Annotated in this window: 45 protein-coding genes and 1 other RNA gene (1 of these 46 running past the window's edge); 20 read left to right on the top strand and 26 right to left on the bottom strand. The window is 70.8% G+C overall.

Going from position 1 to position 57,671, the window contains the following annotated elements; genetic code table 11:
• From ACIRQP_RS12025 to ACIRQP_RS12005, 5 genes are all read right to left on the bottom strand, one after another.
• Positions 1-23, bottom strand: the 5' portion of a protein-coding gene (locus ACIRQP_RS12025; RefSeq protein WP_403887303.1) for an anti-sigma factor family protein. 796 nt of this gene lie to the left of the window's left edge; only the first 23 of its 819 coding nucleotides appear in the window; the start codon lies at positions 21-23; its stop codon lies beyond the left edge, outside the window.
• Positions 20-607 carry a sigma-70 family RNA polymerase sigma factor gene (locus tag ACIRQP_RS12020; protein WP_403887300.1) on the bottom strand — a complete coding sequence of 196 codons (588 nt, stop codon included), beginning with the start codon at positions 605-607 and terminating at the stop codon, positions 20-22. The genes ACIRQP_RS12025 and ACIRQP_RS12020 overlap by 4 nt, the downstream gene beginning before the upstream one ends.
• Positions 608-894: 287 nt before the next feature.
• Entirely contained in the window at positions 895-1,500 is a 606-nt protein-coding gene (locus tag ACIRQP_RS12015; RefSeq protein WP_403887296.1) for a CGNR zinc finger domain-containing protein, read from the bottom strand.
• Between the two features lie 127 nt (positions 1,501-1,627).
• Positions 1,628-2,158, bottom strand: coding sequence for a GNAT family N-acetyltransferase (locus ACIRQP_RS12010; protein ID WP_403887293.1), 531 nt, complete (start codon positions 2,156-2,158; stop codon positions 1,628-1,630).
• A 75-nt stretch (positions 2,159-2,233) separates the two neighbouring features.
• Positions 2,234-3,373: a uroporphyrinogen-III synthase gene (locus ACIRQP_RS12005; protein WP_403887290.1), complete on the bottom strand. Its 1,140-nt coding sequence runs from the start codon at positions 3,371-3,373 to the stop codon at positions 2,234-2,236.
• A gap of 494 nt (positions 3,374-3,867) precedes the next feature.
• Between ACIRQP_RS12005 and ACIRQP_RS12000 the strand changes: the two genes are divergently transcribed.
• Together ACIRQP_RS12000 and ACIRQP_RS11995 are read left to right on the top strand one after the other, a co-directional pair.
• On the top strand, positions 3,868-4,923 hold the full coding sequence (locus ACIRQP_RS12000) for a LacI family DNA-binding transcriptional regulator (protein WP_403887287.1): 1,056 nt from the start codon (positions 3,868-3,870) through the stop codon (positions 4,921-4,923).
• A gap of 103 nt (positions 4,924-5,026) precedes the next feature.
• Positions 5,027-5,719, top strand: coding sequence for an RraA family protein (locus ACIRQP_RS11995; RefSeq protein WP_403887284.1), 693 nt, complete (start codon positions 5,027-5,029; stop codon positions 5,717-5,719).
• Positions 5,720-5,800: 81 nt separating this feature from the next.
• Here the strand turns inward: ACIRQP_RS11995 and ACIRQP_RS11990 are convergent, their stop codons facing one another.
• Entirely contained in the window at positions 5,801-6,766 is a 966-nt protein-coding gene (locus ACIRQP_RS11990; protein ID WP_403887281.1) for a LysR family transcriptional regulator, read from the bottom strand.
• 97 nt (positions 6,767-6,863) lie between these two features.
• Between ACIRQP_RS11990 and ACIRQP_RS11985 the strand changes: the two genes are divergently transcribed.
• Positions 6,864-8,249 (top strand): MFS transporter, encoded by a 1,386-nt coding sequence (locus ACIRQP_RS11985; RefSeq protein ID WP_403887278.1) that lies wholly within the window; start codon positions 6,864-6,866, stop codon positions 8,247-8,249.
• Positions 8,250-8,308: 59 nt separating this feature from the next.
• Here ACIRQP_RS11985 and ssrA read toward each other — a convergent pair.
• From ssrA to ftsE, 5 genes are all read right to left on the bottom strand, one after another.
• Positions 8,309-8,694, bottom strand: a transfer-messenger RNA (tmRNA) gene (gene ssrA / locus ACIRQP_RS11980).
• 182 nt (positions 8,695-8,876) lie between these two features.
• Complete coding sequence (smpB, locus tag ACIRQP_RS11975; protein WP_129769107.1) at positions 8,877-9,356, bottom strand: SsrA-binding protein SmpB; 480 nt, start codon at positions 9,354-9,356, stop codon at positions 8,877-8,879.
• Between the two features lie 34 nt (positions 9,357-9,390).
• A complete protein-coding gene (locus tag ACIRQP_RS11970) occupies positions 9,391-10,578 on the bottom strand; it encodes a S41 family peptidase (protein WP_403887275.1) in 1,188 nt (395 codons plus the stop codon).
• A gap of 67 nt (positions 10,579-10,645) precedes the next feature.
• A complete protein-coding gene (gene ftsX, locus ACIRQP_RS11965) occupies positions 10,646-11,563 on the bottom strand; it encodes a permease-like cell division protein FtsX (RefSeq protein ID WP_403887272.1) in 918 nt (305 codons plus the stop codon).
• A gap of 60 nt (positions 11,564-11,623) precedes the next feature.
• Positions 11,624-12,313 carry a cell division ATP-binding protein FtsE gene (ftsE, locus tag ACIRQP_RS11960; protein WP_030355142.1) on the bottom strand — a complete coding sequence of 230 codons (690 nt, stop codon included), beginning with the start codon at positions 12,311-12,313 and terminating at the stop codon, positions 11,624-11,626.
• Positions 12,314-12,596: 283 nt separating this feature from the next.
• Between ftsE and ACIRQP_RS11955 the strand changes: the two genes are divergently transcribed.
• Complete coding sequence (locus tag ACIRQP_RS11955) at positions 12,597-12,791, top strand: hypothetical protein (RefSeq protein WP_403887269.1); 195 nt, start codon at positions 12,597-12,599, stop codon at positions 12,789-12,791.
• A 75-nt stretch (positions 12,792-12,866) separates the two neighbouring features.
• Complete coding sequence (locus tag ACIRQP_RS11950) at positions 12,867-13,688, top strand: pentapeptide repeat-containing protein (protein WP_403887266.1); 822 nt, start codon at positions 12,867-12,869, stop codon at positions 13,686-13,688.
• A 335-nt stretch (positions 13,689-14,023) separates the two neighbouring features.
• Here ACIRQP_RS11950 and prfB read toward each other — a convergent pair whose 3' ends face one another.
• The 3 genes from prfB to ACIRQP_RS11935 all read right to left on the bottom strand — a co-directional run bounded on the left by prfB (position 14,024) and on the right by ACIRQP_RS11935 (position 18,796).
• Positions 14,024-15,130 (bottom strand): peptide chain release factor 2, encoded by a 1,107-nt coding sequence (gene prfB / locus ACIRQP_RS11945; RefSeq protein WP_403887263.1) that lies wholly within the window; start codon positions 15,128-15,130, stop codon positions 14,024-14,026.
• Positions 15,131-15,758: 628 nt separating this feature from the next.
• Positions 15,759-17,009 carry a serine/threonine-protein kinase gene (locus ACIRQP_RS11940; RefSeq protein WP_403887260.1) on the bottom strand — a complete coding sequence of 417 codons (1,251 nt, stop codon included), beginning with the start codon at positions 17,007-17,009 and terminating at the stop codon, positions 15,759-15,761.
• Positions 17,010-17,158: 149 nt separating this feature from the next.
• Positions 17,159-18,796, bottom strand: coding sequence for a serine/threonine-protein kinase (locus ACIRQP_RS11935; RefSeq protein ID WP_403887257.1), 1,638 nt, complete (start codon positions 18,794-18,796; stop codon positions 17,159-17,161).
• Between the two features lie 487 nt (positions 18,797-19,283).
• On the opposite strand from ACIRQP_RS11935, the gene ACIRQP_RS11930 reads away from it, so the two are divergent.
• The 4 genes from ACIRQP_RS11930 (at position 19,284) to ACIRQP_RS11915 (ending at position 26,765) form a co-directional block, all read left to right on the top strand.
• The gene (locus ACIRQP_RS11930) at positions 19,284-22,913 is read left to right on the top strand and encodes an FHA domain-containing protein (RefSeq protein ID WP_403887254.1); all 3,630 of its coding nucleotides are present in this window, start codon (positions 19,284-19,286) and stop codon (positions 22,911-22,913) included.
• Between the two features lie 204 nt (positions 22,914-23,117).
• On the top strand, positions 23,118-24,530 hold the full coding sequence (locus tag ACIRQP_RS11925; RefSeq protein WP_403887901.1) for an ABC transporter substrate-binding protein: 1,413 nt from the start codon (positions 23,118-23,120) through the stop codon (positions 24,528-24,530).
• Between the two features lie 37 nt (positions 24,531-24,567).
• Entirely contained in the window at positions 24,568-25,881 is a 1,314-nt protein-coding gene (locus ACIRQP_RS11920) for a carbohydrate ABC transporter permease (RefSeq protein WP_403887251.1), read from the top strand.
• Complete coding sequence (locus ACIRQP_RS11915; RefSeq protein ID WP_403887248.1) at positions 25,878-26,765, top strand: carbohydrate ABC transporter permease; 888 nt, start codon at positions 25,878-25,880, stop codon at positions 26,763-26,765. The genes ACIRQP_RS11920 and ACIRQP_RS11915 overlap by 4 nt, the downstream gene beginning before the upstream one ends.
• 126 nt (positions 26,766-26,891) lie before the next feature.
• Here the strand turns inward: ACIRQP_RS11915 and ACIRQP_RS11910 are convergent, their stop codons facing one another.
• Positions 26,892-27,518 carry a TetR/AcrR family transcriptional regulator gene (locus ACIRQP_RS11910; protein ID WP_403887246.1) on the bottom strand — a complete coding sequence of 209 codons (627 nt, stop codon included), beginning with the start codon at positions 27,516-27,518 and terminating at the stop codon, positions 26,892-26,894.
• A 258-nt stretch (positions 27,519-27,776) separates the two neighbouring features.
• Between ACIRQP_RS11910 and ACIRQP_RS11905 the strand changes: the two genes are divergently transcribed.
• Positions 27,777-28,718 (top strand): ABC transporter permease, encoded by a 942-nt coding sequence (locus tag ACIRQP_RS11905; RefSeq protein WP_403887243.1) that lies wholly within the window; start codon positions 27,777-27,779, stop codon positions 28,716-28,718.
• Positions 28,719-28,821: 103 nt separating this feature from the next.
• The gene (locus ACIRQP_RS11900; protein ID WP_403887898.1) at positions 28,822-29,550 is read left to right on the top strand and encodes an ABC transporter ATP-binding protein; all 729 of its coding nucleotides are present in this window, start codon (positions 28,822-28,824) and stop codon (positions 29,548-29,550) included.
• A 147-nt stretch (positions 29,551-29,697) separates the two neighbouring features.
• Here the strand turns inward: ACIRQP_RS11900 and ACIRQP_RS11895 are convergent, their stop codons facing one another.
• Positions 29,698-34,740 (bottom strand): NAD-glutamate dehydrogenase, encoded by a 5,043-nt coding sequence (locus tag ACIRQP_RS11895; protein WP_403887240.1) that lies wholly within the window; start codon positions 34,738-34,740, stop codon positions 29,698-29,700.
• A 493-nt stretch (positions 34,741-35,233) separates the two neighbouring features.
• Between ACIRQP_RS11895 and ACIRQP_RS11890 the strand changes: the two genes are divergently transcribed.
• The gene (locus ACIRQP_RS11890) at positions 35,234-35,800 is read left to right on the top strand and encodes a DJ-1/PfpI family protein (protein WP_403887236.1); all 567 of its coding nucleotides are present in this window, start codon (positions 35,234-35,236) and stop codon (positions 35,798-35,800) included.
• A 167-nt stretch (positions 35,801-35,967) separates the two neighbouring features.
• Here ACIRQP_RS11890 and ACIRQP_RS11885 read toward each other — a convergent pair whose 3' ends face one another.
• Positions 35,968-36,639, bottom strand: a complete 672-nt coding sequence (locus ACIRQP_RS11885) for an HAD family hydrolase (protein WP_403887233.1) — start codon at positions 36,637-36,639, stop codon at positions 35,968-35,970.
• A 124-nt stretch (positions 36,640-36,763) separates the two neighbouring features.
• Complete coding sequence (locus tag ACIRQP_RS11880) at positions 36,764-37,270, bottom strand: DUF6912 family protein (RefSeq protein ID WP_382883905.1); 507 nt, start codon at positions 37,268-37,270, stop codon at positions 36,764-36,766.
• Between the two features lie 281 nt (positions 37,271-37,551).
• Here ACIRQP_RS11880 and ACIRQP_RS11875 point away from each other — a divergent pair, with 281 nt between their 5' ends.
• Entirely contained in the window at positions 37,552-38,019 is a 468-nt protein-coding gene (locus tag ACIRQP_RS11875; protein WP_403887230.1) for an Rv3235 family protein, read from the top strand.
• 167 nt (positions 38,020-38,186) lie between these two features.
• Here the strand turns inward: ACIRQP_RS11875 and secA are convergent, their stop codons facing one another.
• Positions 38,187-41,015 (bottom strand): preprotein translocase subunit SecA, encoded by a 2,829-nt coding sequence (gene secA, locus ACIRQP_RS11870; RefSeq protein WP_403887227.1) that lies wholly within the window; start codon positions 41,013-41,015, stop codon positions 38,187-38,189.
• Positions 41,016-41,250: 235 nt separating this feature from the next.
• On the opposite strand from secA, the gene ACIRQP_RS11865 reads away from it, so the two are divergent.
• Positions 41,251-41,901 carry a GNAT family N-acetyltransferase gene (locus ACIRQP_RS11865; protein WP_403887224.1) on the top strand — a complete coding sequence of 217 codons (651 nt, stop codon included), beginning with the start codon at positions 41,251-41,253 and terminating at the stop codon, positions 41,899-41,901.
• A gap of 30 nt (positions 41,902-41,931) precedes the next feature.
• Complete coding sequence (locus tag ACIRQP_RS11860) at positions 41,932-43,128, top strand: winged helix-turn-helix domain-containing protein (RefSeq protein ID WP_403887221.1); 1,197 nt, start codon at positions 41,932-41,934, stop codon at positions 43,126-43,128.
• 79 nt (positions 43,129-43,207) lie between these two features.
• Here ACIRQP_RS11860 and ACIRQP_RS11855 read toward each other — a convergent pair whose 3' ends face one another.
• The 7 genes from ACIRQP_RS11855 to mtnA all read right to left on the bottom strand — a co-directional run bounded on the left by ACIRQP_RS11855 (position 43,208) and on the right by mtnA (position 51,858).
• Positions 43,208-43,969 (bottom strand): response regulator, encoded by a 762-nt coding sequence (locus ACIRQP_RS11855; protein WP_403887218.1) that lies wholly within the window; start codon positions 43,967-43,969, stop codon positions 43,208-43,210.
• A gap of 228 nt (positions 43,970-44,197) precedes the next feature.
• On the bottom strand, positions 44,198-44,887 hold the full coding sequence (gene hpf, locus ACIRQP_RS11850; protein ID WP_403887215.1) for a ribosome hibernation-promoting factor, HPF/YfiA family: 690 nt from the start codon (positions 44,885-44,887) through the stop codon (positions 44,198-44,200).
• Between the two features lie 312 nt (positions 44,888-45,199).
• Positions 45,200-45,922: a ComF family protein gene (locus ACIRQP_RS11845; protein WP_403887213.1), complete on the bottom strand. Its 723-nt coding sequence runs from the start codon at positions 45,920-45,922 to the stop codon at positions 45,200-45,202.
• 203 nt (positions 45,923-46,125) lie between these two features.
• Complete coding sequence (locus ACIRQP_RS11840; protein ID WP_403887210.1) at positions 46,126-47,970, bottom strand: LpqB family beta-propeller domain-containing protein; 1,845 nt, start codon at positions 47,968-47,970, stop codon at positions 46,126-46,128.
• The gene (gene mtrB / locus ACIRQP_RS11835; RefSeq protein ID WP_403887207.1) at positions 47,960-50,014 is read right to left on the bottom strand and encodes an MtrAB system histidine kinase MtrB; all 2,055 of its coding nucleotides are present in this window, start codon (positions 50,012-50,014) and stop codon (positions 47,960-47,962) included. The genes ACIRQP_RS11840 and mtrB overlap by 11 nt, the downstream gene beginning before the upstream one ends.
• Before the next feature lies 1 nt (position 50,015).
• On the bottom strand, positions 50,016-50,693 hold the full coding sequence (gene mtrA, locus ACIRQP_RS11830) for a two-component system response regulator MtrA (protein WP_005486885.1): 678 nt from the start codon (positions 50,691-50,693) through the stop codon (positions 50,016-50,018).
• Positions 50,694-50,700: 7 nt separating this feature from the next.
• The gene (gene mtnA, locus ACIRQP_RS11825; RefSeq protein ID WP_403887204.1) at positions 50,701-51,858 is read right to left on the bottom strand and encodes an S-methyl-5-thioribose-1-phosphate isomerase; all 1,158 of its coding nucleotides are present in this window, start codon (positions 51,856-51,858) and stop codon (positions 50,701-50,703) included.
• A 194-nt stretch (positions 51,859-52,052) separates the two neighbouring features.
• Between mtnA and ACIRQP_RS11820 the strand changes: the two genes are divergently transcribed.
• From ACIRQP_RS11820 to ACIRQP_RS11800, 5 genes are read left to right on the top strand one after another with little or no spacing between them, the layout of a single operon-like run.
• On the top strand, positions 52,053-53,288 hold the full coding sequence (locus tag ACIRQP_RS11820) for a glycerophosphoryl diester phosphodiesterase membrane domain-containing protein (protein ID WP_403887200.1): 1,236 nt from the start codon (positions 52,053-52,055) through the stop codon (positions 53,286-53,288).
• Between the two features lie 4 nt (positions 53,289-53,292).
• The gene (locus tag ACIRQP_RS11815) at positions 53,293-53,982 is read left to right on the top strand and encodes a DUF4129 domain-containing protein (protein ID WP_403887198.1); all 690 of its coding nucleotides are present in this window, start codon (positions 53,293-53,295) and stop codon (positions 53,980-53,982) included.
• Positions 53,979-55,169 carry a DUF4350 domain-containing protein gene (locus ACIRQP_RS11810; protein WP_403887195.1) on the top strand — a complete coding sequence of 397 codons (1,191 nt, stop codon included), beginning with the start codon at positions 53,979-53,981 and terminating at the stop codon, positions 55,167-55,169. Before ACIRQP_RS11815 ends, ACIRQP_RS11810 begins: the two co-directional genes overlap by 4 nt.
• Positions 55,166-56,167, top strand: coding sequence for an AAA family ATPase (locus ACIRQP_RS11805; protein ID WP_403887192.1), 1,002 nt, complete (start codon positions 55,166-55,168; stop codon positions 56,165-56,167). Before ACIRQP_RS11810 ends, ACIRQP_RS11805 begins: the two co-directional genes overlap by 4 nt.
• A 12-nt stretch (positions 56,168-56,179) precedes the next feature.
• Entirely contained in the window at positions 56,180-57,490 is a 1,311-nt protein-coding gene (locus ACIRQP_RS11800; protein WP_403887190.1) for a DUF58 domain-containing protein, read from the top strand.
• Positions 57,491-57,671: the final 181 nt, after the last annotated feature.

Genomic DNA, 57,671 nt, shown 5'->3' with positions numbered 1-57,671 from the left:
CCGTACTGCTCGTGCGTGGTCATGCCGAGACCCCCCTCTCCTCCAATGCGAGCTTCATCGAACGTAGTGCGTAGAACACACGGGAACGCACGGTCCCGCTGGGTATGCCGAGCGTCTCGGCCGCCTCGTTGACCGTGCGTCCCTTGAAGTACGTCTCCACGAGTACTTCCCGGTGGGCAGGGGTCAAATCCTCAAGCGCGTCCGAGAGCGTCATCAGCCACAACGCCTTGTCGATCTCGTCCTCCGCGGGCATGACCTCCAGCGGCGACGGGTCGACTTCCTGCGGCCGGGCCTGCCGACTGCGGTGACCGTCGATGACGATGCGCCGGGCGACCGTCACCAGCCAGGGTCGGACAGAGCCGGTCGCCCGATTGAGCTGACCGGCGTTCTTCCATGCACGGATGAGCGTTTCCTGTACGACGTCCTCGGCCCGCTGGCGGTCGCCCGCGACGAGACGCATGACGTAGGCGAGCAGCGGTCCCGCGTGTTCCCGGTAGAGGGCACGCATCATCTCCTCGTCGGGGACAGAGGTGCTGGCGCGCGCTGCCGCGCTCCGGTGTCGGGCCCGGTGAGGGCGGTCATCGGCCACGGCCGCATCTTTGCGCACCTAAACCTCCCGGTCGAGACCTTCATGGCTGCTTCTCCCTCATCACTACGGAGGCCCGCGGGAAGGCACTCAACGGACGACGTAAAAATTTTCAAGATCTTTTGCGTGGGGAGGGAGGGCGAAGGGAGGCGGCATGGGCGGGTTCGCGCCGGTCCGGGACCCATGCGGGACTGATGGAGGAACCATGGAGGACACGCGAAGAACATGTCTCGAAGTCGTATGTATACCGTGCGGTAGTTGTCCGAAAATCGCGCAACAATCTTACGGAAAGATTCGGCCGGGCCTCGTCAGGGCCGCGCGAGGGCCGCCCTGCGGCGGTGCCTGGCGACCCGCTCGCGGTTGCCGCACACCTCACTGGAGCACCACCGGCGACGCCGCCCGCGCGAGGTGTCCAGATAGACGCGCCGACAGCTGTCGCCCTCGCACTCCCGCAGTCGGGCCCGCGCGGCGGGATCGGTGAGCAGCTCCACCGCGTCCCTGGCCACCGCGGCCAGCAGCGCGTCGCACTCGGGCTCGGCGCTCAGCGCCCGTACGAGATCGCCGCCCTCGTCCCGTACCGCCCTGATGCCCGGCGGCGCCCCCGCGGCCAGCGTGTTCACCCGCTCCAGCGCGCCGGCGGCTTCCCGTCCGTCGATCTCGGCGTGGATCAACTGCCCCACTCTGTCGCGCAGTTCGGCGAAGGACCGGACCCAGCGGGCGTCGACCCCCGCGAGCGGCGTCCCTTCGGGCACCAGCCCCGCGCCGATCAGCCACCGGCCGAGCGGTGCGGCGCCGTCGAGCCGCTCCCGGCCTCTGGAGGTCCGTTCTCCGGTGGCCACCAGATCCAGGCAGATACGCCCGGAGTCGAATCGCCACTCGTACGAGCCCATGTCCGCCGCCGTGCCCGCCGTCATGTGCCTGTCACCGCCTCGGGTTCACCGTGGGTGCCGTCCTTCTCAGAGTGCCTGCCCCGGGACGCGGCCGGAACCCCTGCTACCGGTGGTGGAGTCGGCCGTTTCGCCGAAGGCGCCCGGAGGCGCTCTAACCTGCCGCGTTCGGCGGGCCGTTGTGCAGGACGCGTTGGAAGAGGTGGTGATCGCGCCACTCGCCGTCGATGTGGAGATAGCGCGACGCCGTACCGATCAGCTCGAAGCCGCACTTGCGCAGTACACGCTGCGAGGCGGCGTTGCCGAGGACCGTGCCCGCCTCGACGCGGTGCAGGCCCAGCTCGTCGCGGGCGGCGCGGCAGACCTCCTCGACCGCGCGGGTCGCCAGGCCGCGGCCGGTGTACGCGGCGTCGGTCCAGTAGCCGAGATTCGCACTCCGAAACGGTCCGAGGGCGATGCTGGAGAGGGTCGCCTCGCCGACGACACGAGCGCCGTCGACGAGATGCCAGCGCCGGACGGCGGGATCGGCGAGCCGGTTGGCCTGGGCCCTCGCTGTGTAGAAATCGGCAGGGCGGTCCGGCTCCCAGGGGCGCATGTGGTCCCTGTTGCGGACGAGGGCCTCGGTGACGAGTTCGGCGTCGTCCGGGGTGGCGGGCCTGAGGCGGATCGAGGAGTCGTGGGCCATCTTCGTACCGTACCCACGGGGCGGCCGCGTACCGTTGGCGGAACGGTTTCCCGTCGGCGGAACGGCTCCCGTCGCTCACACCTCCGCGTACTTGGAGTCGGCCGACGGGTCCAGCGCGAGCCGGTAGCCGCGCTTGACCACGGTGTGGATCAGCTTGGGGGCGCCCAGCGCGGCCCGCAGCCGGGCCATCGCGGTCTCGACGGCGTGTTCGTCACGGCCCGAGCCGGGGAGCGCGCGCAGCAGGTCGGCCCGTGACACCACCCAGCCGGGCCTGCGGGTCAGCGCGTGCAGCAGGGCCATTCCGGCGGGCGGCACCGGCCGCAGATCGTCGTCGACCACGACCGCGTGCCCACGGATCTCGACGCGGTGGCCCGCGACCGGCAGCGTACGGGCGCGCCCCGGCAGCTCCGTACAGAGCACCTGGACGAGCGGCCCGAGCCGGAAGCGGTCCGGCTGGACGGTGTCGATGCCCCGCGCCTGGAGCGGCAGGGCGGTGACGGGCCCGACGCAGGCGGCCAGGACGTCGTGGTGCAGGGCCGCCAGCAGCTCCGGCAGCCGTCCGCGCTCTCCGGCGCGCGACAGCAGGGAGGCGGCGGCGGGCGCGCTGGTGAACGTGACGGCGTCCACGGCGCGTGCGACGGTCGCGTCGATGAGCCGGTCGACCGGAGCGAGATCCTCCGGGGGCATCCAGCGGTAGACGGGTACGACGACGACATCGGCGCCGCCGGCCCGTAGCGCCTCCACGAACCCGGGCAGCGGCTCCCCATGCAGCTGGAGCGCGATCCGGCGGCCCTCGACCCCCTCCCCCAGCAGCCGTTCGAGGACCTCGGCCATCGACTCGGAGCCGGGCGACCACGCCTCGGTGAGCCCGGCGGCGCGGATGGCGCCCTTGACCTTGGGCCCGCGGGCGAGCAACTCGACGCCGCGCAGACAGGAGAGGAGTTCCTCGCCGTGGCCCCATCCGTCGGCGGCCCCGATCCAGCCGCGGAAGCCGATGGCCGTGGTCGCCACGACCACATCGGGCACCTGGTCGATCATTTCCTTGGTGGCGGAGAGCAGTTCCGTGTCATCGGCGAGCCGCACGATCCGCAGGGCGGGGGCGTGGACGACGGCTCCGCCGCGGCGCCGGAGCAGCGCGCCCAGTTCATCGGCGCGCCGGGCGGCGGTGACCCCGATCGTGAAGCCCGCGAGGGGGCCGTGCTGGTGGGTGTCCATGTCTCTCCTCTCTCGCTCGCTCGCGCCCGCTCACCACGCGTGGCGCCGACGGGGTGCCGTGGAGCGCCGTACGGATGGAACGGCCGAGCCTGTCAAATACGCGTGACAGGCTCGGTCCACGGGTATTTCGTCGACGTTACGCACGGCTGCGGACATACCATCACATACCTACCGCTTCGCCATCGGGACTCCTCTCTCCGCGTGGCCGCACGCGGGTTCGCCGCCGCCGGTACGGGCCGGCCGGGGCCCGCGAAGGTATACCGCCCGGGTGAGGCAGGAGTCCGCGAACCCTCATCACCGCGGAGCGCGGACCCCGTGCGGCGAACGTGCCGATCGGCGTTGCCTGTTGCGCGGGACGACGTGGCCCGCGCGTCCGTATGGGATTCTGTACGCGACAAGATCGAACACCGGCTGTTCCCTCATGCCACCCCGAACTGGCGCGGTACCACCGCTTGTCGAGTGGACGGCACCCGGACCGGAGACGGAGGCGACCGATGGCACGTACGACCGCGTCCGGCGGGCGCAAGGACAAGCCGGCCACTCTGGCACTGGTCGCCCAGCGGGCGGGGGTGTCGCCCCAGACGGTGTCCAACGCGCTCAACTCCCCCGATCTGCTGGCCCCGCGGACCCTGGAGCGGGTCCAGCGGGCGATAGCGGAGCTGGACTACCGGCCGCACCAGGCCGCGCGTTCGCTGCGTACCCGCTCCAGCCGGCTGATCGGTTACGGCGTGCAGGCGACGCCCGACGGGGTGTCGGGGCCGGTGATGGAACACTTCCTGCGCGCCTTCTCGGACTCCGCCTACCACGCCGGATACCGCGTCCTGCTGTTCGCCGCGCCCCCGGACGCGGAGGACGAACCCGACTGCTACGCCGAGCTGTTGCGTGAGCAGTCGGTCGACGCGTTCGTCCTGAGCAACACCTACCGCGGCGATCCGCGCCCCGGCTGGCTGCGCAAGCGCGACATCCCCTTCGTGGCGTTCGGCCGCCCCTGGTCGGCCCGTTCGATCGGCGACTGGGTGGACGTCGACGGCGCCCATGGCACGGCGGCGGCCGTCGATCACCTCGTCGCGATGGGCCACCGAAAAATCGCCTTCCTCGGCTGGCCGCGCGGCTCCGGCGTCGGCGACGACCGGGCCCAGGGCTGGCGCGAGGCGATGCGCCGGCACGGTCTGTCCATCCGTGATCTGCGGGTCAGCGCGATGGACGACGTCGACGCCGCACGCGACGCGGTCGCCCATCTCTTCCCCGCGGGCACCACGGCGGTCGTCGCGGCCAGCGACACCCTCGCCCTCGGCTGCTACCGCGCCCTGCGCGACAGCGGCCGTCTCCCGGGCCGCGACGTCGCGGTCGTCGGTTTCGACGACTCCTCCGCCGCCGCCCTGCTCTCCCCCAGCCTGAGCAGCCTCCGTCAGCCCCTGGAAGAAGTCGGCCGCGCCTGCACCCGCCTGCTCCTGACCAGGATCGGAGACCCTCAGGGCACCTCGGAACACGTCCTGCTGGCTCCGGAGTTGATCGTCCGGGAGAGCTCCGCGCCCCCGGTCGCCCGCTGATCCCTCGGCCGCCCCCGGGACAGCTCCCGCCGTTAGGATCGCCTCGCCGTCCGGCGCATCCGTGCGCCGCCGACGGTCATGGAGCCGAGCCAGGGAGAACGCCGTGCTGAAGGCCTTCGCCGATCTGTCCACGCCGCTGGTGGCCGACGCCTGCGTCCGTCACGACGTGCCGCTGCGCGTCGCGCCGGCCGGGATCGGCGCCGTCGTGGGCGGTCATCGCATCGCGGGGCGCGTGTTGCCGGTGCGGCACTACGGGAGCGTGGATGTGTTCCTGGAGGTGCTCGGCCGGGCCGAGCCGGGCGATGTGCTGGTCATCGACAACGGCGGCCGGACGGACGAGGCGTGCGTCGGTGATCTGGCGGTGCTGGAGGCCCGTGCGGCGGGGGTGAGCGGTCTGGCGGTGTGGGGGCTGCACCGGGACGCCCCCGAGCTGGCCGAGATCGGCCTTCCGGTGTTCAGCTACGGCAGCTACCCGCCCGGCCCGGTACGGCTGGACGAGCGGGAGCCCGAGGCGCTGGACACCGCCCGGTTCGGGGCGCATCAGGTGAGCGCGGACGACGTGGTCTTCGGTGACGAGGACGGCGTGCTGTTCGTCGCCGCGGAGCACGCCGAAGAGGTGCTGGCGACCGCGCACCGCATCCGGGAGACCGAGCGCGAGCAGGCCCACAAGATCATGGCGGGTGAGACGCTGCGCCGTCAGACGGCCTTCGACGACTATCTGGCGCGGCGCGCGGCCGATCCCGGCTACACCTTCCGGCGGCATCTGCGGCGGATCGGCGGGGCCATCGAGGAGTAAGGGCTGTCCCGTTCGACCCCGCGCGACGAATCACCGGACAGGGCAATGCGCCTGGGGCCTGTCCCGCCGCGAGATGTCGCTTCAGGGGTTGTCGGGCGCCGAAGCGGTGACGGTGGCGGGGAGCCAGCTCCCGGGGATGCGTTCCAGCCACCCCTCCCGGGCGGCAAGGGCATCGGCGGCGGAGCGCAGCGCGTCAACTCCCGGATGTTTCAGCCCCTTGCGCCACACCAGCGACAGGGGCGACAGAGGGACGGGTCCGACGAGCGGACGCAGCATCGCCCCCGGCATCTCCGGGAAGTCCACCACGGCCAGTACGGGCGTACGGTGCTTCGCCATCACCCGCCGGAACTCCTCGGCCCCCACCGCCATCGGCGCGGGCGGGGCGAGTGCGATGGAGCGTCCCGCGAAGAGCCGCCGCGCCAGATCCGTCCACTCCAGGGTCCCCGGATTGCCCGCCCCCGCGTACACGCTCTCGCCCGCGAGCGCGTCGAGCGGCACCTCCGCGCGGTCGGCCAGCGGGTGGTCGTACGGCAGCAGTACGGCCAGCCGCTCGTACCGTACGAGCTGGTGGGAGAGGCCGGAGCGGAGGGCGGGCGCGAGTCCGCCGACGTATCCGAAGGAGGCGTCGAGCCGGCCGGCCAGGATCTCGGTGGCGGCTCGGGTCAGGCCGCTCTCGAAGCGGGCCATCAGCTCATGGTGCGGGGCGAGTTCGCGCGCCCGCGCGAGCACGCGCCCGGAGACCATGCCCTCGGTGTTGAGATCCACGAGCAGCGGCCGTTCCCCGGCGGCGCGTGCGGCCAGCAGCGCGTCCTGGGCCGCCAGCACGGACCGGGCGTACGGCAGCAGCCGCTCGCCCTCGGCGGTCAGCGTCACCTGGCGGGTGGTCCGTACGAACAGCTCGGCGCCCAACTCCCGCTCCAGCCGCCGGATGTCGCGGCTCAGCGCCTGCTGGGCGACATACAGCCGGGCGGCGGCCCGGGTGAAGTGCAGTTCGTCGGCGGCGGCGACAAAGCCGCGGAGCAGCCGGGGGTCGATGTCTCGGGGCATGCCGCATTCAACAACACACAGTTCCACAACACACGCGCGTTAATGGCCACGGAGCAGGTGTTGGACCGGGCGCGGAGCGTGCGGCGAGGGTGAGGGCATGCCGCACTCCCCCGCACCCGACACTCCTCTGCTGGCCGTCACGGGCGACAGCCTGGTCCTGGCACGGCGGTACGACGACCGTTTCGCCCCCGGGCCGCCGAGCGCGCCCGAGCCATCGGTACCGCCGAAGGCTCCGCGTCGGCCCCGGACGGCGCGGCGCCGCGGCAACCCGTACGCCCGGCTCTTCGCGATCCCCGGCGCCCGTGCCTTCACCGCCGGGAATCTGCTCGCCCGCCTCCCGATGGGCATGTTCAGCGTCAGCGCCGTGATCATGATCGCCGGATCGCGCGGCTCGTACGCGCTGGCCGGCGCCGTCACCGCCACCGGCCTCGCGGTCACCGCCCTGGTGGCGCCCCGGACCGCCCGGCTCGTCGACCGCTACGGACAGGCCCGTATCGCCGTCCCCGCCACCGCGATCGCCGCGTCGGCCTCGCTCGCCCTGGTCCTGTGCGTACGGTACGGGGCGCCGGACTGGACGCTCTTCGCCGCCTACGCCGCGACCGCCACCACCCCCAACACCGGCGGGATGTCCCGCGCCCGCTGGGCCCATCTGTACCGGGGGGCGACCCCGGAGAACGCCGCGGCCCTGCATACCGCCAACTCCTTCGAGCAGGCGGCCGACGAACTCTGCTTCATGCTGGGCCCGGTCCTCGCCGCCTTCCTGTGCACCGCGCTCTTCCCCGAGGCGGGCACGCTGACCGGCGCGGTCCTGCTGCTGACCGGCGTACTGATCTTCGCGGCGCAGCGCTCCACCGAGCCGCCCGCCACCGGTCGTACGGGCGCGGCACGCGCCCCGCTCCACTCGCCCGCGCTGGCCGCCCTGCTCGCCGTCTTCCTCGCCACGGGCGCCGTGTTCGGCGCCACGGAGGTCGTCACGCTGGCCTTCGCGGACGACCGCGGCCACCAGGCGTGGGCGGGGGCGGTGCTCGCGCTCCAGGCCGCCGGGTCGTGCGCCGCGGGGCTGCTCCTCGGCGCGCTGCGCCCGGCCCGCCGGGTCGGGCGGCGGCTGGTGCTGTGCGTCGCCGCGATGTCGGCGCTGCTGACCCTGCCCCTGCTCGCGGCCACCGCGGGGACGTCGGGGCCGCTCCCGCTGCTCGCCTGCGGGCTGCTGATCGCGGGCGCGGCGACGGCCCCGACCATGGTGACGGGTATGACGCTCGTCCAGCGCCTCACACCGGCGAGCCGGCTCAACGAGGGGATGACGCTGGCCGTCACGGCGCTGTTGGCCGGCATAGCCGCCGGTGCGGCCGCCGGCGGCTGGACCGTGGAACACACCGACCCGGCCCGCGGTTACGCCCTCCCGCTCTGCGCGGCGCTCCTCGCGCTGCTCTGCGCGGTCACGGGCGCGCGCCGCTTCGGACGCGACAAAGGCCCCGCTGCCTGAGCAGTGGGGCCTTCGCCTGCGGTATTCATGGAGACGATATTCGATTGTGCACATGGGAATTGTGGAGATGGCGGGAATCGAACCCGCGTCCAACGGTGCGGAACCAGGGCTTCTCCGAGCGCAGTCCGTTTCGCTTTTCTCAGCCCCGGAGATCACACGGACAAGTCTCCGACGGGCTCAGTCACTGTTTGGTTTCCCTCTGCTCCCCGTGACCGGGCTCAGAGGTTTAGTTCCCTAGTTGATGCCAGGATCCGGGTCGGGAACAGCCCCGGGCTGACACTCCGTAGAGCTTCGCTAGCTGCTAATTAGGCAGCGAGGGCGAAGGCGGAGGAATCGCGCTTAGAAGTGGCGATTATTGTTTGCGACATATGGTTAACGAGATCATTGCCGCTTCCTCGGCTCGCTTCACCTGCTTCGACATCCGCTGTCGAAACCGATCATCCCCATGTTGTTTTTTCAAACGTGCTCATTTTCGAGCGTGCCCAGTTTCGGGCGCGCACCCTCTGTGAGGTGCGGAACCCATCGTACGTGACCAACGCACGACGGTGCCAGCCCATTCCACCGCGGCCGGCCGAAGCGGCGCCGATCGGGAACCCGACGGGCCCGGTCAGGCCCGGTCGAGCGCGGTCAGGCCCGCTGACGCCGCTTCGCCGCCGAGATCGCCCGGTCGGTCTCGCGCCGGTCCTGCTTCTCGCGCAGCGTCTGCCGCTTGTCGTACTCCTTCTTGCCCTTCGCCAGCGCGATCTCGACCTTCGCCCGGCCGTCCTTGAAGTACAGCGCGAGAGGCACGATCGTGTGACCCGTCTCCTGCGACTTCGACTCCAGCTTGTCGATCTCGACCCGGTGCATCAGCAGCTTCCTCTTGCGCCGGGCGGAGTGGTTGGTCCAGGTCCCCTGTGTGTACTCGGGCACATGGACGTTGTGCAGCCACGCCTCGTGTCCGTCGATCTGGACAAATCCGTCCACCAGGGAGGCCCGCCCCTGGCGCAGGGACTTCACCTCGGTACCCGTCAGCACGAGACCGCACTCATATGTGTCGATAATGAGGTAGTCGTGCCGCGCCTTCTTGTTCTGCGCGATCAGTTTGCGCCCAGTTTCCTTAGCCATAGTCCCGCCATTTTCTCACCCCGGCGCAACTTCTTTACTCCGCGCTGCCGAGCCCGCCCAGTACGGACGTCGCCCGCTCCTGGGCGCCCTCGCTCACCGGGAGGTCCGGGGTGACGCCCCGGCCGTCCACCCCATGGCCGGCCGGGGTGCGGTACGTGCCGACGGTCAGCTCGGCGACGGAGCCGTCGGGAAGCGTGCTCGGCATCTGGACCGAGCCCTTGCCGAAAGTGCGCGAGCCGACGGTGACGGACCGGCCGCGGTCCTGGAGGGCGCCGGTGAGCAGCTCGGCCGCGCTCATCGTGCCGCCGTCCACCAGCACTACCAGCGGACGGTCGGTGTCGCCGCCGGGATCCGCGTACAGGGCGCGCTGCTCGCCCCTTATGTCATACGTGGCGACCAGACCGCCGTCGAGGAAGGCGGAGGCGGCGGTGACGGCCTCGGCGACCAGTCCGCCCGCGTTGCCCCGCAGGTCGAGCAGGACGCCGGTGCCCTTCGGCGCGGCCCGGACCGCGTCCCGTACCCGCTGGCCGGTCCCCTTGGTGAACGCGTCGACCTCGATCCGCAGCACGCCGCCCTCGATCGTGTCGACCGTGACGGATTCGGTGGTGAGCCGGGCGCGGCGCAGGCTCTCCGTCCAGCGGTGGCCCTCCCGCTCCAATCCGAGCACGACGGTGGTGCCGACGACGGATACGCCGTCGCTCTTCCCCTCACCGCGCAGCAGCGCCATGACGTCCGTGACGGGCAGCTTCCTGATGCCGCGGCCGTCGATGTCCCTGATGATGTCGCCGGGCCCGATACCGGCCTGCTGCGCGGGGCCGCCGGGGTGGACCCGGGTGACCTCGACCAGACCGTCGGCGGTACGTCTCGCCCACAGCCCGACGCCGGTGTACGAGCCGTCCAGGGCCTGCTGGAACTCCTCGTACTCGCTCTTGTCGTACACCGAGCCCCAGCGGTCGCCGCTGCGGCTGACGACCTCCTCGGCCGCTTCCGTACCGGACTTGCCGTTGGCCATGGCATCGGCGGCGGCCCTGGCGACCTCGTCCCGGTCGGCCGTCGATGCCACGGGACGGGTGTGGACGCGGGGCGTCTCCTCCTCGCCGTACGGCAGGACGCCCGTCGCCGCGGCGGTGCCGAGCACACCCGCGAAGAGCAATGTCAGGGCCGCCCCGCGGCGTACACCGCGGGACGTTCGGTGCAACTGGTGCAACTCGGAACCCGACATGAGGTTGAGTCTAGGACAACGCCGAACGGCAGAACGGTGCTTGTCGCCTCCACGTCAGGGGCTCTTGTCACACCCGGAGGTACTTGCGCAGCGCGACGAAAGCCGCCACGGCGGGCATCAGCAGACCGATCGCTAGCACCAGCGGAAGCTTGGCCAGCACCGCGTCCCAGCCGATGAAGTTGACGAGTTCCATCTTCTGGGCGAGCGCGAGACCGTTGTCGATCAGGAAGTAGCGGCCCGCCAGCAGCATGGCGCAGGCGACCACACCGCCGATCAGTCCGGCGAACGCGGCCTCCATGATGAACGGCATCTGGATATAGAAACTGGAGGCGCCGACGAGTCGCATGATCCCGGTCTCCCGGCGCCGGCTGAACGCCGATACGCGAACGGTGTTCACGATCAGCATCAGCGCGATGACCAGCATCAGCGCCATCACACAGAGCGCCGCGATATTCATGCCGTTCATCAGGTCGAAGAGGTTCTGCAGGATGTTCCGCTGGTCCTGGACGGACTCGACCCCGTCCCGGCCCGCGAAGGCCGTCGCCACCACCTTGTACTTCTCCGGGTCCTTGAGCTTCACGCGGAAGGACTCCGGCATCTGGTCCGGGGTGATCGTCGCGGCGAGCGGGGTGTCGCCGTACCGCTCCTTGTAGTGCTTGTACGCCTCGTCGGCCGTCTCGTGGTGGACCGTCTCGACGAGGTCCATCTTCTTCAGATCGGCCTCGATCTGCTGCCTCTGCTGGCTGGTGACCGCACCCTTGGCGCACTGGGGCGCGGTCGCCGCGTCGTTCTTGTTGCAGAGGAAGATGGAGACATTGACCTTGTCGTACCAGTAGTCCTTCATCACGCTGACCTGCTCGCGCATGAGCAGCGCGCCGCCGAACAGGGCGAGCGAGAGGGCTACGGAGACGATGACCGCGAAGGTCATCGTGAGATTTCGGCGAAGACCGACGCCGATCTCCGACAGGACGAACTGGGCGCGCATGGCGTCCTTTCAGCTTTCGGTACTCAATGCTCGGTGCTCTGTGCTCGGTGTGCTCAACACTCAGTGCTGGTAGCCGTAGACGCCGCGTGCCTGGTCGCGCACGAGACGGCCCTTCTCCAGCTCGATCACGCGCTTGCGCATCTGGTCGACGATGTTCTGGTCGTGGGTCGCCATCACGACGGTGGTACCGGTGCGGTTGATGCGGTCCAGCAGCTTCATGATGCCGACGGAGGTCTGCGGGTCGAGGTTGCCGGTCGGTTCGTCCGCGATGAGCAGCATGGGACGGTTGACGAAGGCCCGCGCGATCGCGACGCGCTGCTGCTCACCACCGGAGAGCTCACCGGGCATCCGGTCCTCCTTGCCGCCGAGGCCGACGAGATCGAGGACCTGCGGTACGGACTTGCGGGTCTCGCCGCGGGACTTCCCGATGACCTCCTGCGCGAACGCGACGTTCTGCGCCACGGTCTTGTTCGGCAGCAGCCGGAAGTCCTGGAAGACGGTGCCCAGCTGGCGGCGCATCTGCGGCACCTTCCAGTTGGACAGGCGCGCGAGGTCCTTGCCGAGGACATGCACCATGCCGTGGCTGGCGCGCTCCTCGCGCAGAAGCAGTCTCAGGAAGGTCGACTTTCCGGAACCGGACGAGCCGACGAGGAAGACGAACTCCCCCTTCTCGATCTCAAGGGAGACATCGCGCAGGGCGGGGCTGTTCTGTTTCGGGTAGGTCTTGGAGACGTTGTCGAATCGGATCACGGGTGCACCACGGTCGGCCGGGAGTAGGTGAGCGAGACCTTACGCGAACCGCGCCGCCGCGCGCAGTCCGCGTCCGTTGTTAGGACAGTGCCCCGGGGCGGGCTTGGGGCGATTTATCACGGATGGCGCCGGGCCGCCAGCGGTGAGGTCCACCAGGAATCCTCCCGACCGCGCCGAAACGGCCGAGAACTGGCAGAGTGGAGAGGGGAACGGTCGTGTTTCCCGGAGCGTTGAGCGGAGAGACACTGGCTGCGGCTCCGCCGCGCGGTGAGGAGGAATGCGCATGACCTACGACAGACTGGTGTGCGCCAACTGCGCGGGGCCCGTCAGCGAGGGCCGCTGCCGCGTGTGCCGCGCCAACAGGGAGCGGCTCCAGCAGCGGGGCCCCCTGGGCGGTCTGAGCCCGGTGGCGCTGCTCACACTGCTGGTGGTGCTCATCGCGGCGGTGGCGCTGATGGCCGCGTATCAGCCCGCGTGACCTCCGTCGCGTAGGACCTGGATCACGATGAGGGGCTCGGGCGCCTGACAGGCGGCCCGAGCCCCTCACGTTCATGTGACTACGGTGTGGTTCGTACTACACCGGTCAGACGGCCGTACGGCCACCGCCGACCAGACGCGGCAGCATCCGGAAGCCGATACCGCCGGCGATCATGGTCGCGGCACCGATCAGCAGGAACGTGGTCTCGGCGGCGCCGGTCTCCGCCAGCTCCTCCTTGGCCGCACCCTGCTCGACCGGCTGCGAGCCGACACTGTCGGTGTCGGTGTTGTCGCCACCCGTGGTCGAGCCACCGGTGGACCCGCCGTCCGTGCCACCGCCGGTGGTGGTGCCACCGTCCGTGGTGCCGCCGTCGGTCGTGCCACCTTCCGAAGTGCCACCCTCCGACGTGCCACCCTCAGAGGTCCCGCCCTCAGACGTGCCACCCTCAGACGTGCCACCCTCAGAGGTCCCGCCCTCAGACGTGCCACCCTCAGAGGTCCCGCCCTCAGACGTGCCACCCTCCGAAGTGCCACCCTCAGACGTGCCACCCTCAGAGGTCCCGCCCTCAGACGTGCCACCCTCCGAAGTGCCACCCTCAGACGTGCCACCCTCCGAAGTGCCACCCTCAGAGGTACCACCCTCCGACGTGCCACCCTCGGAGGTCCCGCCCTCAGACGTGCCACCCTCGGAGGTACCACCCTCAGAAGTGCCACCCTCCGAAGTGCCGCCCACGGTCGTGCCGACCGTCGCGCCGCCGTCGGTGGTGCCACCGTCCGTGGTGCCACCGTCCGTGGTGCCACCCGTGGTGTCGTCGTTACCGATACCCAGGCCGACATCGGCGATCGGAGTGGACACGCCGATACCGACGGCCTGAGCGCCCCCCGCGATGGTCAGTGAGGCACCTGCGGCGATCACCGCGCCGGCCGCCACACGTGCCACGCGGATCCGCGTCTTTTTGGTCATCTGCCTGCTACCCCCAGTAGCTCATTCGTCAGTGGTGCAGCGTCCGGGGCAGCGGCCGCTGGGGGTTCGCGTACTCCGCCCCCGGTCTCACGCGCCCCGAATTACGCATGCCACGCGCCAGCGTCGCCGGTTTTCATATACGCGTCAAGGTCGTTGCGTGCGCGATGACCGATATCGCGTCAGTTGTCCGGCGTGCGGGGATGCAACTGTGACGTAAAAGGGAACTGCCGTCCTACGAACGGCAGTTCCCTTGTCGACAAAGCGCGAATTTACTTGTCCTGCTGCTTGCGCCAGCGAATTCCGGCTTCCAGGAATCCGTCGATCTCACCGTCGAGCACACCCTGCGGATTGCCGACCTCGAACTCCGTCCGCAGGTCCTTGACCATCTGGTAGGGGTGCAGAACGTACGAACGCATCTGATTGCCCCAGGAGTTGCCGCCGTCGCCCTTGAGCGCGTCCATCCTGGCCTGCTCCTCCTGACGGCGGCGTTCGAGCAGCTTCGCCTGGAGGACGTTCATGGCGCTCGCCTTGTTCTGGATCTGGGAGCGCTCGTTCTGGCAGGAGACCACGATGCCGGTCGGGATATGCGTGATACGCACCGCGGAGTCAGTGGTGTTGACGCCCTGTCCGCCGGGCCCCGAGGCACGGTAGACATCCACGCGCAGCTCGGACTCGTCGATCTCCACATGGTCGCTGGACTCGACGACGGGGAGCACCTCGACGCCCGCGAACGAGGTCTGCCGGCGGCCCTGGTTGTCGAACGGCGAGATCCGGACAAGACGGTGGGTGCCCTGCTCCACGGAGAGCGTGCCGTAGGCGTAGGGCGTCTTGACGACGAAGATGGTCGACTTGATGCCGGCCTCCTCCGCGTACGAGGTCTCGTACACCTCGGTCGGATAGCCGTGCCGCTCGGCCCATCGCAGATACATGCGCTGAAGCTGCTCGGCGAAGTCGGCGGCGTCCACGCCACCGGCCTCGGCACGGATATTGACCAGCGCCTCGCGCTCGTCGTACTCGCCGGAGAGAAGGGTACGGACCTCCATCTCGTCCAGCGCCTTCCTGACCGACAACAGCTCGGACTCGGCCTCGGCGCGGGTGTCCGCGTCGTCCTCGGCATCGGCCAGCTCGAAGAGCACTTCCAGGTCGTCGATGCGCCCACGCAGCGCCTCGGTCTTGCGGACCTCGGCCTGCAGGTGCGAAAGCTTGCTGGTGATCTTCTGCGCCGCCTCGGGATCGTCCCAGAGGGACGGGGCCGCGGCCTGCTCCTCAAGCACGGCGATGTCTGCCCTCAGTTTGTCGAGGTCCAGGACGGCCTCGATCGACCCCATGGTCGAGGAGAGGGACTTCAGCTCTTCGGATACATCGACGACTGCCACGGCACCAGCGTAACGCGCTTTTTTTGGGGGCTCGGTTCGCCTCCGGGGCGGGGGCCGGCCAGGGTGTTAACGACAGACGTGAGCGCCAACGTCTCCGCACCGCCGCGCGACCCCCTTTTTTTGGGGCTCGGTTCGCCTCCGGGCGCTTTATGCCCCTGTCGACGGTCGACCGTGCTCGATTCCCTCGTACCTCGGGAACCTCCGCCCGCGCGGCGGAGCCGCATATCGAGCACAGCCTCCCTTTCGACAGCGGCGCGCCCTTCGGCTCACTCGCCGCCGGAAAGACCGCACCCGGAACCGATCGGCACCCCACCCCAGCCAGCACCCCGAGCGTCAGGCTGGGGCGACCACCGGACGGCACTCACCCCCATCCTCAGGCGGGCGGTGAGTGGGAGCCGACCGCCGGGGGGAGGGGGTCGGGGTCGCAGGAGGTGCGTGTCAGGACGTAAAGCGTCGCAGCTCGCGCGGAGCGCGGTGACCACGCGACGGAGTCGCATATCGATCGCAGCGCAGTCCGGACACGGACCTCCGGAGGCCCCGGCCCCCGGCACACGACCACGCACCCGCACCCCCCGCCGAAGGCGCACCGCACCCCCGGCGGACGGCGCACCGCACCCCGTCACCACCCCTAGCCGGGAGGCGTCACCGCCGGAGCCGTCGTCTGCCCCGAGTCCCGCGGCGCCGACGCGCTGTCCCCGCCCATGACCAGCCAGCCCCCCACCCCCACCACCGCGACCACCAGCACCGCCACCGCCCCCAGCGTGATCCGGCGCTTCCGCACCGCCTCCGCCTTGTGCCGCGCCGATCCCGGCCGCCGCTGCCCCGGGGACCGCGGCGCCCGCGCCGTCCCGCGCGCGCCGCCCGCCAGTTCGTCCGGCCCCGGCACCCGCATGCTCGTATGCGTGTCCCGGTTGGAGTCGGGCACCGCGCCGGGGACAAGCGGGACCGCCCCCCGGCGGCGCGGCTCCTCGGGCGCCGACGCCTCCGGCCCCGGTTCCTCGTACGGCCGCTCCGTGGGCTCCGTGTCGGGCTCGTCGACGTCCAGCGGCGGTATGCCCGCGAGCGTCGGCAGCTGCTCCCGCAGCCGCGCCGCCAGTTCCGAGGCGCGCAGCCGGGAGGCCGGGGCCTTCGCCAGGCACTGGACGAGCAGCTGCCACAGCTCCTCGGGGATACCGGGCAGCGGTACGACGGTCTCGGTGACGTGCCTGCGCAGCACGGCCCCGGGGTGGCCGCCGCCGAACGGGGTGAAGCCCGCGAGCAGCTCGTACAGGACGGTGGCCAGCGCGTAGATGTCGACGGCCGCGCGCGGCGGCAGGCCCTCCACGATCTCGGGCGCCAGATAGTCGGGGGTACCGATGATCCTGGACGCCTTGGTGCGCCGGGGGGTGTCGATGAGCTTGGCCACACCGAAGTCGGTGAGCAGCGCGGGGTGCGCGCCGCCGGGGCCGAGCGGGCCCTCCATGTCGAGCAGGATGTTCTCGGGCTTGACGTCGCGGTGGACGACGCCGGCGGCGTGCGCCGCGGCGAGCCCGTCGGCGACGTCGGCGATGATCGCGACCGCGGCCTCGGGGGCGAGGCGGCGCTCGCGGTCGAGGCGGGTACGGAGATCCGTTCCGCGGACCAGCTCCATGACGAGCGCCAGGTCATTGCCGTCCACGACGAGATCGCGGACGGCGACCACCCGGGGGTGGTCGAGTCCCAGCAGAGCGGTGCGCTCCTGGACGAAGCGTCCGACCAGCTCCTGGTCCGACGCGAGGTCCTCGCGCAACAGTTTGATGGCGACGGGGCCCTCGGGCCCTTCGCCGAGCCACACCGTGCCGGCGCTGCCCCGTCCCAGAATCTGGTGGGCGGTGTACCGGCTGCCAATATTCCGTGCCAAGACTGCTCCCTCAGCGGCTGGCGTTGCCCCTCAAAGTACGCGGGTATCGGGGTGTTCGGTGCCCCGGTCGGCACCGTCACCCACATAGGCAGGGGGAAATAGTGCGATCCGGGGGGATTCGTCCCTCACTCCCGGCCGCTCGTCCCCCGTCACTGTCCCGAGTTCGTGCCGCCCAGCTGCGAGATCCAGTCCGTCACCGTCGAGATCGCGTCACCGATCGCGGTCCAGTAGCTCTTGCCCTGGGCCACCCAGTCCTGAAGCGGCGTCAACTCCCAGATGAGCCAGCCCGCGACGAAGAGCAGGACCAGCGTGAACAGACAGCCCTTGAGGCAGCCGAGGCCCGGGATCCGCATCGGGCTGGCGCTGCGCTGACGCGGCTCGCGCTGCTGGCGGGGGGCCGGCTGCTGGGGCGGCGGCTGCGGAGGCGCGTACTGCTGTCGCGGTGCCGGGGCGTACGGCTGCTGCTGCGGTCCGGGGGCGTACTGCTGTTGCTGCCGCGGTCCCGGCGGGGGCGGCGCGTACCGCTGCTGGTGCTGGGGCGGCTGCGGGGGCCGCTGCTGCGCGGGCGGCTGCTGGGCCTGCCGATGCGGGCGGCGGCGCAGCGGGTCCTGGCTCGGGTCGAGGTACTGGACCTGCGTCTGCTCGTTGCGGTCGCGAGCGGCCTGGAGCTGGCCCTGCCAGGGGTGCGGGCCCTCGGGATCCGCCGGTACGGGCGGCATGACCGAGGTGGGGTCGGCGGCGCCATGACCGGGACCCCCGCCCGGACCGGTGGACGGCAGGACGCTGGTCGCCGCGCTCGGGTCGTACGAACCGGCGTTGCTCGGCAGGACCTGCGTGGGGTCGGCCGCGCCCGGTGTGTCGGGCACCGGCGCGGGCGCCGGGTCCGGCGCGAGGAGCGCGCCGACGCCCAGCGCGGCGTCGACCTGGGCGGGCGTGGAGTGCACGCCGACACCGGCGGCGACGGTGCGCAGTCCGCGGGCCAGGTTCTCGGCGCTCGGCCGCTGGTCCGGGTCCTTGCGCAGGCAGCGCTCTATGACCGTCCACAGCGGCTCGGGCACGGTGGTGGGACGGCGGGGCTCCTCGCTGAGGTGGCGGTGGAGCACTTCGAGCGCGGTCGCGCCGGCGAACGGCGGGCGCCCCGTGACCAGCTCGTACAGCAGAATGCCCGCGCCGTAGATGTCGACGGCGGAGGTCTGCGGGCGGCCCTCGGCGGACTCCGGCGCGACATAGGCGGGGGTGCCGACGAACTCGTGCGTGCGGGTCAGTCCCGGTGAGTCCGCGAGGCGCGCGATACCGAAGTCGGTGAGCATCGGGTGCAGCCGCTCGCCGTCGTTCTTGAGCAGGACGTTGGCGGGCTTGAGGTCGCGGTGCACGACGCCGTCGGCGTGGCTGGCGGCGAGCGCGTCCGCGATCTGGGCGGTCAGCAGGGCCGCCGCGACGGGGCTGAACGGCCCGTTCTCGCGCAGATAGCGGTGCAGATCGGGGCCCTCGACCAGATCCATGACGAGCGCCAGGAGATCGCCCTCGACGACCAGGTCGCGGGTGCGCACGATATTGGGGTGGGTGAGGCGGAGCAGTACGGAGCGTTCGCGCAGGAAGCGCATCACGACATCCGCGTCGTTCGCCAGCTCCTCCTTGAGGACCTTGATCGCGACGGTCTCGCCGGGCTGGCCGGCCACGGCCGCCTCGGCTCCCGCGGTCTCTCGCTGACGGGCTCGCCAGACGGTGCCCGTGGCGCCGCGTCCCAGCGGCTCCTCAAGCAGGTACTTGCTGCCTACCGGCCGCACGTCATGCGCTCCCTGCTGGTCGTGGTCACTTCGTGGTCCCGGCCCCGCCGGGTCTCCGACCCACTCTAGACGGGCCCCGCAAGTCAACCGTCTGTCCTCGTACGGTCCGCTCCGATCCCGCACGGATACGGTCCCGACCCGACCTCGCGCAGGTCCGGTCGCGTTCGAAAGAAAGACGCTCGCATCGTACGGATGGTTGCCGGAGAGTGGGCCGGACGACATCACAGCCGGTCCCAAGCCGTCTCGAAGCCGTTCTCAAGCAGGCACTTTTGCGCCAACAGCCGACTATTCAAGATCACTTGTCGCCGGTCCCCGGGCGTGTTGTCAGTGGCAGGTGCGAGGATGCCCCCAGCACGAGACGTGTGGAGTGGGGATTTCACACCGCCCCGTGCCGACCTGTACCGGACGACGCGTCCGTGCGCGGTGGGGGGAGATCAGCGCGTATTCCCCTGTCGGGCACCCCGCGCAGAAGGGACCGCTGACGGCGATGCAGATCCGGCTGACCGTCCTCGCGCCGCGCAGCGGCCATGCCACCGCGCGCGCGTGCGACGTGCTCGTCACCGCCCCGGCAGGAACGGCGCTGGCCGCCGTCGCCTCCGGGCTCGCCACGGCCGTCTCGGGCCCCGACGCCTCCTCCGGCGCCGTCGTCCTGTACGCGGGCCGCGAGCGGCTCGACGCCCAGCGCCGCACCCTCGGCGAGCCGCCGCTGATCGACGGCGCGGTGCTCTCGCTCCAGGTCCCCGGCGAGGACGAGGCGCCCGCCGACGACGTCCCGGCCCAGCTCCATGTCGTGGCGGGCCCGGACGCGGGCGGGGTGCATCTGCTGCACGGCGGACAGATCAGGATCGGCCGGTCCACAGAGGCCGATGTGCCGCTGGACGACCCTGACGTCTCGCGGCTGCACTGCGCGGTGACGGTCGGCGAGGACGGCCGGGTCTCGGTCGCGGACCTCTGTTCCACGAACGGGACGACGCTGGAGGGCGTCGCGGTGGGCAACCGTCCGGTCCCGCTGGCGCCCGGCGCGCTGCTGCGGCTCGGTGAGTCGGCCCTCCGGCTCACGGTTGGGGGCCGTACGGCCACGCTGCCGACGGCGCCGGACGGCGAGGGCCATCTGCGGATCGTCCGGCCGGGCACGGACGGCCGGGGCCCGCTCCCGTACGGCGCGGAGAGCGGCCAGGGCGGTGCCGCGTACGGCTCATCGGAGGACCACGCCCCGATCCGCGGCGACGGCGGCGCGACGGCAGCGGCCGCCGGCCCCGGCCCGGAGACGGGCGCGTACGGCACCGGCGGCTACGCCACGGACGGTTCCGCATACGGCCCGGCGGGCGCCTCGCCGGGTCCGCGGTACAGCGGCGCGCGGCGCGAGCCCGCCCCCGCCCACGGCCCGGCCGCTCCCGGCGCCCATGCCCCGGGGGCCGGACCGGGCGAGGCCCCCGGGGAGGAGACCCGGAGCCGTGACGAGAGTCACACGTCCCGCGCGTACGGCGGCTCCGTCCCCTCCGGCGCTTCGAGCCGCGTCCTGGGCCCGCAGTACGGCAACCCCCCGGGCGCCCCGCGTGTGCCCGACCCCCGCAGCGCCGATACGCACTACGGCAGCCGCCCGACGGCGGGCTCGCCGGACGGCACGCACAGCAGGGCGGCGGCGCCGGACCCGGCGTACGGGACGGGCGCGGGCGCCGGGACCCCGGGCGCGCGCGGCGCCGACGACGGCCCGCAGTCGCACAGCAGGACCTCCGGTTCGCGGCGGCAGGCCACGCCCACGCGCGGGACCGAAGCACCCGACGCCGCGGCCAGGCGGCGTGGCGGCATAGGCGCCTGGGCCCGGCGGCTCACCGGAAGCCGGGGCGAGGAGCTGCCGGAGTCCGGCCCCGGCCCGCTGCCCGCCGCCGGTACGGCCGGACGCGCCCCGCGCGCGGAGACCTGGCCCGATCCGGCCGCGATCCTGCTGACGGCGCTCGGCCCCGGCCCCCGGCTGTGGGAGCGGGACAGCCGCCATCCCGAGGCGCTCGCCGTACGGCTCGGCACGGCCGACCGGGCCGCCTCGGACGGCGGCGGGCCGCTGCCCTCCGTACCGGTCACCGTCGGTCTGCGCGAGGCCGGGTCGCTCGGTCTGGCGGGCCCCAGGGAGCGCCTGGCGGGGCTGGCCAGGGCGGTCGTGGCCCAGCTGGCCGCGCTGCACTCACCCGCCGATCTGGAGATCGTGCTGATCAGCACGGACCGTGCGAGAAGCCTGGACGAGCGCAGGCGGGACTGGGGCTGGCTCGGCTGGCTGCCGCATGTACGGCCGGCCCACGGCCAGGACTGCCGGCTGCTGCTCGCCTACGACCGCGACCAGGCGACGGCCAGGACCGCCGAGCTGACCCGCCGGCTCGACGACGGCCCCATGGGTCCCGGCTGGGCCTCGGCCGACCCGTGGACCATCACGGAGGCCGCCGCCCGCCACGACGGCCCGTACACGGTCGTGATCGTCGACGGCGACCCCGGGACCGCCGCGCTGCGCGAGTCGACGGCGCAGCTGGCCGGCGCCGGCGCGGCGGCCGGTGTCCATGTCATCTGTCTCGCCGAGACGGACGCCGCCTCGTCCCTCTCCCCGATCGCCGCGACCTATGAGACGGCGTGCGCGGCCTCGCTCCCCTTCCGCGAGTGCGGGGCCGTCGCCCTGCTGAGCGGTGATGTGGCGACCGCGCTGCGACTGCTGCGTACGGCGGTGGGACAGCCCGCCGGGCATGGCACGGTCGCCGTCGTGGACGCGGTCTCGGCGGCCTGGGCGGATCGTTTCGGACGGGCGCTGGCGCCGCTGCGCGCGTCGGCGGGCAGCGGCCGAGGACGGCCCGCGGCGGCGCTCCCGCGCTCCGCCCGGCTCCTCGACGAGCTGGGGCTGGCGCGGGCCACCCCGGCGTCCCTGATGGCCCGTTGGGCGTCCGCCGCCGACCGCACCGGCGACTGCACGGCGGTCCTCGGCGCCGGGCCGCGCGGCCCGGTGAGCGTCGACCTGACCGAGGAGGGACCGCATCTGCTGATCGAGGGGCCGGCCGGGAGCGGCCGTACGGAGCTGCTGCGCTCCGTAGCCGCCTCGCTGGCCGCCGCCGGCCGGCCCGACCGGCTGGGGCTGCTGCTGGTCGACGGCGCCGCGGGCGAGCGCGGCGAGGGGCTGTCCGTCTGTACGGAACTGCCGCATGTGACCGAGCATTTGATCGCCTCCGACCCGGTCAGGATGCGGCAGTTCGCCCAGGCGCTGGGAGCCGAGCTGAAGCGGCGGGCCGAGCTGCTGGGGCGGCTGGACTTCACGGAGTGGCACAGCAGGCACGAGGTGGCGGAGCGGATAGTCGGCCAGCGCTCGCCGGGCGCCGCCGAGCAACGGACGGGCAGGCGCGGCGAGTCGCGCCCCGAGCGCGGACCCGAACTCCGCGGCGGCGATCCGCGCGCGACGGATCAGCACGGCACGGACCCGCACCGCCCCGACCAGTACCGGACCGACCCGCACCACGGCGAGCCGGACACGCACGCGAGCGGCACGCTCCGGCTCAGGACCACCTCGGCCCGTACGGAACAGCCGCAGACGCGGCAGCAGCCCCAGGACCCCGCGCCCCTCCCCCGGCTCGTCGTGCTGGTCGACGACTTCGACGCCCTGGTCGCGCCCGCGCTCGGCAGTCCCGGCCGGCCCGCGGCCGGTTCGGTCGTACGGGCCCTGGAGGCCGTGGCCAGGGACGGCGAGCGGCTCGGCGTCCATCTGGTGGCCACCTCGGCCCGTCCCGACCGTACGGTCGAGACGGAGCTGGCCCAGGGCGCGCGGCTGCGGGTCGTGCTGGACGCGCCGCCCGTCGCGCCCTCCCCGGACGATCCGGCGCCCGGCCGCGGCCGGCTCGGCCATCCGGACGGCCGCGTCACGCCGTTCCAGGGCGGGCGGGTCACCGGCCGTATCCCGCGTACGGCGACGCTGCGGCCCACGGTCGTACCCCTGGAGTGGGAGCGGATGGGCGATCCGCCGGCCCGCCGGCCGGTCAGGGAGCTGGGCAACGGTCCGACGGATCTGGCTCTGCTCGCGAGCGCTCTCGAACGGGCCGCCCGATCCGTCAATGCCGTACCTGTCGCACCACTGACCCCGGCTCACCCCTGAAGATCCCCGGACAGGGCATACGTCCGTCGTGGCACGTCACGAGCCCATCACGATCAACGGTCCGGGGCCGGGAAGGCTATTGCGGCACCCGGTCACGCGGCGTAGGACTGTGCGCACGGGACGAGTGCAGCGCTGCCACGTCACGGCCGCGACGCCGGTCCCACTTGCGTAGATCCGTACGCACACGGGAGAGACGGGGCAGTGATGCGCACAACTCGCAGAGCGAACAAGGCTCTTGGGACCGACAGGAGCGGGCACGGCAGGAGCGGGCTCGGCACGCGCCGGGCCGCGGTGGCGATCGTCGCCGTCGGCGCCGTGGCCCTCAGCGGCTGTGGTGGCGATTCGAGCGACGACAAGGGCTCGGGCGACAGCGCGAGCAAGGCGCCGGCGGCCACGGTCCAACTGCCCAAGCTGGACGGCGAGACGATCCAGATCGCGGCCGTCTGGACCGGCCCCGAACAGGAGAACTTCACCAAGGTCCTCAGCGAGTTCGAGAAGCGCACCGGCGCGACGGTCACGTTCGTCCCCGCCCAGGACCCGATCGTCAACTTCCTCGGGACGAAAATTGCTGGGGGCAGCCCGCCGGACGTCGCGATGCTGCCGCAGGTCGGCGCCATCCAGCAGGCCGTGGAGAAGAAGTGGGCCAAGCCGGCCGGCGCCGAGGCCAAGGCCCAGCTCGCGAAGAACTTCAGCAAGGGCTGGCAGGACCTCGGCGCCGTGGACGGCACGCAGTACGGCGTGTACTTCAAGGCCGCCAACAAGTCGCTGGTCTGGTACAACAACGCCGCGTTCGAGAACGCGGGCGCCGCGGCCCCCAAGACCTGGCAGGACCTCCTGAAGGCGGCCGAGACGATCTCGGCCTCGGGTGTCACCCCGGTCTCGGTCGCGGGCGCGGACGGCTGGACGCTCACCGACTGGTTCGAGAACATCTATCTCTCCCAGGCGGGCCCGGAGAAGTACGACCAGCTCGCCAAGCACGAGATCAAGTGGACCGACGGCTCGGTGAGGGACGCGCTGACCACGCTCGGCCAGCTCTTCGGCAAGCCGGAACTGATCGCGGGCGGTACGGACGGCGCGCTCCAGACGGAGTTCCCCGCGTCCGTCACGCAGACCTTCACCGGCGGCGACCAGCCCAAGGGCGCGATGGTCTTCGAGGGTGACTTCGTCGGCGTCAACATCGGCCAGACCGAGGCGAAGATCGGTACGGACGCGAAGGTCTTCCCGTTCCCGGCGGTGGGCCCCGACGCCCCCGTGGTGACCGGTGGTGACGCGGCCGTGGCGCTCAAGGACACCAAGGGCGCGCAGGCACTGCTGACCTTCCTGGCGTCCACGGACGCCGCGAAGATCTGGGCGGAGGCGGGCGGATTCGTCTCGCCGAACAAGTCCCTGGACCCCGCCGCGTACCCGAACGACGTCCAGCGCGACATCGCCAAGGCGCTGATCGCCGCGGGCGACGACTTCCGCTTCGACATGTCGGACCAGATGCCGCAGTCGTTCGGCGGTACCCCGGGCAAGGGCGAGTGGAAGGCGCTCCAGGACTTCCTGAAGAACCCGAAGGACGTGGCGGCGATCCAGCAGCAGCTGGAGGCGGCCGCGGCCAAGGCGTACACGAGCTGACGCGGTGAAGTCGGCGGTCTCGGGGGGCACCGCGACGGTGCCCCCCGTCAAAGGCAAACGAAAGAGTGTGACAGGCACACGCAAACTCGTCGCGGCCGGCTTCCTGCTGCCCGCGCTGGTGCTGCTGGGCGCGCTCGTGGTCTACCCCATCGGGTTCTCGGTCTACCGGTCCTTCTTCGACAAGTCCGGTGACAGCTTCGCCGGGCTCGACAACTACATCGAGCTCTTCACCGACGACACCATCCTGACCGCGGTCAAGAACAACGCGATCTGGGTGGTGGTGGCGCCCACCATCGCCACCGCGCTCGGGCTGATCTTCGCCGTACTCACCGAACGGGTGCGCTGGAGCACGGCCTTCAAGCTCGTCATCTTCATGCCTATGGCGATCTCGATGCTCGCGTCGGGCATCATCTTCCGGCTCGTGTACGAACAGGACCCGGAGCGCGGCATCGCCAACGCGGTCGCGGTGGGTGTGCACGACACGTTCAGCGAGTCGGCGGGCTTCCCCAGGGCGCGTCCGCTGCCGGTGCATCCGCTGAAACCGGCGGGCGGCGGCGCGTTCGTCACCAAGGAGCCCGCGAGCGCCGGGACGGAGGTGCTGCTCCCGCTGGTGGGGGTGGCGCCCGCGAAGATGCCGTCCGACGCGGCGCCCGCCAAGGCGGCGCGGACGGCGGACGGCCGGGTCACCGGCACCGCCTGGCTCGACTTCACCAAGGGCGGCGGCGGCAAGCCCAATGTCATCGACGCCCAGGAACTGGGCCTCAAGGGCCTCAAGGTGGAGGCGGTCAAGGACGGCAAGGTCGTCGCCTCCGCGACCGCCGGCGCCGACGGTACGTTCAGCCTGCCGGAAGCGGCCGACGGCGCCCAGCTCAGACTGCCCGCGGCCAACTTCAGGGAGCCGTACAACGGCGTGGACTGGCTCGGGCCCTCCCTGGTCACGCCGGCCATCATCGGCAGCTACATCTGGATGTGGGCCGGGTTCGCGATGGTGCTGATCGCGGCGGGGCTCGCGAGCGTGCCCCGTGAACTCATGGAGGCCGCGCGGGTGGACGGTGCCACCGAGTGGCAGGTCTTCCGCCGGATCACCGTGCCGCTGCTGGCGCCGGTGCTCGCGGTCGTCATGGTCACGCTGATGATCAACGTACTGAAGATCTTCGACCTGGTCTTCATCATCGCGCCGGGCTCGTCCCAGGACGACGCGAACGTGCTGGCGCTCCAGCTCTACCGCTCGTCGTTCGGTACGGACGCGGATCTCGGCGTGGGCAGCGCCATCGCCGTACTGCTGCTCCTGCTGGTGATCCCGGTGATGCTGTTCAACATACGACGCATGCGAAGGGAGACTCGCCGATGACCACGAACGACGGTGCGATCAAGGTCAAGGCGAAGCAGCCCCTCGCGAGCAGGATCGCGGCCCGCGCGGGCGGCGGGGTGATGCGGGTCTTCCTGATCCTGGTGGGCCTGTTCTGGCTGATGCCCACGATCGGTCTGCTGATCTCCTCGCTGCGCAATGCCACGGACATCAGCGCGAGCGGCTGGTGGCAGGTGTTCACCGCGCCCGCGGAGCTCACCACCGAGAACTACTCGCGGCTCTTCGACAACGACATCATCACCAACTCGCTGCTCTCCACGATCCTGATCACCGTCCCGGCGACGGTCCTGGTCGTGGTGATCGGCTCGCTCGCCGGATACGCCTTCGCGTGGATGGACTTCCCGGGGCGCGACTGGTGGTTCCTGGTGGTCGTCGGGCTGCTGGTGGTCCCGGTGCAGGTCGCGCTGGTCCCGGTGTCGAAGCTGTTCGGCGCGGTCGGCATCTTCGAGACGACCTTCGGCGTGGTGCTCTTCCATGTCGCCTTCGGTCTGCCCTTCGCGATCTTCCTGCTGCGGAACTTCTTCGCGGAGATCCCGAGGGAGCTGCTGGAGGCCGCGCGGCTCGACGGGGCGGGCGAGATACGGCTGTTCGTACGGGTCGTGATGCCGCTGGGCGGTCCGGCGATCGCCTCGCTCGGTATCTTCCAGTTCCTCTGGGTCTGGAACGACATGCTGGTCGCGCTGATCTTCGCGGACTCGAAGAACCCGCCGATCACCGTCGCGCTCCAGCAGCAGGTACGGCAGTTCGGCAACAACATCGACGTCCTGGCGCCCGGCGCCTTCGTGTCGATGGTGATCCCGCTGGCCGTGTTCTTCGCGTTCCAGCGGCAGTTCGTGACGGGCGTGATGGCGGGAGCCGTCAAGTAGCGGCCATGTAGCGTCAGGACCAACGGTGTTGGCGGGGGAGGACGGACCACGGGACGGCCGGTCCTCCCCCGCCGCGCTGTCCGGCCGGACACCGGTTCCGCCGCTCGGGCGGAAGGCGGGCGCCGGTCAGCCGCGGCGGCCGAGCGCCGCGACCGCCGAGGCCGCCAGATCGTCCAGATAGCCCGGGGGCAGCTCGCCGCGGACCACCACGAGCCGCCAGTAGAGCGGTCCGACGATCAGATCCAGCGCCCAGTCGGCGTCCGCGCCCTCGGGAAGCTCACCGCGCTCGACCGCCGCGCGGACGATCACCGCCGCGATGCCCCGCTGTCCGTCGAGCAGCGCCGCCTTGATCGCGTCGGAGATCTCGGGGTGCCGGGCGGCCTCCACCAGAAGATCCGGGATGACCTGCGAGGCCACCGGGTGGCACAGGGCGTGCGAGGCCACTTCGAGCAGGGCGCGCACATCGCCGTGGAGCGAACCGGTCTCTGGGGCGGGCAGCCCCTGCGCCGCGAAGGCGGAGACCAGATCGAGGACGAGCTCCAGCTTGGACTTCCAGCGACGGTAGACGGCGGTCTTGCCGACCCCGGCCCGGCGCGCGATGCCCTCGATGGACATCCGGGCGAAGCCGACGGCGGCCAGTTCCTCGAAGACGGCGGCGCGGATGGCGTCGGTCACGTCCTCCCGGAGCACGGCGGCTCCCGCCGGGACACGGCGTGCGACGCGCGGGACGCCGGCGCTGGGGTCGGTAGTCATCGCGTACGAGCATAGCGCCGATCGACGTGACGACGACACGGTTGCGTTGCGACGTACTCCGTCCTACCTTTGACGTTACGACGATACGTACCCGTTCCGTCGTTGAGACTGTCGCCGGACCTGGCGCCGCGGCCTGTCGCCGGACCTGGCGCCGCGGCCTGTCGCCGGATGGCGCCGCGGCCCGTCGCCGAGACCCGTCGCCGGGACCGCCCCAACGCCGACCGGCGCCACCCCAGAACACCGTCGAAAGCGACCCCCGTGAGCCAGACGATCGCACCGGCCCCACCGGTCCCACCGACCTCACCGGTCCCGGAGCCCGATACCGGGACCGGGCCCGATCTCAGCGCCCTCGCCCGCCGCCACGGCCTGACCGTGAGCGGCGCCCGCCCCGCCCTGCCCGACTATGTCCGCGCCCTGTGGTCGCGCCGGCATTTCATCGGCGCCTTCGCCACCGCCCGGCTGACCGCCCAGTACAGCCAGGCGAAGCTGGGCCAGATCTGGCAGATCATGACCCCGCTGCTGAACGCGACGGTCTACTACTTCATCTTCGGGGTGCTGCTCGACACCAAGCACGGCGTACCGGACTTCATCCCGTTCCTGGTCACGGGCGTCTTCATCTGGACCTTCACCTCGAACTCGATCATGGCCGGCACCCGCGCGATCTCCGGCAACCTCGGTCTCGTACGGGCCCTGCACTTCCCGCGCGCCGCCCTGCCGATCGGGCTCGCGCTCCAGCAGCTCCAGCAACTGCTGTTCTCGATGGGCGCTCTGGTGGTGATCCTGGTCTCCTTCGGCCAGTACCCGGCGGTGAGCTGGCTGCTCGCGCTACCGGCCCTGCTGCTCCAGTCGCTCTTCAACACCGGCGTCTCGATGGCCGTGGCCAGGCTCGCGGCCAGGACTCCGGACATCTCGCAGCTGATGCCGTTCCTGCTGCGCACCTGGATGTATGTGTCGGGCGTGATGTGGAGCGTCGACAAGGTCACGAGCGGCGACGAGCTGCCGCGTGTGGTGACGGTGATCCTGGAGTGCAACCCGGCCGCCGTCTCTATCGATCTGATGCGCTTCGCGCTCATCGACAGCTATACGGCCGGTCAACTGCCCCCGCACATCTGGGCCGTCGCCCTCGGCTGGGCACTGCTCGCGGGCGTCGGCGGGTTCCTGTTCTTCTGGAAGGCCGAGGAGGAGTACGGACGTGGCTGAGAAGAGGGAGAAGGAGCGGGACAGCACGGACACGGACAGGGACGCCGCCGGGCCGGGCACGGCGCGCGAACGCGTCCCCACCGTCGTCGTCGACGGCGTCCACATCACCTATACGGTGCACGGCACCCGGGGCGGACGGGGCAGCGCCACCTCGGCGCTGAGCCGGATCGTCTCGCGCCGGTCTGCGCCCGGGGCGCGCGAGGTGCACGCCGTGAAGGGCGTCAGCTTCGTCGCGTACAAGGGCGAGGCCATCGGTCTGATCGGCTCCAACGGATCCGGCAAGTCGACCCTGCTGAAGGCGATCGCCGGGCTGCTGCCGCCCTCGCGGGGCAAGGTCTTCACCCGGGGGCAGCCCTCGCTCCTCGGCGTCAACGCGGCGTTGATGAGCGATCTGACCGGCGAGCGGAACGTCATCCTCGGCGGGCTGGCGATGGGCATGTCGCGGGAGCACGTACGTACCCGCTACGACGACATCGTGGAGTTCTCCGGGATCAACGAGAAGGGCGACTTCATCTCGCTGCCGATGCGGACGTACTCCTCGGGGATGGGCGCCCGGCTGCGCTTCTCGATCGCCGCCGCCAAGAGCCATGACGTGCTGCTGATCGACGAGGCGCTCTCCACCGGCGACGCCAGATTCCAGCGCCGCAGCCAGGAGCGGATCGCCGAGCTGCGCGCGGAGGCCGGCACGGTCTTCCTGGTCAGCCACAGCAACAAGTCCATCCTCGAAACCTGTGACCGGGCACTCTGGCTGGAGTCGGGGACGCTGCGGATGGACGGCGCGGCAGGGGATGTCGTCGCGGCGTACGAGGAGTTCACGGGCAAGAAGAAGTAGCCCTGTCAGCGCGGCGCAGCCCTCGTCGGCCACGTAGGCCACGCGGCGCTGACAGGGGGGAGGGGCGCCCGGCTCGTCGCGAGCCCGGCGCCCCTCCCTCTGTCCCTCTTCGTGCTGCCCCTCTTCGTGCTGTCCTCTCCGTGCTGCTCAGCTGTGCGTACGCAGCAGCGTGCGCATCGTCCGCATCGCGACCGACAGATTCGCCAGATCGAACGCGTCCGACCCCTGGATCTCCTCCAGCGTGGACCGCGAACGGCCGAGGATCGCGGCGTTCTTCTGCTCCCACGCCTTGAAGCGCTCCTCGGGCGTCGAGTCCCCGTCGCCCACGGCCAGTACGTCCGCCGTCAGCGCGGCGTGCGCCGCGTACAGGTCCTCGCGGATGGACGCACGGGCCATGGACTGCCAGCGGTCGGCCCGCGGCAGCTCCACGATCCGGTCCATCAGCTGGGTGATCCGCAGCCGGTCACCGAGGTCGTAGTACACCTCGGCGACGGAGAGCGGGTCCTGGTCCGTACGGTCCGCGATCGCCACGATGTCGAGCGTCGGGAAGGCGGACGAGAAGCTCGCCACCCGCAGGGCCAGCTCCTCCGGAACCCCCGCCTCGGTCAGCTCCGCCAGGATCCGCCGGTACCACTCCAGCTCCGCGCCGCGCAGCATCGGGGGCAGCTGCGCCCACACCCGCTCGACCCTCGCCGCGAAGAACTCGATGGTCCCCGCGATCTCCAGCGGCTGCGGCCGGTTGCCCAGCAGCCAGCGCGTGCCGCGTTCGACCAGTCGGCGCGAGTGCAGCCTGATCCGGGTCTGGACATCGGCCGCCACCTGGTTGTCCAGCGCCTCGACGGAGTCCCAGACAGCGTTCAGCCCGAAGATCTCCCGGGCCGCGGCCTGGGCCCGTACGATCTCCTCGGTCGACGCCCCGGTCTCCTCCCGCAGCCGGTGCAGGAAGGTCGAACCACCGGTGTTGACGGTGTCGTTGACCAGCACCGTCGTCACGATCTCGCGGCGCAGCGCGTGCGCGTCGATCTGCTCGGCGAACTTCTCCCGCAGCGCCCGCGGGAAGTACGCGTGCAGCAGCTTGCGCAGATACGGGTCGTCGGGCAGCTCGGTGTGGATCAGCTCCTCCGCCACCGTGATCTTGGTGTAGGCGAGCAGCACCGCCAGTTCGGGCTGGGACAGGCCCTTGCCCGCGTTGAGCAGTTCGCGGATCTGCCGGTCGCTGGGCAGGAACTCCAGCGCCCTGTCGAGATGTCCGTCGCGCACCAGACGGCGCATGAACCGCTGATGGGCGTGGAGCAGGGACGGGGCCTGGGTCACGGCGTTGGCGAGCGCGGTGTTCTGCGCGTAGTTGTTGCGCAGCACCAGCGCGCCGACCTCGTCGGTCATCGCGGCGAGCAGGATGTTGCGCTGCTTGACGGTCATGTCGCCTTCCGTGACCAGACCGTTGAGCAGGATCTTGATGTTCACCTCGTGGTCGGAGGTGTCGACGCCCGCGCTGTTGTCGATGGCGTCGGTGTTGACCTTGCCGCCCTCGCCGCCGGCGCCGCGCCGGGCGAACTCGATACGGCCGAGCTGGGTCAGCCCCAGGTTGCCGCCCTCGCCGACGACCCTGACCCGCAGGTCCTCGCCGTTGACGCGGATCGCGTCATTGGCCTTGTCGCCGACATCGGCGTCGGTCTCGGTGGAGGCCTTCACATACGTACCGATGCCGCCGTTCCACAGCAGGTCCACCGGGGCCTGGAGAATCGCCTTCATCAGCTCGGCGGGCGTCAGCTTGGAGACACCCGGCTCGATGCCGAGCGCCTCCCGCACATGCGCGTTGATGGGGATCGCCTTGGCCGTGCGGGGGTGGATACCGCCGCCCTGCGACAGCAGTTCCTTGTCGTAGTCGGCCCACGACGAGCGCGGCAGCTCGAACAGCCGGCGGCGCTCCGCGTACGAGGTGGCCGCGTCCGGGCGCGGGTCGAGGAAGATGTGCCGGTGGTCGAAGGCCGCGACCAGCCGGATGTGCTCGGAGAGCAGCATGCCGTTGCCGAACACGTCACCGGACATGTCACCGACGCCCACGACCGTGAAGTCCTCGGTCTGGGTGTCATGGCCGAGCTCGCGGAAGTGCCGCTCGACGGACTCCCAGGCGCCGCGCGCCGTGATGCCCATGCCCTTGTGGTCGTAGCCCGCGCTGCCGCCGGACGCGAAGGCGTCCCCGAGCCAGAAGTTGTAGGCGACCGCGACGTCGTTGGCGATGTCGGAGAAGCTCGCGGTGCCCTTGTCGGCGGCGACGACCAGATACGTGTCGTCCTCGTCGTGCCTGACCACATCGATCGGCGGCACGACCTCGCCCGCCACCATATTGTCCGTGATGTCCAGCAGCGCCGAGATGAAGATCTTGTACGAGGCGATGCCCTCGGCCAGCCAGGCGTCGCGGTCCGCGGCCGGATCGGGCAGCTGCTTGGCGACGAAACCGCCCTTGGCGCCCACCGGCACGATCACGGTGTTCTTGACCATCTGCGCCTTGACCAGGCCGAGGATCTCCGTACGGAAGTCCTCGCGCCGGTCGGACCAGCGCAGACCGCCACGGGCGACCTTGCCGAAGCGCAGATGGACACCCTCGACGCGCGGGGAGTACACCCAGATCTCGTACCGCGGGCGGGGCGCGGGCAGATCGGGGATGGCCTGCGGGTCGAACTTCATCGACACATAGCTGTGCTGCTCGCCCGCGCCGGTCCGGCCCTTCTCGCTCTTCTCGCTCTTCGTGCCGTCACCGGCGTGCTGGAAGAAGTTGGTCCGCAGCGTGGCCTTGATGAGGGTGAGGAAGGAGCGGAGGATGCGGTCCTCGTCCAGGCTCGCGACCTGGTCCAGGGCGCCGTCCAGCTCCTCCAGCATCGCTTCCGTCAGCTCCGTGCCGGCGCGCTGGCGGCCCGGCGACATCCTGGCCTCGAAGAGGGAGACCAGCAGCCGGGTGGTGTGGACATTGCTGCGGAGGGTGTCCTCCATGTAGTCCTGGCTGAAGGTCGAGCCGGACTGGCGCAGGTACTTGGCGTACGCGCGCAGCACCATCGCCTGCCGCCAGTCCAGACCGGCCCGCAGGACGAGGGAGTTGAAGCCGTCGTTCTCGGCGGCTCCGGTCCACACGGCGGCGAAGGCGTCCTGGAAGCGCTGGCGGTCGTCCTCGGTGAGATAGTCGCCCCCGCCGCCCTGGGGCAGCCGCAGGCCGAAGTCGTAGATCCAGGCGTGGGTACGGTCCGAGCAGCGCAGCTCGTACGGACGCTCGTCGACGACCTCGACGCCGAGCCGCTGGAGCACCGGCAGGACGGCGGAGAGGGAGACCTGCTCGCCCGAGCGGTAGATCTTGAAGCGGCGCTCGCCGGGGCCCGCGCCGACCGGTTCGTACAGCGAGAGCGCGAAGTCCGAGCCCGTCTCGGCGCTGGTGACCGCCTCCAGATGGGCCAGGTCGGCGACGGCGGCGCGCGGGGAGTGGTCGGCTTTGTAGCCCTCGGGGAAGGCGGAGCCGTACCTGCGCAGCAGTTCGGCGGCGCGCTCCTCACCGCACTCGGCTGTCAGCGCCTCGCCGAAGGCGTCGGCCCAGGAGCGGGCGGCCTCGACGAGCCGGGCCTCGATCCGCTCGGTGTCGGCGTCGGTGAGCTTCGCCAGCTGGGTGCCCCGGGGGACCCGGACGACGAAGTGCAGCCGGGAGAGGATCGATTCTGTGTTCCACGCGGTGAAGTCGACGCTGGTCCCGCCGAGCTCCTCCTTGAGGATCTCGACCAGCCGGAGCCGGACGCCCGTGGTGTAGCGGTCGCGCGGCAGATAGACGAGGGCGGAGTAGTAGCGCCCGTACTCGTCCTGGCGGAGGTAGAGCCGCAACCGCCTGCGCTCCTGGAGATACAGCACGCTGGTGACAATGGAGCGGAGTTCGTCGCCGGGCGTCTGGAACAGCTCGTCGCGCGGGTAGGTCTCCAGGATCTGGAGCAGATCGCGGCCGTCGTGACTGTTGGGCGAGAGGCCCGCGTTCTCCAGGACCTCGGCGACCTTGCGGCGGATCACCGGCACCCGGCGGACGGACTCGGTGTACGCGGCCGAGGAGAAGAGCCCGAGAAAGCGCCGCTCCCCGACGACATTGCCCTTGGCGTCGAACTTCTTGACCCCGACGTAGTCGAGATAGCCGGAGCGGTGGACCGTGGCACGGCTGTTGGCCTTGGTGAGGACGAGCAGCTTGTGCTCACGGGCCTTGGCGCGGGCGTCGGCGGGCAGTCGGCTGAAGGACGGGCTGACCGGGTGGTCCTCGTCGCCGGTGTGCGCCGGGTCGGAGCGCAGTACGCCGAGTCCGGTGCCGGGCACGGCGGAGAGGGCGTCGCCGTCCGTCAGCTGATACTCGCGGTAGCCGAGGAAGGTGAAGTGGTCGGCGGCGAGCCAGCGCAGCAGCTCCCGGGCCTCCTCGACCTCCTGGTCGCGCAGATCGTCGGCGGTCGGCTCGCTGGGCAGCTCCTCGGCGATGCGCAGCGCGGCGTCCCGCATCTTCTCCCAGTCCTCGACCGTCTCGCGGACATCGGAGAGGACCCGCAGCAGGTCGGAGGTCATCTGCTGGAGGTCGGCCTGGTCGGTCTCGCGGTCGACCTCGACATGGATCCAGGACTCGATGAACACGTCGTGCCGGGGCTCCGCGTCGGTGACCGCCTCTTCGGGCAGCACCTCGATCAGCTTGCCGGTGACATCACGCCGTACGGCGATCTGCGGATGGACCACGGCGTGGATGCCGCGGCCCTGGCGCGAGAGTTCATTGGTGACGGAGTCGACGAGGAACGGCATGTCGTCGGTGACGACCTCGACCACGGAGTGGCGGCAGGTCCAGCCGTTCTCCTCGACGGTCGGGGTGTGCACCCGTACGTTCGCCGTCCCCTGGGGGCGGTTCCCGGCCAGCCGGTAGTGGGAGAGCGCCGCACCGACGACGTCGACCGGGTCGCGGTCCTGCAGGTCCTCGGCAGCGGTGTGCAGGTAGTAGCGCTGGAGGTACGCGAGAAGGCCGTCCCGGTCGGGACCGTCCCCCTGGCCTCCGGCGCCGCGGGATCCGGCCGAGGCATCGTCCTCCCGGGGGCCGGCCCCCAGCCCCCCGGTTCCCCCCACCGGGCTGTTCTCAGCGGCCCGAGCCGCCTGTTCGAGCAGCTCGGCCTTGGCTTCGTCCAGCTTGGTCTGCATGTCCTCTGGCTCCTGTCGCGCGCCGTTGCGTGACGTAGGTGAAGGAAGCGACACAACGCCACGACGCGGGGTTTCCGGTCTGAGTCGACGTTATGCCGCGATGAGAGATGTCCGGGGCGTTATTGGCCAATTTTGGCAGTCGACCCGGATCAAGGTCCTGTCCTGAAGGGACCGGTCCTGGGGGACCAGCGATCGCCCGGGGCCTGTGGCGCACCGGGCGCAGGCGGGGGGCTTCGCTGCCCCCACGGCATATCGCGCTGATCACGGGCACCAGGCTATCTCCCTCGACCGGGGCGCCGTCATGGGCCGCATGTGTACAAATACGGGGTACCAACTTTGACACTCTGGACAGCGACACGGACGCCCGTCAAAGGCTCACGGCCCCGCCCGGCGCGAAACCCTCGCCGACGCACGCCGACCGGGACGACACTGGTCCACAGGACGACACTGGTCGACAGGTGGACATACCGACACACCCTCTCCGGGAGCAGTCATGGCAGCCAAGGTTCTGATCGTCACCGGCGACGCCGCCGAGTCGCTGGAAGTGCTCTACCCGTATCAGCGTCTGCGCGAGGAGGGATACGAGGTCCATATCGCCGCTCCCACCCGTAAGAAGCTTCAGTTCGTGGTCCATGACTTCGAGCCCGGCTTCGACACCTACACCGAGAAGCCCGGCTACACCTGGCCCGCCGATCTGGCCTTCGCCGAGGTCGACGCGACGCAGTACGCCGCCCTGGTCATCCCGGGCGGCCGCGCCCCCGAGTATCTGCGGGCCGACCCGGAGCTGCGCAAGATCCTCAAGTCCTTCTTCGACGCCGACAAGCCCGTCGCCCAGATCTGTCACGGGCCGCTGCTGACGGCCGCGATCGGCGAGCTGGCCGGCCGCCGGGTCACGGCCTATCCGGCCCTGGAGCTGGACATGCAGGCGGCCGGGGCCACTTTCCAGGACACGGAGGCGGTGGTGGACGGCACACTCGTCTCGTCCCGCGCCTGGCCCGACCACCCGGCCTGGATGCGTGAGTTCCTCACCGTGCTGCGCGCGAAGGCCCCGGTGACCTGACCGGCGAGGCCCCGGTGAGCCGGGAGCCCCGGGAGATGTCGTGGCGTGACGTGACCACGCGACCGCCGGGGGCCGCCGGAGGGGAGACCACGAGCCGGGGCAGGCCCGGAGCCGGGTGCTCCCCCTGTAGTCCGCTCCCCCGGCAGTCCCTGCCGGTCACACCGGCGTCAGGACGTGAGCCGCCGCGCTGTGTCGACCGCCTCCGCGAGTGTGTCCACCACCGGTACGCCCACCGCCTCCAGGCTGGCCCGGCTGTGCGAGCCCCCCGTGTACAGCACGGCACGCGCGCCCACATGCGCCGCCGCCAGCGCGTCGTCGACCGCGTCACCGATCACCACCGTCCGCTCGGCGGATATCGCGCCCGTCGACGCCAGCGCGGTCAGATGGCGCTCCATGTGCACGGCCTTGCTGCCGCCGGACGGGCCCGTCCGGCCGTCGACGCGGACGAAGTGGCTCTCGATCCCGTACCCCCGCACCACCGGAACCAGTTGCTCGTGTCCGTACATGCTCAGCAGCGACTGACTGTCCCCGGCCAGCCGCCACTGCGACAGCAGCTCCTCGACGCCTTCCGTGAGCCCGCAGCCGGTCCGCCGCTCCGTGTAGTGCCGGTGGAAGGTCTCGTCCATGACGGCCCACTCGGCGTCGCTCGGCAGGCGGCCCATCAGCCGCTCGTAGAACTTCGGGACCGGGACGCAGTACAGCTCGCGGTAGGTGTCCAGCGTGATGGACGCCAGCCCTATCTCCGCGAAGGCCGCGTTGGTCGCCCCGATGACCGCCTCGATGTCATCGAGGATGGTGCCGTTCCAGTCCCAGACCAGATGCGTGTTCTGCTTCCCCATGCCGAAAACGGTACCGGCCGGGACTGACAACGCCCCCGGCGGAACCCTGCTGACCGCCGTGACCTGCGAAGGAACACGACCAGGGCGAAGGACCACGGCCTGGGAGACGTCTGCTGTCGGTCGCTCAGCCGATCAGGTTCGGGATCTCCTGGACGCCGTACCAGAGCAGCTCGTGGTCCTCCGCGCCGTCCACCGTGAACTGCGCGTCGTCGTCCCCGTGGTCCGCCGCGCCCAGCGCCGCCGCCGCGGCCGACACATCGGCGTCCGCCTCGTCGGAGTCGACATGCACCGCCGCCGCCTTCGACAGCGCGATCGGGTCCGCGATCCGCACCTCGCCGAGGCCCGCGTCGTCCAGCCCGCGGTCGGGATCCGACACGGCTTCCCTGTCCGGCACATCGGCCGCCACGACCACCCTGCGGCGCCCGGCCACCGGATCGGCGGCGAGCAGCCGGAGCGAGGCGGCCGCGGCGCGGTTGAGGGCCGCGTACTCCAGCTCCTCGATGTCGTCGGAGACGTACCACTCGCGCAGCCCGGGGGTCACGGCGTAGGCGGTTAGCGGTCCCGGTCCCAGCTCACCCGTCTTGTGCGCCTCTGCGAGACCGGGAAGGGTCAGGGGGACGTAGACGCGCATCGCTGGTCGCTTTCGTAGTCGGGAGAGCACCTAAGGATACGTGCGGGAGTCCCTCTTCGGGGTGACGCTCATGGAGCCCCCGGGCGTCCACCAGGAACCGCACGCCACCTCGTCACCGGGCCCGGTATCGTCCGCCGGTCATCCGGATAGGTGATTTCGGCTCCGAGCGCTCCGCGTCCCCACCGGTCTTGCGGGCGTCCCCCAAGGGCCCGTAAAAGATCCCCCAACAGAAGTTACCGGCCGGTATTCGAACCGGGCCGGACAGAACGGGGGCGATCTGCGTGAACACGACCAGTACCACCACTCCGACCGGCACCACCACGGGGACCGGCACGACGAGGACCCGGGCCACCGCCGCCGCGAGGCCGCCCGGCCGGCGCGACCAGCGCAGGCCGGGCGCCGTACGCCCGCAGCGGCGCCCGCACCTCCCGCCGCCGCACGAACTCTTCGCGGAGCGCCTGCTCGCCGTCCTCAGCGGTCACCGCCCCGTGCACTGGATGCTCGGCCAGACCATTGGCGAGGCGTACGAACAACTCGTCCGCCTCGCGCCCGGCACCCCGCTCAGGGCACGGGGCGCCCGTCCCGTCATCCGTACCTGCCGCGCCTTCCAGCCGCGCCCGGGAGCGGTCGAGGCCGCCGCCAGCATCTCCGCGGGCGATCAGGTACGCGCCATGGCCTTCCGGCTCGAACAGGGCGCCGACCAGCGCTGGCGCTGCGCGGCGGTCGAGCTCGGCGGAGAGCGCACCTGAGAACGGACGGGCACCGGATGGTGGAACGGACCGAGGACGGACGGGAGGACGGACATGGCGGCGCACAACGGGGGGACGGACATGGCGGCGCACATGAGGACGGGCCGGGGCGCGCACTCGCTATGCGCCCCGGCCCGCCCTCGTCCGTCATCGCTTCCGGCGGCGGCTTACTTCTTGCGCCGACGCCCGCCGCTCGTGCCCTTCTGCGCCTTACGGCGCTCCGCGCGCGTCATCCCGTCCGACGTCGACCGCGTCGGCCCCTCGGCGCTCTGGAAGTCGCCCTCGACGATGCCGCCCTCGCCGTCCACCGTGGGAGCGGAGAAGTGCAGCCGGTCGGGCCGCTGCGGCGCGTCGAGGCCCTTCGCGCGGATCTCCGGACGGGAGGCGCCGGCGGGCACCGCGTCGTCCTTCTTGGCGAGCGAGGGACGCTCGGCCGCGTCCTGCACCGGGACCTCCTCGACCTGCTGCTCGACCTGGACCTCCAGGTTGAACAGGTAGCCGACGGACTCCTCCTTGATGCCCTCCATCATGGCGTTGAACATGTCGAAGCCCTCGCGCTGGTACTCGACCAGCGGGTCCTTCTGCGCCATGGCGCGCAGGCCGATGCCCTCCTGGAGGTAGTCCATCTCGTAGAGGTGCTCACGCCACTTGCGGTCCAGGACGGACAGCACCACGCGCCGCTCCAGCTCGCGCATGATGTCCGAGCCGAGCTGGTTCTCGCGCTCCTCGTACTGGGCGTAGATGTCGTCCTTGACGGACTCCGCGATGAACTCGGCGGTGATCCCGGCGCGGTCGCCCGCCGTCTCCTCCAGCTCCTCCACCGTGGCCTTCGTCGGGTAGAGCTGCTTGAAGGCTCCCCACAGCCGGTCGAGGTCCCACTCCTCGGCGAAGCCCTCGACGGTCTCCGCCTGGATGTACGCGTCGATCGTGTCGTCCATGAAGTGGCGCACCTGCTCCTGGAGGTCCTCGCCCTCCAGGACGCGGCGTCGCTCGCCGTAGATGACCTCACGCTGCCGGTTGAGCACCTCGTCGTACTTCAGGACGTTCTTACGCGTCTCGAAGTTCTGCTGCTCGACCTGGGACTGGGCGGAGGCGATGGCGCGCGTCACCATCTTGTTCTCGATCGGGACGTCGTCCGGCACATTGGCCATGGCCATCACGCGCTCGACCATCTGCGCCTTGAACAGCCGCATCAGGTCGTCGCCGAGGGAGAGATAGAAGCGGGACTCGCCGGGGTCGCCCTGACGTCCGGAACGACCGCGCAGCTGGTTGTCGATACGGCGCGACTCGTGCCGCTCGGTGCCCAGGACGTACAGCCCGCCGAGGTCCTTGACCTCCTCGAACTCCGCCTTCACCGCCTGCTCGGCCTTCTCCAGCGCGGCCGGCAGGGCGGCGGCCCACTCCTCGACATGCTCGACGGGGTCCAGGCCGCGCTGGCGCAGCTCCGCCTCGGCGAGATCGTCGGGGTTGCCACCGAGCTTGATGTCCGTACCGCGTCCGGCCATGTTCGTGGCGACGGTGACGGCACCCTTGCGGCCGGCCTGGGCGACGATCGTCGCTTCCCGGTCGTGCTGCTTGGCGTTGAGCACCTCGTGCTGGACACCGCGCTTGTTGAGCTGCTGCGAGAGGTACTCGGACTTCTCGACCGAGGTGGTGCCGACCAGGATCGGCTGACCCTTCTCGTGCTTCTCGGCGATGTCGTCCACGACCGCCGCGAACTTGGCGACCTCGGTGCGGTAGATCAGGTCGGACTGGTCCATGCGGACCATGGGCCGGTTCGTCGGGATCGGCACGACGCCCAGCTTGTAGATCTGGTGGAACTCGGCGGCCTCGGTCATGGCCGTACCGGTCATGCCGGAGAGCTTGCCGTAGAGGCGGAAGAAGTTCTGCAGGGTGATCGTGGCGAGGGTCTGGTTCTCGTCCTTGATGTCCACCCCTTCCTTCGCCTCGATCGCCTGGTGCATGCCCTCGTTGTAGCGGCGGCCGGCGAGGATACGGCCGGTGTGCTCGTCGACGATCATGACTTCGCCGTCGATGACGACATAGTCCTTGTCGTTCTTGAACAGTTCCTTGGCCTTGATGGCGTTGTTCAGATAACCGACGAGCGGGGTGTTCACCGACTCGTACAGGTTGTCGATGCCCAGCCAGTCCTCGACCTTGGACACACCGGACTCATGAATGGCCACGGTGCGCTTCTTCTCGTCGACCTCGTAGTCGCCGGTCTCGTCGACGCCCTTGAGCGGGTTGCCCGCCTCGCCCCTCGTCAGCCGGGTGACCAGCTTGGCGAAGTCGCCGTACCACTTGGTGGCCTGGTCGGCGGGGCCGGAGATGATCAGCGGCGTACGGGCCTCGTCCACGAGGATCGAGTCGACCTCGTCGACGATGGCGTAGTTGTGGCCGCGCTGGACCAGCTCCTCCTGGGACCACGCCATGTTGTCGCGCAGGTAGTCGAACCCGAACTCGTTGTTCGTGCCGTACGTGATGTCGCAGGCGTACTGCTCACGTCGCTGCGCGGGCGACATGTTCGCCAGGATGCAGCCGACCTTGAGGTCCAGGAAATTGTGGACGCGGCCCATCATCTCGGAGTCACGCTCGGCCAGGTAGTCGTTCACCGTGATCAGGTGGACGCCCTTGCCGGACAGCGCGTTGAGATACGCGGGCAGCGTGCCGACGAGGGTCTTGCCCTCACCGGTCTTCATCTCTGCGACATAGCCGAGGTGCAGGGCGGCGCCGCCCATCAGCTGCACGTCGTAGTGACGCTGGCCGAGGACGCGCTTGGCCGCCTCGCGGACGGTCGCGAAGGCCTCGGGGAGCAGGTCGTCAAGGCTCTCGCCGTCGGCGTACCGCTCTTTGTACTCAGCGGTGAGCGCCCTCAACTCGGCGTCGGAGAGGGTTACGAAATCCTCTTCGATGGAGTTGACCTGGTCCGCGATGCGGTGCAGTTTGCGCAGGATCTTGCCTTCGCCTGCACGCATGAGCTTGTTGAAGACGGACACTGAGGTTGGTCTCCTTGCCGGTCGGGCCTGGCACGTGGGTCGGATACGGACACGGGCGCGGCAGGCGGGCCCCACCGCAACGGCCATCGTAAGCGAGGACCCGCCCGTGCCGGGAGGGCCGAGGTCACGCGGGCCCGCCGACACCCGCAAGGAGAACGCGCGGGACCCGTGGAAGGTGCCGGTGAGAAGGGAAAAGCACTCGTGCCGGGGGGACCCCGCTCAGCAGAATCCGGCTATGGAACCCGTCACCCTCACCACCGAGCGCCTGCTGCTGCGCCCCCTCACACCGGATGACGTCAATGATGTCCTCGCGGCCTGCCAGGACCCCGAGATCCAGCGCTGGGTCCCGGTTCCCGCACCGTACGAGCGGCAGCACGCGGAGCACTTCATCACGTGCTTGGTCCCGGACGGCTGGCGGACGGGGACCAACTGCACCTTCGGCGTGGTGCCCCGGGACGGGGGCCCGGTGATGGGTGCGGTCAACGCGCACTCCCAGACGGGCACCTGGGAGATCGGCTACTGGACGGCGCGGGAACACCGCGGCCGGGGCTATACGGCCGAAGCCGTGCGGGCGGTGGCCCACTGGGCCTTCACGGAGCTGGGCGCCCAGCGCCTGGAGTGGCGCGCCGAGGCCGGGAACGTGGCTTCGCGCGCCGTCGCGGAGAAGACCGGTTTCGTGATGGAGGGCGTGCTGCGCGCCGCGCTGCTCAACAGGGACACGCTGCGGGACGTCTGGATAGGCGCGCTGCTCCCGTCCGATCTGGGGCTGCCGGGCGCCCACCCGTACCTGCCCTCCCAGGAGGTTTCAGGAGAGCAATGTGCCGGTGGATGGCGCGGGGGCCCGGGTGTGTCCGCCGAGGGCTTGAACAGGCCCGCGCGGGCCTGACTGTCAGTGCCGGCGTCTATCGTGCGGTTCATGACGACTGTGCCGCCCGCCACTACCGAGCTGTCCGCCGACGAGACCCGCCGGATAGCGCTGCGCGCCCAGGGATTCCTCGGCGCCCCCGACCGGCGCGGCGGGGTGCGGGGCGTGCTGCGCCATCTCGGAGCCGTCCAGCTGGACACGATCTCGGTGCTGGCGCGGTCGCACGAACTGATTCCGTACGCGCGCCTGGGCGCCGTCGGCCGCAGGACGGTCGAGGACGCGTACTGGACCCCGGCCCCGGCCGGTACGTCACCGTCACAGCCGCACGCCTTCGAGTACTGGTCGCACGCGGCGTGCATCCTGCCGGTCGAGGAGTGGCCGCACTTCGCCTTCCGCAGGCGCGCCTACCGCGCCCGCCCGCACTGGTACCACGAGCTGGCGGACGGCGCCTACGACACGGTGATCAAGCAGCTGGAGTCGGAGGGCCCGCTGACCGCCACGGAACTGGGCGGCGCCAAGAACGGCGGGCCGTGGTGGGACTGGTCCGAGGCGAAGGTCGCCGTCGAGCGCGCGCTCATGTACGGCGAGGTGGTGTGCACCGGGCGGCGCAGCTGGAAGCGGGTCTACGACCTCGCGGAGCGGGCCGTCCCCGACGAGTTCCTCCACGACGATCTGGACGACACGGAATGTCTGCGCCGGCTCGTACGGCTCGCGGGCCAGTCCCTCGGTGTCGGTACGCGCGCCGATATCGCCGACTACCACCGTCTCAAGGGCGAGCAGGTCGACGCCGTGATCGCGGACTCGGGGCTGGTGCCGGTGACGGTCGAGGGCTGGGGGAAGCCGGCCTGGGCCGACCCGGAGGCGCTGGCGACCGTACCGAGGGGGCGGCACCGCACGACGCTGCTGTCGCCCTTCGACTCCCTCATCTGGGAGCGGGCCCGCACGGAGCGGATCTTCGGCTTCACCCACCGGCTGGAGGCGTACGTCCCCAAGCCCAAGCGGGTGTACGGCTACTTCGCGATGCCGCTGCTGTCCGGGGGAAAGCTGCTGGGCCGTGTCGACCCGGCGCGCGAGGGGAAGACGCTCGTGGCGAAGCAGGTGTCCCTGGAGACTCCCAGGGCCGTGCCGGCGATGGCCCAGGCGCTGCGGGAGGCCGCGGAGTGGGTCGGCTGCTCGGACGTGCGGGTGGAGCGGGTCGACACGCCCGCGCTGCGCGGCCCGCTGGTGGACGCGCTCACCGCGCTCTGAGCGCCGTCACCGGGGCCGGATACACCGGGCCGGATCCGTCGGGCCGGATACGCCGCTGTGCCCGGATGCCTGGACAGCGTCAGCGGATTTCGAGGATCTTCTCCCGCATCGCATAGACCACGGCTTCCATCCGGGAGTGCAGTTGCAGCTTCTCCAGGATGTTGCGGACATGGTTCTTCACCGTGTTCTCGGAGATGAACAACTCCTTGGCGATATCACGGTTGTTCATTCCCGTGGCGACCAGCTTGAGGACTTCCAGTTCACGATCGGTGAGGCGCGGCGCCGGAACGAGCCTGCGTTCGTCCGTGCGCTGAATCATCGATTTGAACTCGGTCAGCAATTTGGACGCCATCGACGGGCTGATCTGTGACTGACCGTCGGCCACGGCGCGGATCGCGGTGGCCACTTCATCGGTGGAGATTTCCTTGAGGAGATAGCCGGTGGCGCCCGCCTTGATCGCGTCGTAGAGGTCGGCTTCCTCGTCGCTGATCGTCAGCATGATGATCTTGGCACTGGGGGCCACCTCCTTGATGGAGGTACAGGCCTCGATCCCGCCGCGCTTGGGCATCCGTACATCCATCAGCACGATGTCCGGCAGCAGATCGGCGGCCTTGTCGACGGCCTCCGCGCCGTCGCCGGCCTCTCCGACGACCTGGATGTCCTCCTCCTGGGCGAGGACGATCTCCAGTCCGCGGCGGAAGAGGGCGTGGTCGTCCACAACGAGGACCCGGATCGGCTCCCTCGGGGAGTCACCCCGTTCCGCGGCGGCATCGGACCGGGCGCCGCCGATCGTGTCGTCGGCATCGCTCGCGTGATGCACCGGACCGAAGCTGTCCGCCATCGTTCCCTCCCCTGAAGGCCATGGCCCGAATTTCCCGGGGACCGGCCAACCGCAGTTCGCGGGCCACGTGTTGGCCGCGACGCCATGATTTCATGCCCGGACGCCGAAGCGATGGTCGTTGGGGGCGCGCAACGGTGCCCCTGAGGCCCCGAGGGGCGCTCAGGGGCACCGCGGGGGCACGAATTCCGGCCTTATTCCGGCCGGTTTCCGGCGGTCCCGGCCGGTGCGTCAGCCGCCGAGGGCGCCGCCCGCGCCGCCCGCTTCCGATCCGGCGAACGGGTCCGTCCTGAGATGAATGACGCCGTAGTCGTAGGCATGGCGCCGGTAGACGACGCTGGGTTCCTTGGTGTCGGAATCGACGAACAGATAGAAGTCGTGCCCGACCAGCTCCATTTCGTAGAGCGCCTGATCGAGCGTCATCGGTGCGGCGACATGGGTCTTCTCCCGCACCACGAGCGGTCCCTCGCCCTGCACCTCAAGAGAACAGACCATCGTGGTGGGAACGGCCTGTGCCGCCTCCTCCGCCGCGGTCTCGCCGTTCGCGTTCAACTGGGCGACCCCAGGAACGACCTCGACGACCTCGGCTGCCGACAACCGGCCGTTCCCCCGGCGGTTGTGGCGCTTCTCGTGCTGCTTGCGCAGCCGTGCCTCCAGCTTGCCGGTGGCCAGATCGAGCGCCGCGTACGGATCGGCCGCGGCCGCCTCCGCGCGAATCACGGGGCCGCGGGAGTGGAGCGTGATCTCCACCCGGTCGCACCGGTCGGCCTGCCGCGGATTGTGCTCCTTGGACACCTCGACGTCGAGGCTGATCACCTTGCCGTCGAGCTTCTGGATCTTCTCCAGCTTCAGCTTCTCGGCCACGTGCTTGCGGAACCGCTCGGGCACCTCTGTCTTGCGGCCCTTGACGACGATGTCCACGCAGAACTCCGTTCCCGGATCACTCCGCCTCGCTGCGGAGTTACTCCCTGTTGCACCAGGCCCCGGTAATCACCGGAGCCTCGGACTTGGCGACTTTCACCTCCTCCTCCCCCATCGGCATGATCCCCATCCCCGAACTTCCGAGGTTCTGAAAAAGCCGACGCAACACGGGGTATTCAGCGAGTCATGACTCGCATCACTCCTCTTATCCGAACATAGACCTCCCGGGCGGGTGTCGGCACCCGCTACCGGCACGTACCTCTGTTCAGTTGTTTTCCTGCCCTCTTTATCGGCAACGATGCACGCTTCCGGTCAGTTCCGGTTTATTTCGAAGGAGAGCGGCGGCGCGGCGACAACTGCCGCGGTCACCTGGCCGAATCCCGGAATGCCGGGGCCGGTCGCGGCACGCAGTGCCCTCGCCGCCTCGACGAGCGAGGCACCCGTCGTCATGAGATCGTCCACCAGCACCACCCTGCCGCCCTTCAGCAGCCGCGCGCCTCCGACGGCGACCTCCAGCGCGCCGGACAGATTCGCCAGCCGCTGACGGGCACCGAGGCCCGTCTGGTCGGCCACCGCGCGCCGCTGCCGCAGCACCGGAAGGACCCGGCACGGCCTGTCTCCGCGCCGCAGGTCACCGGCGGCGGCCAGCGCGATCCTGCGGGCCGCGTCGTGTCCACGCGCCCCGACCGCGCGGCGCGTGGACGGCACCGGCACCAGCAGCAGCGGACCGACCCCCGTACCCGGCGGCGCGGCGGCCCGTACGGCCCCGGCCAGGGCCCGCCCCAGCGGCGCGGCCATCCCGAGCGCCCCGCGCTCCTTGTGCGCCAGCAGCACGGCCCGTACGGCGTCCTCATACGGCGCCGCGGCATGGACGGCCGGCAGTCCCACGGGCTCCGGCGCCGGCCGTACCCGGCACGGCCAGGTGCCGTAAAGGGCCCGTCCGCAGTCCTCGCACAGAGGTGTCCTGGGGCTCCCGCAGCCGCCACAGGCGGCAGGCAGCACCAGGCCGGTGATCTCCCGCCACCACGCCCGCATGACACCACTGTGCCAACGACGAGGGCGCCCGGCCACCCCTGTGGACAACTCGTTCAGGCCAAGATCCGGTTCGTTCCGGCACACCCCCGGGCGCCCGCTCCCGCGCACCCCCGAAAGACCCCGTCCAGCGCGTACGTCTCCCGCGACCGGCGGTTACGTCTTCGCCGACCGGCACGTACGTCTCCCGCGGCCGGTGCCCCGTGTCAGCCGGGGTAGACGGGCGACGAGCCCACCTCGACCATTGTCTGCCAGTTCCCCCCGGAGGGCAGCCGGACGATCCCGGCGTCATCGGAATCGGCCACCAGCGGCTGCTGGTCGTCGTTCGCCGCCGCGATCGCGGTCACCTGGTTCAGACCGGGCAGCACACTCGCGGCCGAGGTCGATCCATCGGTCTGGATGTAGCGCATCTGCTGCACACCACCGGACTCCTTGCCGACCACCACCAGCCGGCTCGGCCCTGCCCAGGACACCGCTGCCACCGTGTCCATCTGCGGCGCCACCGACTGGAGTTGCGCCACGGACACCGTCGGATCGTCCACCGAGCCGCTCCGCTCAACCCGCCCGATCCGCAGCGTGGTGCGTCCGCCCTCGGACACCAGCAGCGCGATGCGTACACCGTCCGCCGATACCCGCAGCCCCTGGATACGCCCGTCGCCGAGCCCCTCGACCGTGACCGGAAGCGGCGTACCGGTGCCCTCCGCGAACCGCAGCAGCCGCGGCTTGCGGGGGTCCCGGTCCGCGATCCACAGATCGCCGTGCCCGTCCCAGCTCGGCGGAGACAGCCGGCTGCGCGCCGGACCGTCGCTGGACACCAGCGCGGGAGCCACCTCGCCGTCCGACAGTATGGAAGACACAAAGAGCGATTTGGCGTCCTCCGTGACACCCGCAGCACGCTTCTCGTCGCGGGCCACCGCGACCGAACCGAGCTTCACGCCGCCGCTGCCGAACGGCCCGATGACATGCGACCGGTCGGCGGCCTCGTCGGCACCCGCCTGCAACAGCGACAGCCGCCCGTGGTCGTCGACGAAATAGGGATTGTCGGGTCGGCCGGTGGTGCGGTCGGGTGCGAACTCCTCGGCCTGGTCGCCGCTGAGCACACAGAGCGAGGACCCGTCGGCCAGCAGCTCGACCTGCCCGACAGGTGTGGACGTCAGATCCCGCAGGGTGAAGAGCAGTTGCGCCGCCATCTTCCGGCACTGCGTACGGCCCGCCTTGGACGCCTTGTCGTTCAGCGGCACCTTGAGGGCGTTGCGGTCGTCGAACTCCAGCGACTTGGTGCCCTTCTGGAGCGCCGTACCGGCGGGGAAGGGCGAGTCGACCACCGGCTTCAGCCAGTTCGTCGGCCCGTCGAGCAGCACCTTGACCGCCTGGGTCACCGGATCCATCCGGGTCGTGGGGTCTATTCGCTGACGGATGTAAACGGGGTCGGCGACCAGCCAGTTCTCCCCCGACGCGAAGTAATACTTGTTGACCGACCGGTAGTTGCGCTGAAAGTCCGACTCACCGAGCACCAGCCCCTGCGGCAGGCTGTCGATGCGCCACTCCTTGGCGCCCCCGACATTCTGCTGGACCAGCTTGATCTCCCCGGCGTACTCGCTCGGTTCGGCCGGCTGGTAGGCGTGTACGGAGTCCACATCCGCGATCCGGTCGCCGTACAGCGGATAGGTGAGAGAGGAGGAGTCGGTGCCGGAAAGCTCCTTCGGGCCCGCCGGGTCGGGAGCGGCGCGCAGCACCGTCGTACCGGCGCCCGGCCGCCAGTACTCCGACGCCTTGTTCGTCAGATACTTCCTGGCCATCGCGAAGTCGGGATCGTCACTGGTCATGGCTTCGAGGAAGCCGTTGACGATCTCGTCGGGCTCCGCCTTCTCCCGGGGCGGCACGGCATACACCCGGACCTGGGACTCACCGGGCGGCGATGCCTTGACCGGCTCGACATCGCCGCTGTCGGGGATCGAAGCGCACCCGGCGAGCAGCGCGGCGACGGCCGCCAGCAGCGTCGGCGTCCGGACCGCGCTCCCCGGCCCATAACGACGGCGATCAGCGCCCACGAATTGTGTCCTCCCGCTCCGGAGCCCGGTGTACAGAGTGATCGGAGCGATCGGGCTCGCTCTCGGGCGGCCGTTCCCCCGTGGGACGCGCCACCACGCGCGCGCCGCTGCCGGGCAGAGCCGCCGGGTCCACCGTCGCCGTCGTACGGGGCGGAGTGGACGCACCCGGTACTCCGGCCGCCGCGGAGCGCTCCGCACCCGGCTGGAGCGGCACACTGGCCAGCCGCTGCGCGGTCTCCTTGAGATCCTGGGCGCCACCGTGCTCGCGGTTGCGCCGGGAGTCCTCGGGCTCCAGCGGTATGGGCGAGCCGCGCAGCGCCTCGTCCGCCGTACGCGGCAGCGTCAGCCGGAACTGAGAGCCGCCGCCCGGCTCGCCCCACGCCTGGAGCCAGCCGCCGTGCAGCCGTGCGTCCTCGACGGCGATCGACAGTCCGAGACCGGTCCCCCCGGTCGTCCTGGCACGGGCCGGGTCGGCCCGCCAGAAGCGGTTGAACACCCGTGTCGCCTCGCCGGGCTTGAGCCCCACGCCGTAGTCGCGCACGGCGATCGCGACCGCCCCGCCCGCCGCGCCCAGCCGTACCACGACATCCCGGCCCTCGCCGTGCTCGACGGCGTTGACGACGAGATTGCGCAGCACCCTCTCGACCCGGCGCGCGTCGGCCTCGGCGACGACGGGCTGCTCGTCCCCGAGGACCCGGATCCGGCTGCCCTTGCGCTCCGCCAGCGGCTCGGCGCCGCCGATCACCCGGCGCACCACTTCACGCAGATCTATCGGCTCGGCCTCCAGCGCCGCCGCGCCCGCGTCGAAACGGCTGATCTCCAGCAGATCCGACAGCAGCGACTCGAAGCGGTCCAGCTGGTCACCGAGCAGTTCGGCCGAGCGCGCCGTCACCGGATCGAAGTCACTGCGTGCCTCATGGATGACGTCGGCGGCCATCCGGACCGTCGTCAGAGGCGTACGCAGCTCGTGCGAGACATCGGAGACGAAGCGCCTCTGCATCCTGGAGAGCTCCTCCAGCTGCTGGATCTTGAGCTGGAGGTTCTGCGCCATCTTGTTGAAGGCCTCACCGAGACGGGCGATGTCGTCCTCGCCGGTGACCTTCATCCGCTCCTGGAGACGGCCGGTGGAGAGCCGCTCGGCGATCCCCGCGGCCATCCGTACGGGGGTGACGACCTGCCGCACCACCAGCCAGGCGATCGCCCCGAGCAGCACGACCACGAAAAGCCCGGCCGTGGCGAGCGTGCCTTTCACCAGATTGAGCGACTGCTCTTCCTGCGTCAGCGGAAATATGTAGTACAGCTCGTACGCGTTACGGTCGACATCGTTCAGCCGCTTGCCGATGATCAGCCCCGGCTCCGGGTCCCGGGCCTCGGTGGCCCCGGTGTACTTGATCTGGGCATACGCCTGGAACGCCCCGGTCCCCTGCGCGACCTCCGTCCGCAGATCCGCGGGAACGCTGGCGAAGTCCACCCCGCCCGAGACGCGCGGCGCCCGGCTCGTGGACACGGCGTCCGCCGCGTCGAGGCTCAGCGCCACCACATTGAACGCACCCGGGCCGCCACTGGCGAGCTGTTCGACGAGGTCCGACCGCCAGTTGACGGAGTTCCTCCCCGACCTGCCGTTCGTCCCGTCGCCCTCCCGGGCTCCCGGCGCCGCCGGAGCGTCGGCCTTCTCCTTCGCCACGGTGAACCCGCCGGCCGCCTGGCTCTGGGCGGCCTTCTCCTTGGCCTCCAGCAAACCGTTACGGACCTGGCCGATGACCACGAACCCGAGCAGCAGCACCACGCCGAGCGACATCAGCAGCGTGGCCGCGACGACCCTCAGCTGGATATTGCGCCGCCACAGCCGTACGGCGGGCAGCAGCGGACGCCGCACCCAGCGCACCAGGAGCCGCAGCACGGGTCCGCCGGGCGAGCCGTCCTGAAGCAGCCTGCCGCTCTGGAACAGCCGGACGAACCGGGCCAGCGCATGCCCCGGCCCGGCAGCCCGCCCCGCACGGACTCCCGGCTCACCGGGCTTCGGAGCAGCGCTGCCGCCGGTCATGTCAGCTCGGTCCCGCCTTGTAACCGACCCCGCGGACAGTCACCACGATCTCGGGCCGCTCGGGGTCCTTCTCGACCTTGGAGCGCAGCCGCTGCACATGCACATTGACCAGCCGGGTGTCCGCGGCGTGCCGGTAGCCCCACACCTGCTCCAGAAGCACCTCACGCGTGAACACCTGCCACGGCTTACGGGCGAGCGCGACCAGCAGGTCGAACTCCAGCGGTGTCAGGGCGATCGACTGCCCCTCCCGCTTCACCGAGTGACCCGCCACATCGATGACCAGATCGCCGATGGCCAACTGCTCCGGCGCCGGCTCCTCGGACCTGCGCAGCCGCGCCCTGATACGCGCCACCAGCTCCTTCGGCTTGAACGGCTTGACGATGTAGTCATCGGCCCCGGACTCCAGCCCGACCACCACATCGACCGTGTCGCTCTTGGCCGTGAGCATGACGATGGGCACCCCGGACTCGGCCCTGATCAACCGGCACACCTCAATACCGTCCCGGCCGGGCAGCATCAGATCCAGCAGCACCAGATCCGGCTTGGCCTCGCGGAAGGCGGCGAGTGCCTTGTCACCGTCCGCTACGAACGACGGCTCGAAACCTTCACCACGCAGCACAATGCCGAGCATCTCGGCCAGTGCGGTGTCGTCATCGACGACAAGGACACGTCCCTTCATATCGACATCATCCCATTAGCTCATCGTTACCCTGGCGTGACCTGGCACACAGCTCCGCGATTCCGTCCCCGGTCACCGGAGACAGCGCGCCGTACTCGGTGACGATCGCCGTCACCAGTTCCGGAGGGGTGACATCGAAGGCCGGGTTGAACGCCTGCGTTCCCAGCGGCGCCACCGGCATCCCACCTCCCGCCTCCACTCCCGCCACCGCTGTGCGCGGCGGCATGAGCTCCGTCACCTCCTGCCCCGGTCGTTGCTCCACTTCGATCGACGCCCCGTCGGGGGTGTCGAGGTCGATCGTCGTGGTCGGGGCGACCACGACGAACGGCACATGGTGGTACCTGGCCAGCACCGCGAGCGGATAACTCCCCACCTTGTTCGCCACCGATCCGTCGGCCGCGATCCGGTCCGCCCCGATCAGGACGGCGTCCACTTCCCCCGCCGCGAAGAGCGAACCCGCCGCGTTGTCCGTGAGCAATGTGTACGCCATCCCGTTGCGAGCCGCCTCGTACGCCGTCAGCCGGGCGCCCTGGAGGAGCGGACGGGTCTCGTCCACCCACAGGCGCCGCAGCCGGCCGGCCCGGTGGGCCGACAACGCCACGGCGAACGCGGTGCCCTCCCCACCCGAGACGAGCGCCCCGGTATTGCAGTGGGTCAGGATCCGATGGCCGCCACCCGGCAGCAGTTCATCGAGGAGCGTAAGCCCAAACGCCCCCATCTGCGTGCTGGCCTCGGCATCTTCGCGGTGCAGCCGCCTGGCCTCGGCGAGCGCCGCGGCCCCCGCCTGCTCCGGATCGGCGCCCTTGTCGACCGCAGCCTGGTACGCGTCACGCGCCCGCCGCACCCCGTAGCCGAGGTTCACCGCGGTGGGCCGCGCCCCGGCCAGCCGCTCCGCCGCGTCCTCCACGTCGAAGCCCCGTGCGGCGGCCAGCGCCACCCCGTAGGCGCCCGCGATGCCCAGCAGCGGCGCACCGCGCACCGCCAGCGTCCTGATCGCCCGCACCAGAGCCGGAACGTCCGTGCAGACCAGCTCGGTCTCCTCGGCCGGAAGTCTCGTCTGGTCGAGGAGTACCAGTACGGGCCCTTCCGGCGGCTCGTCCCAGCGGATCGAGGGGAGCATGGGCGGTCCGGAGTCGGCCGGGGATCGTGCGTACTGATCATCCATCCGCTCAGTCTGCCCGCTTCGCCACGGACAATGAAGGCGAGGACGGAGCCGAGAAGGAGATACGGCCCCCGGTCCACCGGGGCGCGGCGCGTGGCACGATGGCTGCCAGCCCGCCGCCCCGCTCCGCGGACGGGCGCTGTTGAAGCGCCGGCTCGCCGAGCAGGCCCCGCAACCAATCCGCGAGGTGGACGACCGTGAACGACACTCCGGGCTGGGCCTCGCCCGGATCCGCCCCGTCCGAAGGCCAGGATTCCGGTGTGCCCGGGCCCGCCGCGCCCGCCGACGACACCGGCTCCTCCTCGAAGTGGTCCACGGCGCAGCCGCCGCCCGGTCAGTGGTCCCCGCCGAGCGCGCCCGGCACAGGACCCGCCGTTCCCCGGCCCACGCAGGGCTGGGGCGGGCCCGCCCAGGGCGGCGGTCCCGGTCATGGCTGGGGCCCGCCGCCCGCCGCCAAGCCGGGTGTCATCCCGCTCCGGCCTCTCGGGGTCGGCGAGATCCTCGACGGCGCCGTCTCCACCGTGCGCACCCACTGGCGGGTGGTGCTCAGCGTCACCCTCGCCGTCGCCGTGATCTCCCAGATCAGCGACATCCTCTTCCGCCGCTACCTGCTCCCGGAGCCGGTCGAACTCGACCCGAACGCGAGCCCGTCGGAAATCCTCAGTCAGACCGCCGACTCGCTCTCGTCCACCCTCGTGTCCGAGATCCCGTCGCTCGCGATCCTGGTGATCGGCACCCTGTTCACCACGGCCGTGCTCACCGTGGTGATCAGCCGGTCCGTGCTGGGGCGCCCCGTCACCCTCTCGGAAGCCTGGAACGAGGCCCGTCCCCGGCTCCCGCAACTGCTGGGCCTGACCCTGCTGCTGCCGCTGATGAGCGCCGCGATCATGACCGTAGCGATGCTCCCCGGCCTGCTGATGGGCTCCCTCGGAGGGGCCGCGCTCACCGCGCTCGGCGGAATGGCCGGCCTCGCCGTCATCGTGTGGCTGATGGTCCGCTTCAGCCTCGCGTCCCCCGCGCTCATGCTGGAACGCCAGAGTGTGCTGTCCGCCATGCGCCGCTCCGCCAAGCTCGTCACGGGCGCCTGGTGGCGCACCTTCGGCGTGCTGCTTCTCACGGTGCTGATTTCGTTCCTGATCTCGCTGATCATCGCCATCCCGTTCGTGATCACCGCCACCGCGGTAGACAGCGAGGGTCTCGCCGGCCTGTACTCCGGCAGCGGCCCGGACTACGGCTGGCCGTACCTGATCGTCACCGGCATCGGCTCGGTGATCGCCTCCACGATCACCTATCCGATCTCCGCCGGCGTGACCGTGCTCCTCTACATCGACCAGCGCATCCGGCGCGAGGCCCTCGACCTCGAACTGGCCCGTGCCGCGGGCGTGGCGGGCTACGGAACGCAGCCGCCGGGCCACGGTTCCCCGGGGAACTGACGCGGTGTCCATCACGGGGGAAGCGGCAATCGCGCGGCGGCTGATCCGCACAGACGACGGCATACCGGTGGACACTCCTCGCGTTCCCGCCCGCGAAGCGGCGGAGCAAGAGCTGTCCAGGCCGATGTACCACGAGAACGACCCGAACCTCCTCCAGCGCGCGCTCAATCGCTTCTGGGAGTGGGTCGGTGACCTCTTCGACTCCGCCTCCGGCGCGGCTCCCGGCGGCCCGCTCGGTCTCGTCGTCATCGTGCTGATCGTGGTCGCGCTCTTCGCCGCCCTCTGGTGGCGACTGGGCACCCCGCGCCGCATACCGGGGACAGCGCGCACGCTCTTCGACGAGGGCCCCCGCAGCGCGGCGGAACACCGCGCCACCGCGGAAACGCACGCTGCCGCAGGACGCTGGAACCAGGCCGCCCAGGAACGCATGCGCGCCATCGTCCGCTCCCTGGAAGAACGGGCCCTGCTCGACCCCCGCCCCGGACGCACCGCCGACGAGGCCGCCTCCGAAGCCGGCCGACCGCTCCCCGACCACGCGGCCCGACTGCGCACGGCCGCTAGGGAATTCGACGACATCACATACGGAGGCCGCACCTCCGACGAGGAGACATACCGGCGGCTGAGCGCACTCGATCTCGATCTGGAAAGCGCGAAGCCACATCTGAGCACCGCCTCCGGAGGAACGGCCGAGTGACCTCCACGATCAGCTCCTCTTCGCTCTCCCCCACCACCCGACAGGTCTGGACCCGCAGCCGGGGAGTGGTCCTCGCGTTCGTCATCCTGCTCGCGGCCGGCATCACCATGGCTGCCCTCAGCTCCGGTGACCAGCACGGCCGCCTCGACCCGCGCTCCGCCGACCAGTTCGGCAGCCGCGCCGTGGCCGAACTCCTCAAGGACCGTGGAGTCTCCGTCGAACCCGTCACCACCCTGGACGACGCCACCGCCGCGGTCGGCCCCGACACCACACTCCTCGTCACCAACCCGGACCTGCTGACAGAACGCCAGCAACGCTCCCTGCACACGGCGACAGCGTCCTCGGGAGGCCGCACCGTCCTGCTCGGCGCCGGTCCGCCCTCCGTCGACACCCTGGCACCCGGCGTACATACGAACACCCCGACGCCTGTCTCGGCGCGAGCCCCGCGCTGCTCGCTGCCCGCCGCCGACCGAGCGGGCACCGTCGACATCGGCGGTGAGCGCTACGTCACCGACACCGCCGACGTCGACGCCTGCTACATGAGCGACGGCGTGCCGACCCTGGTCAGGATCAAGGACACCGGCACCGAAGCCGGTGACACCGTTCTCCTCGGCTCTCCCGACATCCTGTACAACGACCGCCTCGACCAACACGGCAACGCGTCGCTGGCCCTTCAACTCCTCGGCTCCCGGCCTCATCTCGTCTGGTACCTCCCCTCGCTCAGTGATGGATCCGCCGCCGAGACCGGCGGCGACAGTGACTTCCTCGGCCTCATCCCCTCCGGCTGGCTCTGGGGCGCCTTCCAGATCTTCCTGGCCGCGGTGCTCGCCGCCGTCTGGCGTGCCCGCAGACTGGGCCCGCTCGTGGCCGAGCGACTCCCCGTCGTCATCCGGGCCTCGGAGTCCACCGAGGGCCGCGCCCGCCTTTACCGCAAGGCGAACGCCAGGGACCACGCCGCCTCCGCCCTGCGCTCGGCGACCCGCGACCGCCTCGCGCCCCTCCTCGGCGTACCGCCGGCCGGCGCCCACTCCCCCGACGTCCTGATCCCCGCCGTCTCCGCCAGGCTCCCGGACACCACCCAAGATCCGCGCACCCTGCTCTTCGGTCCGGCGCCGACCGATGATGCCGCTCTTGTCCGCCTCGCGGACCAACTCGACGCCCTCGAAAGAGAGGTACGCACCTCATGAGTGCCCCGACCGCACAGAACGCCGCGACCACCGGTGACGCCGGGAACCCGGACAGCGCCCGCGCTTCCCTCGAGGCCCTGCGCACGGAGATCGCGAAGGCGGTGGTCGGCCAGGACCCCGCCGTCACCGGGCTTGTGGTCGCCCTGCTCTGCCGAGGGCACGTGCTCCTCGAAGGAGTCCCCGGCGTAGCGAAGACCCTCCTCGTACGGGCACTCGCCGCCTCCCTCGAACTTGATACCAAGCGCGTCCAGTTCACTCCCGATCTGATGCCGAGTGACATCACCGGCTCCCTCGTCTACGACGCGAGGACCGCGGAGTTCTCCTTCCAGCCAGGTCCCGTCTTCACCAATCTGCTCCTGGCCGACGAGATCAACCGGACGCCGCCCAAGACCCAGTCGGCGCTGCTGGAGGCGATGGAGGAGCGCCAGGTCACGGTCGACGGCACCCCGCGGCCACTGCCCGATCCGTTCCTGGTGGCGGCCACCCAGAACCCGGTCGAGTACGAAGGCACTTACCCCCTCCCCGAGGCTCAGCTCGACCGATTCCTCCTCAAACTGACCGTCCCGCTGCCGTCCCGCGACGACGAGGTCAATGTCCTGACTCGCCACGCGCAAGGCTTCAATCCACGTGACCTCCAGGCCGCGGGGGTACGGCCCGTCGCCGGGCCCGCCGACCTGGAAGCGGCACGCTCCGCAGTCGCCAGGACAACCGTCACAGCCGAGATCGCGGGCTATGTAGTCGATATCTGCCGTGCCACTCGTGAATCCCCCTCACTCGCACTTGGCGTCTCACCGCGAGGCGCCACTGCCCTGCTCTCCACCGCTCGCGCCTGGGCCTGGCTCACCGGCCGGGACTACGTCACCCCCGACGATGTGAAAGCCCTGGCCCTCCCCACACTCCGCCATCGCGTCCAACTCCGGCCCGAGGCCGAGATGGAGGGCGTCACGACAGACTCCGTCATCACCGCGATCCTCGCCCATGTCCCCGTCCCCCGATGAGACGGTGAACCCGTGGCCCTCACCGGACGAACCGCGCTGCTCGCGGCCCTCGGCTCACTCCCCGTCGGCCTCTTCGCCCCCAGTTGGGCAGGCATTCTTGCCGTCAACGCCCCGCTCTCACTAGCAATTCTGTGCGACTACGCCCTCGCCGCACCAGTGCGAACGCTCCGATTCACCCGAAGTGGTGATACGTCAGTTCGACTTGGTGACGGCGCCGAGGTCCATCTCACCCTCACCAACCCCTCGGGCCGCAGCCTGCGCGCCCAACTCCGCGACGCGTGGCCGCCCAGCAGCTGGCTCCCCGGCACCGAACAGGCGACATCACGGCACGAGGTGACCGTGCCGGCGGGCGAGCGCCGACGGCTGACCACACTGCTCCGACCCACCCGCCGCGGCGACCGGAAGGCGGAACGGGTCACGGTGCGCTCGTTCGGACCCATGGGTCTGGCGGCCCGCCAAGGCCACCACGAAGTCCCCTGGACCGTGCGCGTACTGCCCCCCTTCCACAGCCGCAAGCACCTGCCCTCCAGGCTCGCTCGCCTACGAGAACTCGACGGCCGTACGAGCCTGCTGACCCGCGGCGAGGGCACCGAGTTCGACAGCCTCCGCGCGTACGTGCCCGGTGACGACACCCGGTCCATCGACTGGCGGGCCACCGCGCGCCAGTCGGCCGTGGCCGTACGGACCTGGCGTCCCGAACGTGACCGGCACATCCTGGTCGTCCTCGACACCGGCCGCACCTCAGCCGGCCGGGTCGGCGACGTCCCCCGTCTCGACGCGGCCATGGACGCCACGCTGCTCCTCGCAGCGCTCGCCTCGCGAGCAGGCGATCGACTGGACCTCCTCGCCTACGACCGCCGCACCCGCGCCCAGGTCCGGGGCCACGCGTCGGGCGACGTTCTGCCCGCACTGGTGAACGCTCTGGCGCCACTCGAACCGGAGCTCGTGGAGACGGACGCGCGCGGCCTCACCGCGGCCACGCTCAAGAACGCCCCACGTCGATCCCTCATCGTGCTGCTCACCACCCTCGACGCCGCACCCATCGAGGAGGGGCTCCTGCCGGTCCTGCCTCAGTTGACCCGCCGCCATACGGTCCTGGTGGCGTCCGTCGCGGATCCTCACGTCGAAAAGATGAGCCGGGAGCGGGGCACAGTGGACGCGGTCTACGAAGCTGCCGCCGGCACACAGGCACAGGCTCAGCGACGTCGTACGGCAGAACAATTGCAGCGCTACGGCGTCACTGTCGTGGATGCCACCCCGGAGAACCTCGCTCCGGCCCTCGCCGACGTGTATCTGGCGCTCAAGGCCGCGGGACGTCTCTGAGAGCGGGGGTGCGTAGCCGCAGCCTGCAATGGGCCGCTGATTGAAGTTCGGCGGCCCATTACCGGCTGCGACCTCAAGATATAGACCCCGGAACGCAGAAATGCCCTGCACCAGAAGGTGCAGGGCATTCCCACAACAATTGTTCGGCAGCGTCCTACTCTCCCACAGGGTCCCCCCTGCA

Origin of the sequence: Streptomyces sp. NPDC102274 (assembly GCF_044766385.1) — a bacterium.
Taxonomy (GTDB): Bacteria; Actinomycetota; Actinomycetes; order Streptomycetales; family Streptomycetaceae; genus Streptomyces.
This window is presented reverse-complemented; position numbering and strand designations above follow the sequence as displayed.

Excerpts from the sequence above, each read along its gene's own strand:
- ACIRQP_RS11955 (WP_403887269.1), top strand. The coding sequence starts at position 12,597 with ATGACCTACGACAGACTGGTGTGCGCCAACTGCGCGGGGCCCGTCAGC.
- ftsX (WP_403887272.1), bottom strand. The coding sequence starts at position 11,563 with ATGCGCGCCCAGTTCGTCCTGTCGGAGATCGGCGTCGGTCTTCGCCGA.
- ACIRQP_RS11985 (WP_403887278.1), top strand. The coding sequence starts at position 6,864 with ATGCCGCACTCCCCCGCACCCGACACTCCTCTGCTGGCCGTCACGGGC.
- ACIRQP_RS12005 (WP_403887290.1), bottom strand. The coding sequence starts at position 3,373 with ATGGACACCCACCAGCACGGCCCCCTCGCGGGCTTCACGATCGGGGTC.
- mtrA (WP_005486885.1), bottom strand. The coding sequence starts at position 50,693 with ATGAAGGGACGTGTCCTTGTCGTCGATGACGACACCGCACTGGCCGAG.
- ACIRQP_RS11860 (WP_403887221.1), top strand. The coding sequence starts at position 41,932 with ATGACGACTGTGCCGCCCGCCACTACCGAGCTGTCCGCCGACGAGACC.
- ACIRQP_RS11925 (WP_403887901.1), top strand. The coding sequence starts at position 23,118 with ATGCGCACAACTCGCAGAGCGAACAAGGCTCTTGGGACCGACAGGAGC.
- mtrB (WP_403887207.1), bottom strand. The coding sequence starts at position 50,014 with ATGACCGGCGGCAGCGCTGCTCCGAAGCCCGGTGAGCCGGGAGTCCGT.
- ACIRQP_RS11885 (WP_403887233.1), bottom strand. The coding sequence starts at position 36,639 with ATGGGGAAGCAGAACACGCATCTGGTCTGGGACTGGAACGGCACCATC.
- smpB (WP_129769107.1), bottom strand. The coding sequence starts at position 9,356 with ATGGCTAAGGAAACTGGGCGCAAACTGATCGCGCAGAACAAGAAGGCG.
- ACIRQP_RS11910 (WP_403887246.1), bottom strand. The coding sequence starts at position 27,518 with ATGACTACCGACCCCAGCGCCGGCGTCCCGCGCGTCGCACGCCGTGTC.
- ACIRQP_RS11845 (WP_403887213.1), bottom strand. The coding sequence starts at position 45,922 with ATGCGGGCGTGGTGGCGGGAGATCACCGGCCTGGTGCTGCCTGCCGCC.
- ACIRQP_RS11855 (WP_403887218.1), bottom strand. The coding sequence starts at position 43,969 with ATGGCGGACAGCTTCGGTCCGGTGCATCACGCGAGCGATGCCGACGAC.
- ACIRQP_RS11915 (WP_403887248.1), top strand. The coding sequence starts at position 25,878 with ATGACCACGAACGACGGTGCGATCAAGGTCAAGGCGAAGCAGCCCCTC.
- ACIRQP_RS12015 (WP_403887296.1), bottom strand. The coding sequence starts at position 1,500 with ATGACGGCGGGCACGGCGGCGGACATGGGCTCGTACGAGTGGCGATTC.
- ACIRQP_RS11990 (WP_403887281.1), bottom strand. The coding sequence starts at position 6,766 with ATGCCCCGAGACATCGACCCCCGGCTGCTCCGCGGCTTTGTCGCCGCC.
- ACIRQP_RS12000 (WP_403887287.1), top strand. The coding sequence starts at position 3,868 with ATGGCACGTACGACCGCGTCCGGCGGGCGCAAGGACAAGCCGGCCACT.
- ACIRQP_RS11865 (WP_403887224.1), top strand. The coding sequence starts at position 41,251 with ATGGAACCCGTCACCCTCACCACCGAGCGCCTGCTGCTGCGCCCCCTC.
- ACIRQP_RS12010 (WP_403887293.1), bottom strand. The coding sequence starts at position 2,158 with ATGGCCCACGACTCCTCGATCCGCCTCAGGCCCGCCACCCCGGACGAC.
- ACIRQP_RS11880 (WP_382883905.1), bottom strand. The coding sequence starts at position 37,270 with ATGCGCGTCTACGTCCCCCTGACCCTTCCCGGTCTCGCAGAGGCGCAC.
- ACIRQP_RS11970 (WP_403887275.1), bottom strand. The coding sequence starts at position 10,578 with ATGTCGGGTTCCGAGTTGCACCAGTTGCACCGAACGTCCCGCGGTGTA.
- ACIRQP_RS11805 (WP_403887192.1), top strand. The coding sequence starts at position 55,166 with ATGAGTGCCCCGACCGCACAGAACGCCGCGACCACCGGTGACGCCGGG.
- mtnA (WP_403887204.1), bottom strand. The coding sequence starts at position 51,858 with ATGGATGATCAGTACGCACGATCCCCGGCCGACTCCGGACCGCCCATG.
- ACIRQP_RS11930 (WP_403887254.1), top strand. The coding sequence starts at position 19,284 with ATGCAGATCCGGCTGACCGTCCTCGCGCCGCGCAGCGGCCATGCCACC.
- ACIRQP_RS11890 (WP_403887236.1), top strand. The coding sequence starts at position 35,234 with ATGGCAGCCAAGGTTCTGATCGTCACCGGCGACGCCGCCGAGTCGCTG.
- ACIRQP_RS11895 (WP_403887240.1), bottom strand. The coding sequence starts at position 34,740 with ATGCAGACCAAGCTGGACGAAGCCAAGGCCGAGCTGCTCGAACAGGCG.